We start from the raw sequence: 57671 nt of genomic DNA, 5'->3' as shown, positions 1-57671 counted from the left end.
ATTTAAGAATATGATTAGGAAAAAATATGCGAATCAAAAAGCTTAATAATTAGATATGCGCTAGGCGCAGCAGGGCACAGTGATTTGTTTTAAATGAGTTTATTAAAATATATGTCTTGTTCATCGCAATATACCCTTAAAAAAGGAGTGAGTGGAAAAGAATTAAGGCAAAAGTCTGATGATTCTAATTAAATTGATTGTACGTGACTAGAAAAGAAATTTATTCTCTTTTTTTTGCGCTTTTTGGAGGAATAGAGGGAAAAATTTTTATTAAATAGGCGTTGTGCCATAAATATTATTTTTTATTCAATAAAATACCCACTTCATAATTGATTTATCAAGTGGGTAGATATGTATCGCTTAATTAGAAGCGAGCATTTAGACTTAGCCAGAAGCTACGAGCTTTGTCTTTGTTATTGTAGTCGTCAGTAAAAGTTGCATCATAACCACCTGCATCATTTTGTGTAAAAATTGTTTGATAGGAGGTGAAATCTTCATCCAATAAATTATTGATACGACCTGTTACAGTAAATGTGTCGTTAATCTTGTAGTTTGCACCTAAGTTAAAGACTTCGTAATCTTTATAATATACATGCTGATTACCTACAACTCCACGGAAGCGTTTTGAGCGAGATTCAAAGGACAAGAAAGTATTCAGTTTGTCGCTGATTTCCCAATCTAATGTAGCATTGATCATATGTTTTGCAGATTGCGTTAAAGGTTGTCCATCGCTATCACCACCAGGCGTTCCTTTTTGTTCACTATCTGTATAGGTATAGTTTGCACGGAATCCTAAATTATCCAGAATTTGATAACGACCTGCGATTTCAACGCCTAAAATTTCAGCTTCACTTACATTTACTTTTTGTGCATATGTTGTATAGCCAAGATCACCATAGTTTCCGAGGTTCACGCATGGTCGAATTCCGCCAGTTTGTTCACATGTTTGTCTAACTTCATAGTTGACAATTTTATCTTTAAAATCATTTTTGAAAAGGGTAATGTTAAAACTATGACGATCAGGATGATTCCAATAGACTGCAATTTCACTATTTACGCTTTTTTCGGGTTTAAGGTCTGGATTCCCTGCCCATGGGCTTACACCTTGTCCCCCAAATCCAGTGATACCATCATATAAATCTGTGGTTTTAGGTGCCTTATATCCTGTGCTTACCCCACCTTTGACAGTCCATTGGTCATTTAATGTGTAGACACCATAAACACGAGGCGAAAAATTACCATCAAAAAGATCGTGCTTATCGTAACGAACACCTAAAGTTAGTGTAAATGGATCAATGATGTTCCAGCTATCCTCAACAAAGAAGGAATACATTTTTTGATCTTGTGTCTGATCTGGTTGATCTTCTTCCATGCCGAACACGCCGTCATTTAATTCACCATTAATGATTTGTGTTCCCACGACAAAGATATGATTTCCTAACAAGTTATTGATAGGAATATCTAATTTTGCATCTAAAGTATACTGGTTACTTTCCAGCGTGCGTTTTTTACGTGGTAAGAATTTTTGTTCGGCTTGTGCTTTACCTTCTGCTTCCGTTAATGTTCCTGCTTGGACAGCATCCCAGATTGTTTGTAATTCTTTTCGCTCTGCAACAGTAAAAGGTAGAGAGCGGCCATTATTTTCTGTGCTTACATAAGCTAGGGAAACAAAGCTTTTCCCAAAATTCCAATCGCCTTGATGAGTCAAGGCCCAGCTATCACGAGTAAATTCTTGTTCCTCAGTGTAACCTACTCTTGGCTGGACAATATTTCTTGATGCACGCCATACGGATTCAATATTATCTAAGGTTCCTAGAGGATAGCTAATACTACCTGTCTCAACATTATAAGTTGGCGTATTATCATAAGTTACTATAGATGTATCGTAATCAAACGTTATACTCTGATTATCTGTTGGTGTGAAAATTAGGCTAATACCAGCAGCTTTTGATGTGCTATCAACAGTTTTACCACCACCACCAAAACCTAAAGAACGTTCATGTGTTTCCCCATTTGGATCAACAATAGAATCATATTCTGGTGTTGATGCTAAACGTTCATAAATACTGCCACGTAAACTCACCCCTAATTTATTTGCAATAACAGGTCCACGCAAAGAGAAGTCATAAGTAATATCATCTCCAAAATCATCATTACTTTGGATACTGCGGCTTGTAGTTATTGAGCCTGTCCATGTGTCTGTAATTTTTTTAGTAATGATATTAATGACACCACCCAGAGCATCTGCACCATATAGTGTTGAAGCTGGACCACGGATCACTTCGATACGTTCAATTGCATCTAATGGAGGCACATGGGCAAACTGGTTGCCACCAAAGCTGTTTGGATAAATATCCCCATGGTTAGTTTGACGTTTACCATCAACTAAAACGAGTGTGTAATCAGACCCCATTCCTCTAAAGCTGATGGTAGATTGACCCGTTTTATCGCGAGTTTCACCAACATCAACACCTTCGAGATCACGGACAGCATCAATTAATGTTAAATAAGGTTTTTGTCGTAAATCTTCTTCTGTAACGACAGAAATACTTGCAGGGGCATCAGTAATTTTTTGCTCAAAACCAGATGCAGTCACCACGATAGTGTCAAGTTTATGTGGTTGAGTGGAGGTATTGTTGTTTTGTTCACTTTCTGCAAAAGTATTTGCTGATAGCAGGGTGAGTATCGCAATATTCAGAGAATGCAAGGTCAATTTTTTCATACAGATTCCCAAGCCAACTGGCCAGTTATTAAAAAAGATAAATAAAATAAAGAAGCAATAATAATGATAAACTTTTTCATTTGCAATAAAAACTCATCAAAAAATAGCTTTAAATTTACAAAAAGGTCTTGTAAGTAAAATTTTTTCAAGGAAATTTAAGCAAGTTTTGTATATCTTGCAATGTTGGCATATAATGTGGCACTTTTTTATTAATACTCACTTTTTGAACATATATAGAGGAAGCCATGCAAGTAACGACTGAAGCGGTTTCGGGCGTTGCCCGTCGTTTAAATGTGTCTGTACCGACGAGCCGTATTAATGAGCAATTTGAAGCTCGTTTAAAACGCACTGCCAAAACTGTAAAGATCAATGGCTTCCGTCCTGGTAAAGTACCATTGAACGTTGTGCGCCGTGAATATGGTGCAGGTATCTATCAGGAAGTGGTCAACGATATTATTCGTGATACAGTTTTTGAAGCCATTCAGCAAGAAAAGATCAATGCTGTTGGTATGCCAAATATTGAAAAAGTTGAAAATAAAGATGATGCTTTACAATATGAGGCAACTGTTGAGATCTATCCTGAAGTTGATGTAAAAGGCTTTGGCGATCTTGAAATTGAACGTCAAACGACAGCGATCACAGATGCTGATGTTGATGTCATGCTTGAAAACCTGCAAAAACAGCGTCAAACCTGGGTAGAAACCAAAGGCATGGCGAAAAAAGACATGCAAGTGACTTTCGATTTTGAAGGTTCAATTGACGGTGAACGTTTTGAAGGCGGTTCTGCGCAGGACTTTAGTCTTGTCTTAGGTTCTGGTCGTATGATTCCGGGCTTTGAAGACGGCATTATCGGCATGAAAAAAGGCGAAGAGAAAGTAATTGATGTGACTTTCCCAGAAGATTATCAAGCCGAGAATCTTGCAGGTAAACAAGCGCAATTTAAAATCACTGTTAAAAAAGTTGAAAAATCTCAATTGCCTGAAATTGATGCAGAATTCTTGCAAATCTTTGGTGTTTCAGAAGAAGATGGCGTAGAGAAATTAAAAGCTGACGTTCGCAAAAATATGGAACGTGAAGTGAAAAATGGTCTGCGCAATCAAGTGAAACAGGCTGCATTTGATGCACTTGTGGCTGCCAATGAGATTGAAGTGCCAAATACCATGGTTGCTCAGGAAATTGATCGTCAACGTCAACAAATGGTACAACAGTTCACACAACAGTTTGGTGCGCAAGGTGCAAAAGCATTTGATTCAAGCATATTACCGGATGAATTGTTCAAGGAAAAAGCTGAACAATCAGTGAAACTGGGTGTGCTGGTGTCTAAAGTATTGCAAGATGCGAAACTTGAAGCAGATCAAGAACGTGTAAAAGCGTATATTGAAGATATGGCCTCTTCTTATGAAGATCCGCAAGAAGTCATTGAATACTTCAGTAACGACAAGCAACAACGTGCGCAAATCGAAGCCGTTGTACTTGAAGACCAAGTCGTTGATCATATTCTTAATGCTGCAAAAGTGGTTGAGAAAGAAGTAACTTATCAAGATTTATTGAAAGAGCAGCAAGCACGTCAACAAGGTTAATTCTGCGTTGCAAAAAGGAGGTGCAGCAATTGCACCTTTTTTTTATTGTTGAGAAAATGCTACATATCATGTTTTTTCATCAATATTGTTGTTCTATGCTTGCTGATCAATCTATTCAAAGTTATATTGCAAGACTAATTAGCCGGATGTGGTTTGATTGACTCTTGCAGTCATCTGTTAAAAATTCTAAGGAAATAATACACGCATGTTTATTCCAGAAATTCAAAATGCTTTGGTCCCGGTCGTTGTTGAGCAATCTTCTCGTGGCGAGCGTTCATTCGATATCTTCTCTCGTTTATTGCGCGAGCGAGTCATTTTTCTCAGCGGTGAAGTTGAAGACAACATGGCAAATTTGATTGTTGCGCAAATGTTGTTTCTGGAAGCAGAAAATCCAGATAAAGATATTCACGTTTATATTAATTCACCGGGCGGTTCCGTGACGGCAGGTATGGCGATTTATGATACCATGCAATTTATCAAGCCGGATGTTGTCACTTATTGTATGGGACAAGCTGCGTCAATGGGTGCTTTTCTGTTAAATGCAGGTGCACCGGGCAAGCGTTACTGTCTGGAAAATGCCCGAGTAATGATTCATCAACCGTTGGGTGGATTCCGTGGACAGGCATCTGATATCGAAATTCATGCGCGTGAAATTTTGTTTATCAAAGAACGATTAAACCGATTAATGGCGCAACATAGTGGTCAGGATTATGAAACGGTGGCAAGAGACACCGATCGTGATAACTTCCTGACTGCACAAGCTGCCAAAGAATATGGTCTTGTGGATCACGTTTTATCAAAACGTCCATAAACCCAACAATTATCAAGATTTGGAGTATCTATGTCCGAACCAACCAAAGGACAGAAATGTTGTTCTTTTTGCGGAAAAACTCAATCTGAGGTCGGTAAGCTGATTGCTGGTGAAGATGCATATATCTGTAATGAATGTGTCGATGTCTGTTTAGACCTGGTACAAACCAGCCAACAAGTCGAATCCGGTGATTGGGCAGCACGTCCATTACCAAAGCCACATGAAATTCGTGAGGCACTGGATCAGTATGTGATTGGTCAAGACTGGGCTAAAAAAACCTTATCTGTCGCTGTATATAACCATTATAAGCGATTAAAACTTGCGCATGGCTCAAAATCCAAAGATGACATTGAATTGGCGAAAAGTAATATTCTGCTGATTGGACCAACAGGTTCTGGTAAGACCTTACTTGCACAAACACTGGCACGCTTGCTGGATGTCCCTTTTGCCATGGCGGATGCCACCACTTTAACCGAAGCAGGTTATGTGGGTGAGGATGTAGAAAATATTGTACAGAAGCTTTTACAAAAAGCCGATTACGATGTTGATAAGGCACAAAAAGGCATTATCTACATTGATGAAATTGATAAGATTACCCGAAAGTCAGAAAATCCATCCATTACCCGTGATGTGTCAGGTGAGGGCGTACAACAAGCATTGTTGAAAATGATTGAAGGTACCGTCGCATCGATTCCGCCACAAGGTGGTCGTAAACATCCGCAACAGGAATTTATTCAGGTCGATACGTCAAATATTTTGTTTATTTGTGGTGGTGCATTTTCCGGTCTGGAAAAAATTGTACAGCAACGCCATGAAAAAGGTGGAATCGGGTTTACTGCGGAAGTAAAAAATAAAGATGAAGCCAAGAAATTGGGTGAGTTATTCCGTGAAGTTGAACCGGGAGATTTGATTAAGTTTGGCTTGATTCCGGAGTTTATCGGTCGGTTACCTGTGATTGCCACATTGGAAGAGCTGGATGAAGAGGCATTGGTACAGATTTTAACTGAACCGAAAAATGCCTTGACTCGTCAGTATCAATATTTGTTTGAAATGGAAGATGTTGATCTGGTCTTTGAACCCGGAGCATTACGTGCAGTGGCAAAAAAAGCACTTGAACGTAAAACTGGCGCACGTGGTTTGCGTTCGATTCTGGAAAATATCTTGCTGGATACCATGTATGATTTACCAAGCAAAAAAGATATTGGTCAGGTCACCATTACCGAAAAGGTGATTACCGAACATGCTGCACCTTTGCTAGGTTCTGAGCGATTGCCACAAACGGATGCTCAACACGATGATAAACATGTAGATTTGAAAATTGTAAATAATCAACAATCCGCATAATATTGATTGAGTAAGAAAACGCATGATCCGTTCATGCGTTTTTTATTTGCAAATTATTAATGAAATGTTAATCTCTATACCAATCCACATTGATTGTGGGAATAAAAATACGCTAGAAAAATAGCAACGCTTTGAGGGATATCATGCGTTATTTAATGATTTTAATCTGCTGTACAGCATTTACTGGCTGTGCCACAACAGGTGATCAGCAAAAAAGTCTATGGGTGGGCTGGTTTAAAAATAAAGATACGGTCACAGAGAAAGTTGTCAATCATTCTACTTTGGCACCAGTTGATATGCGTAAGGAGCCCGGCTTGATGCAGCAATATCATGTCGGTAAATTTTCTGTCGGTGCCTGGGTAAACCAGACGCCCGGACAGCTTTTTCAGCCGATGAATATTCAGCATCCGCATTCGGCAGTGGTATATTTTTATCGGTTGAATAGTCGTTGGAATCAACAGGAAATCATTGCCCCCAATTTCTTTCTCAATGGCGAACGCATTCCCAGTTTATTGAATAATCATTATTACTGGATGGAGTTGCCGGCAGGAAGTTATCGGTTGACCTCCAGTCGACCATTAGGCGTCATACATTTTCAAAAACCTAAAGTTGCCGATTTTTCTGTAGAAGCAGGAAAGACCTATTATCTGAAATATGAAGAACAGGCCTTTAGAGGATCGCCTGATCCGGCACTCAACTTATTGCATGTCGGACCCTTTATGCAGATGCCGACCAAACAGGGTTTACAGGAAATACGCACCACACAACTGAAAACGCCCGGTCTAAGTTTTGTCAAATATGATGATGTGCAAAATACATACTTAACCGAAAGTATTCATGGCAGTACATTAAGATCGGTCAATAAAACGCAACTATCCGATAAAGCCCAACCGGTTTTGCAAAAGCCGTTTAAATTATGGAATCCGCTGACTTGGTAGGAAGGTTATCGTATTCAAGTCGCTATAAAAAGAAAAGCACAATCGAAATTGTGCTTTATCTTCCAGAAAACAGGCTTAAACCGAGGCTGCATCCACCACAGCAATTCTTGCGATTTTTTCTTGCCAGATTTTAGGTGCAATGGCGTGAATGGAAGTACCATTGACATCGACTGCAACAGAAACAGGCATATCTTCTACCACAAATTTATAGATGGCTTCCATACCAAGGTCGGCAAAAGCCACCACTTCAGCTTCACGTACTGCTTTAGAAACCAGATAAGCTGCACCACCGACGGCCATCAGATAAGTGGCTTTATTGTCCTTAATCGCTTCAACCGCAGTCGGACCGCGATCTGCCTTACCGATCATGCCAAATAAGCCCGTATGTTCTAAGACTTTACGGGTGAATTTATCCATACGTGTGGCGGTTGTTGGTCCGGCTGGGCCTACAACTTCATCACCGACCGGATCGACCGGACCGACGTAATAGATGAATTTACCTTTAAGATCAACGGGTAATTCTTCACCTTTATCAATCATATCGACCATACGTTTATGCGCTGCATCACGGCCGGTATACATGGTGCCGCTAAGCAATAAGGTATCGCCCGGTTGCCATGAGTTCATTTCTTCTTGGGTGATGCTGTCTAAATTCACACGTTTGGCGCTGGAAACATCCCAAGTCACGGATGGATAATCTTCAAGTTTTGGTGCCTGAATATGTGCAACACCTGAACCGTCTAACTGGAAGTGAGCATGGCGTGTTGCTGCACAGTTTGGAATCATACCGACAGGTTTACCGGCTGCATGACAAGGATAATCCTTGATTTTGATATCCAGTACTGTGGTCAAGCCACCAAGACCTTGTGCGCCAATACCCAGTGCATTCACTTTTTCAAAAATTTCGATACGCAGTTCTTCGATCTTGTTTTGTGGACCACGACGGAGTAATTCGTCCATGTCGAGTTCTTCCATTAATGCTTCTTTGGCAAGCATCATGGCTTTTTCTGCGGTACCGCCAATTCCGATACCCAGCATACCCGGTGGACACCAGCCAGCACCCATGGTTGGGACAGTTTTTAATACCCAGTCGACAATCGAATCTGATGGATTAAGCATGGCAAGTTTGGACTTGTTTTCTGAACCGCCACCTTTGGCTGCAACGGTAATATCGACTTTATTCCCCGGCACAAGTTTGTAATGAATGACCGCTGGGGTATTGTCTTTGGTGTTTTTACGGCCAAATGCAGGATCAGCAAGAACCGAAGCACGCAGAACATTGGAATTTTCCAGATAACCCTGACGTACACCTTCATTGACGGCATCGTCCAGACTCATGGTTAAATCGAATTTTACATCCAGTCCAACTTCGAGAAAAACATTGACAATACCTGTATCCTGACAGATTGGGCGGTGGCCCTCTGCACACATACGAGAGTTAATGAGGATTTGTGCAATGGCATCTTTTGCCGCCTGATTTTGCTCACGGTCATAAGCACGGCTCATCGCTTGAATAAAATCTTGCGGATGGTAATAGGAAATAAATTGCAGGGCATCTTTGATCGAAGTGATCAAATCATCTTGTTTGATAATCGTCGTCATATTAAAAAAATCTCTTGTGCGGGCAGATAGCTAGCAGTAGCGATTATACGAGAAATCGATGTAATTGTGGGGGATTTCGTCTATATTTAAGCGAAGGTCTAATCGTATCATCATGTGATCAACTGAATGGTTTCAGTATCAGCAAAGGATAAATAGCAATGTCAAAAGGTTTAGTCGATCAGGAACATTTAGCGAAAAATATCATCGAGATTTATCGTAAACATGGCCCTGCATGGACAGCATTGCGTGGCAAAGTTTTATATGAAAAAGATTGGTTAGATCAGTTCCTTGCTTTGTTGCCCGAACAGGCTAGCATTCTTGATTTGGGCTGTGGTGCTGCAACAACTCTTGGCGCGTATTTGATTGCTCAAGGACATCATCTTACCGGCATAGACAGTGCCGAATGTATGATTGAGATGGCACAGCAAAATTTTCCGCAGCATCTCTGGTTGCATCAGGATATGCGAAGCATCGAATTACATCAAACATTTGATGGCATACTGGCATGGGACAGTTTTTTTCATTTAACACCGGCTGATCAGGAAAAAATGTTTGATCGTTTTGCCAGACATGCCAAGGTAGGTACGGCATTGATGTTCACCAGTGGACCTTCGCATGGTGAAGCAATTGGAGATATGTTTGGCGACGCTTTATATCACGCCAGTCTGGCGCCGGACGAATATGAAGTACTACTTAATCGTTATGGGTTTGAAGTGATCAATAGGGTCGCAGAAGATGCACACTGTGCCGGACATACCATCTGGTTGGCACAACGATTTGAAATCAGGGGAGAACAAGAATGAGTACACAATATATCAATGTCATTCAGCATTTGGCATTTGAAGATTTAGGTAGTTTTGATCAGGTGTTTCAACAACAGGGATTTGAAATTCGTTATTTTCATTCCGGTGTGAATATTCCTACAGAGATTTATCTTGATCCGGCCATTCTGATTGTTTTAGGTGGTCCAATTGGTGTCTATGAAACAGATACCTATCCTTATCTTCAGGATGAAATTGGGGGTTTAAAGCAACGTATTGCCAAAGATCTTCCAACTTTGGGAATTTGTCTGGGCGCACAATTAATTGCTGCTGCATGTGGTGCAAAAGTTTTTGGTGGGCACTATAAGGAAATTGGCTTTAGTCGATTGAATTTAAGTGATGCAGGTTTTGCCAGTCCCTTAAAATATCTGGATGGGGTATATGTGCTGCATTGGCATGGTGATACCTTTGATTTACCTGATCAGGCACGACATCTCGCCAGTTCGATTTATTATAAACAGCAGGCTTTTGCGATTGGACGCAAAATACTGGCTTTACAATTTCATGTGGAATTGAATCCGGCACACTTTGAACAGTGGCTGATCGGGCATTGTGCTGAACTGCATCATGCCCAAATTGATGTTGTGGCATTACGTGAGGAGAATGTGCGTTATGGTAAAGACTTAGTTGTTGCGGCAGAGAAATTATTAAAGGACTGGTTGGCAAATGTGTAATGAATAGTAAAGGTATTTATCCATCATTACACAGATTTACGCTGATCTCTTATTTTTATCGGTATGGCGCTTGTATGGCATCATTTTTGTTGTAGAGCTGTCGCGGGAATAACCAATGAAACTGAAATCATTAGATTGAATGAAGTATGACGTGTATCATGCAAACAAATTTAATTGATATATTCTTCATAGGTTAAAACGCAATGAAACATTTTCGTTTTTCAATCATCTTTACCATCGTATGTCTGGGATTGTCGGCATATTGGGGCTATACCCACGGTTTAGATGCTGGTCTATCGACCATGTTCAAAGCACTGACCATTACAGCGATTCTGGCAGTGATGGAAGTATCATTATCGTTTGATAATGCAGTTGTGAATGCATCGGTGCTTAAAAACTGGGATCCATTCTGGAAAATGCTGTTCTTAACTGTCGGGATCCTTGTGGCAGTTTTTGGCATGCGTTTGATTTTCCCACTGTTAATTGTCGCTGTAACAGCAGATATGGGCATGATTGAAGTGGCCAAGCTGGCACTGAATGATCCTAAACAGTATTCCGAAAGATTAATGGCACATCATGCTGAAATTGCAGCATTTGGTGGTATGTTCCTGTTGTTGGTATTCTTGAACTTTATGTTTGATGATGAAAAAGATACCCACTGGTTTAAATGGCTGGAAAAAACTTCGGCACATTTTGGTAGTGTTCCTGCAATTTCTGTATTTATTGCCTTGATTGCTTTATTGGTGATGGCTGCAAATGTTGCCGAGACAGATCGTTTGGTGGTCACCATGGCTGGAATCTGGGGTATTGTGGTCTATGTTGGTGTGCAAGTACTTGGACATCTGCTGGAAGGCTCACAAAAGAATGCTGATGAAGACAGTGATGAACCGACCGCAGCACAGGGCAATGCCGAAGTTGCCAAAACTGTGATGAAAGGCGGGATTGGGGGTTTTATCTATCTGGAAGTTCTGGATGCCTCCTTTAGCTTTGATGGCGTGATTGGTGCTTTTGCGATTACCAATGATGTAGTGATCATCATGTTGGGTCTAGCAATTGGTGCAATGTTTGTGCGTTCCATGACCATTTATCTAGTGGATAAAGGCACTTTAGATGCCTATATTTATCTTGAGCACGGTGCACATTATGCAATTGGTGCATTGGCAATCATTATGCTGGGTAGTGGTACTGGTTTACATGTTCCGGAAGTGGTGACAGGCTTGATTGGTATCGTCTTTATCGTCTGGGCGGTCATTTCATCGATTGCATATCGCAAGCATCAACAACAATAAATATCGCATATTGTGTCAATAGAAGGAGAGGATAAAATTATATCCTCTCCTTTTTTTATCGGGATGATAATATTAAAATCGATAACCAAAATTCAGCCCATACCCCCAAGCGTAATTATTTTTAAAAATACCATCATAACGTTGTGTAGCAAAATCCGAAGCAGGTTGTGATTTGGCATCACCTAACCAGAAATATTTGATACCAAAACCGATAGAATATTTTGATGATGGATTAAATTTGCTTGCAAGCCCCAGACTCCAATAACCCTTGGTTGGGCCAAGTGTAGTAATCGGGTCACCTGCACCACTATCCCAGCCAAGTGTAATAGAACTAGACCATTGATCATTGATTTTTCTACCAACACCAAAATTTGCAGAAAATTGATCGTCTTTATAGGCAACTAGTGCAATACCTTTACCTAGTAATGCTTGTGTGCTTTGATATAGCTTAGGTGGAGAAACATCAAATTTAGACCAGTCCACCCAACGCAAATTAGCATAGGCAATGGTTTTGGGTAGAATCCCCGTTTGTAGCTCCAAATTGATGCTTTGTGGAGATCGTAAGATGATTTGTTGGGTGTCTATGCCAAAATCTATTACACCATTGATAGGATGTAGTGCACTTACCGATTCTGTTACGTCAGTTTTATGTCGAATCTCAGAACGATAGGTTAAAGAGGTCTTAATTGCCTTTTCCGGTATGGTATAAGCAAAACCTGCTAGCCAACCGGCTTCTACGGTATCGGAAATTTTCATGTCATAACGTAACCAGTTATAGCCTGCACCACGGGTTTTATTCTGTCCCTCAGCAAGCTGTAAAACTGGACCAGCATAAAAATTCCAGTGCATATCGGGTTGGTAGCCAAGGATGCTACTCAGACTTTGAATACTGACTTGAGTTGCGGTTCTTTCTTGATCTTGGGTATAAGCTGGATATTGTTTAATCGGATAACTGGCATCTGCACCAAATGGATGGTCATATAAAAGGCCTAATGACAAATGCTCATTGAGCTGGAATTTTAGGGTAGCAGAAGGTAAAAGTGTACCATGTGCAACATTACCTGTATCCATATTTGCTGCCTGAGTCAAACCACCTTTATTGAAATCTGATTTAAGCTGTCCAGAAACATGAGGGTTCACGATAGAAATGCCAATTTCAGCATAATTGCCGGCTTGTAAAAATGTGGCAATAGACTGTCCTGATCGGTCTAATGCGGCTGCATATGTATTTGAAATATTGATAAAAAGAACTGAGAAAAGTATGCATGATACGGTTTTCATATTGTTTTCCTTCCTGGAAAGTACATTACTTTATTGAAGTTTTATTCTTGGCTAAACATATAATTTTTTTTGGTTCGATCGTGCCAAAAGCATGTTTTACTGTGTCAAGTTTTTATTCAATACATAATTAACTTTGATATTTTTAATTTGTATATGATATTTATGGATGTCAATCTGCTGATTAAATTAAATATTCACCAGATTGATATTTAATATACCACTGTTTTGGTGTGATTCCATACCAACGTTTAAATGCTTTGGAGAAACTTGAAATATCGCTATACCCTAAATAGTCGGCAACTTTTTTTATTTCACCTTTTTCATTAATTAAATTTTTTATCGCCAATTCAGATTTTGTGCTTGCAATTAATTGTTCATAGCTTAAATTGTATTTTTCAAGTTTTCTAAAAAAAGTTCTACGAGATAAATTCAGAGAATTTGAAATTTTTTCTGCGGTCAAAGTGTTTTGTATATTTTTTAAAATAATGGATTTTAGTTTTAATAACCATGCATCATCATTTTTTAATTGCAAGTTATATTCATATTCACATGCGTCAATGGCTTTTAAGAAAGCAAGAGAGTTTGCACCAGGTAGCGGTTTATCTAAAATATGAACATTAAATACAATTTTACTTTGTGGGCATTCCCAGTAAATTGGAGAATTTAAAAATTTAAATTTATCTGCATAGAATGGTTTAGGTGTGTTCATGTAAATTTTAAGTTGAGGCAATTTATCTTCAATTACTAGCTCCAGTAACTTTATAATTGATAAACATAAAGCTTCATGTGAATAGGGGTGATTTTTAGTCGAAAAAAATTTTTCGCCAAAGAACAGATGTAGATTATTTTTAATAATTCGATTATCCAAAAATATTGCTGGATCAATTAAGCATGAATATTTTATGATAGTACTAATTATATGTTTCAGTGTTGGAGCATTTAAAATAGCAATACCTAATGAACCTAAATGTGATAATCGGATATATTGGCTGTAGGCAATTGATAAAGTCACATCATTAGAGATCATGAAAGCATTATTAATCATGATTTCTATTTGTTGTAAATTTAATTTATTTTGCAAATTAGAAAAATCCTGTAATTCTAGTCCAGTATTTTTTAATAAATGTTCAATTTGATAACCACGGGAAAGACACATATTTATAAAAACCGAAGGAAGATGAATCGGCATAATTGGGCGGGTCAAGATATGATTGTCAAAATTCATTTTATCACTTCCATATGTGCTTAATACATTTAAATCTGCTATTGTATAAATAACCAAAAAATATTTTATGGTTATTCTTTTTTAATAAGATATTTACCTGTGGAGCTATTGGTTAATATCTATCAAAATAAATTATTTATCCTTGTATTATTATTTTAAAATTAGGGTAATCGGCATTATTTATGACTTTTAACCTTGGCTTGAAGCAGTAAAAAATTGGTGCTGTAATCATCTTAACGCAATTTTTTCTAGCTTCCTAGTGATCGATTAAATCGGCGTAAGGTATGGTTCAAGTTTTAAAATATATGCTTAAGGAGAGAATACAACATGTTGTTTAAAAAAACAAAAATGCTTTTTTTGACGATAACTATCACTTTGACGCAGCTGATGCTGACTACCCATGTACATGCACAGGACGGTGCAGTTAATCAAAATAATGTGGTAGAGACACCAGATATCAAGGCTTTTCCAAATCCAGATGTGGTTTTTGAATATGATCGAACGGTGAATATGAGTGATGGTTTACCACTTCATATCAATATTTATCGACCCAAGGCACCGGGTAAATATCCAGTGATTATTACCCATGGTCTTTATGGCAAAGATGTGGCATGGCAGACGGCACAGCCTTATCTGGATGCATGGAAAAAAATGACGCAGAAAATACCAGATTTGTGTAAAGGTTCTACCTGTCAATTTATGCGCTGGGAAATGCCAGATCCTGAACGTTGGGTTCCTGAAGGTTATATTGTAATTCATGCCGATTCACGTGGTTCAGGCAAAACTTCCGGTTATCTTGATCCATTGGGCTCAAGAGAAACTCAGGACTACAAGGAATTGATTGAATGGGCTTCAACACAAAATTGGTCTAATGGTAAAGTTGGCTTGCTGGGAATCTCTTACTATGCCATTAATCAATGGCAGGTAGCTGCATTAAAACCTAAAGGTCTGGCAGCAATTATTCCATGGGAAGGTGCCGTTGATGCTTATCGTGACATTGCTTATCATGGCGGTATTCCTTCTACGCAATTTGTAAGTTTATGGTATAACAAACAAATTTTACCGAATCAGCATGGCAATGGGCAAAGCACATTTGTCGATGCAGTCGTTGGTGGTTCTGCGGTTGGTACAGCACAGCCGGAATCTTATCTGCTGAATAGTCGAACATCAATGCTGGAGGACATGTTGTCCAAACCATTTGATGGAAGTTTCTATGACCAGAAAACACCAGATTTATCCAGAATTGATATACCCGTTTTATCCGTTGGAAACTGGGCAGGTGCAGGGCTACATTTACGTGGAAATTTAGATGGATATTTAGGAGTAAGCTCCAAGCAGAAGTGGTTGAGAATGCATTCTAGTGACCATTTTTCACCATTTTATCAGGAGTTTAAAATCCAAAAAGACTTTTTTGATCGTTTCTTAAAGGATGATGTTCATGCATTTAATAACCAGCCGAATGTAACCATCACTGTTCGGGATCCTGTCAGGGGAAATAAAATACGAGCAGAAAAAAACTGGCCACTTGAAGGAACACAATTCCAGAAATATTACCTTAGCAGTGGTGATTTAAAATTAGAATCTAATACTTCTCATCGGCAGACTACGGTTTCATACGATGCCTTATCTAATGGTGTGACTTTTAAATTACCATCTAGCAAACAGTATCGAGAATTCACAGGACCATTAATGGCTAAGCTTTGGGTTAGTTCTTCCACCACAGATGCAGATTTGTTTTTAACAGTCAGATTACTGGATCCAACTGGTAAAGATATAACCTTTGAAGGCTCCAATGCACCAGCTATCCCTGTTACACATGGTTGGCTGCGTTTATCACATAGAGAACTTGATCGGGAAAAATCAACAACATATCAACCGATACATTTGCATACAGAGAAACTTGCAGTGCAGCCTAATGTGCCCTATCCAGCAGATATTGAAATTTGGCCGACTAGTATTGTTGTCCCACCAAATTATACGCTGGCATTGACTATTCAAGGACGGGACTTTAGTTTTCCAAGCCAGAGTGATGGTCCTTTTCAATCAACCACGCCATTTATGCATTTAGGGCGAGACGCAGCAGAATTTAAAGGAAAACAAACCATTTATACTGGTGGAAAGTTTGATAGTTATATCTTGCTTCCTTTTATTCCCAATAAAAGATAATGTCATTTGACAATCACTAAATTAAATACAGGCATACATATTCCTACAGAGTGTATGCCTGTAAAATAAAAAACATAATTTATTTATCCTGTAGGTCGAAGCGTATTTCCGAGGTTTTTTTCCTGTTATTAGATATAACTCTTTAACCAGTCAAAACTATCTTGAGAGTGTTGGCTGGGTTTGTATTCTGCTGCACAATATCCCAGATAGGTACTTTGCTGAATCCAGTCAAAAATTTTAGGATAATTGATTCTGCCAGTGGAGGGTTCGTGTCGGTTTGGATAATCTGCAAACTGAATATGGGCAATATGCTGGATATTTTCCTGTAAACCTTTCAGTACATTTTCTCCCATCATTGCCATATGATAACAATCGTATTGCAGCTTAAGCGCAGGATGATTGACCACTTCCAGCATTTCCTGACCTTGTGCAAGATTCTGAATCAAAAACCTTGGCATATCGATATCGTTGATCATTTCGATGGCTGGGGTGATGTTTTCATCTTGGAAGGCATCACAGGCGAATTTTAAATTTTCCGCCAGGGTTTGTAGACATGGCAGCAAATCTGCATCTAAGGGTTGTTTGCCTGCCAGAATATTGACCGTAGGTACTTTTAGGCTGGATGCATATTCCATGGCATGTTTAACCGCAAGCGCAAATTCAATTTCTTTACCGGGAATTCCCGCTAGACCGTTGCCGCCTTGCATCAAATCACCAGCCGGAACATTAATCAGGACCAGATCAAGATCATGCTGATCAAGTTGTTGCTGGATTTGCACAATGCTTAATTCATAAGGAAATTGAATTTCTACTGCATGAAAGCCTTGCTGTTTTGCCAGTGCAAAACGCTCAATCAGTGGAACTTCGGTAAAGATCATTGAAAGATTGACAGCGAGATTTAACATGAGATTTTCCCTAAGCATTTATGAATTATTTTATTGCAGCAATACAATATCATAAACACTAGATCGTACTTTTGATACTTAAGATTAACGTAGAAAGATCTTTTTCGGCAAATCCTTGTTGTTGGTGTTGTTGTAACTGGGTGAGGGCATGCGCTGCCATAGGCAGGTTTAAACCTACTTGATCTGCCAGATTAACCGCATTATTCAGATCTTTGCTGAGCGTTTGCACTTTCCATTGTACCGGTTCAAAATTTTGGCTGGCCATACGCGGTGACAAGATCTGGAAGGGCTTGGAGTCGGCAAAACCACCGGACAGTGCAGGTGCAAGTAGGTTGGCATCGACACCGGCGTTTTGTGCCAGTGCCACAGCTTCGGCAATGAGGGTGCTGCTGGCAGCAACAATTAACTGATTACAGATTTTGGTGGCTTGTCCCGTTCCGGTAGCGCCCATGCAGGTGACCCGCTGCGCAAGAGGCGCATAGACAGGATGCAATGCTTGAATAAGTTTGGCATCACCTCCGGCAAAGATCACCAGCGTGCCTTGTTCTGCACCTGCAACGCCACCGGAGACAGGAGAATCAATCCAGTTGACCTGTTTTTCTGATACTTTTTTTGCCAATTGTGTGGTTGCAGAAACTGATAAACTGGAAAAATCAATACAGATCTGATTTTCTTGCAGGTCGGGCAGAATGTGTTCCACCACGGTAGTGACCGCGGTATCATCAGCAAGACACAACATGACAATCGGATATTGTCCGATATTTTTTAGTTCCAGCGCTTCTGCCCCATAGGCAATGATCGGTTCGCAAGCACTGGCTGTACGATTCCACACCGCTACCTTAAAGCCAGCATCAATCAATCGCTTGCTCATGCGACTGCCCATCAGTCCCATACCCAAAAAAGCAATTGTTTTATCTGTATTCATTCGTGATTTCACTTTGATTTAATCACTTAATAATGCCATAAAAAACATCACTTAAAATGATTGAGCCAAGATCATGAGGTAAAAATTAGCCACGATATTGTCGAGCTAAAAAAGTGGTCTCTGGTTGTTTATCTTTTTTACGTGCCAGTTGACTGTTTTTACCCAGTAGCAGACGTAATTGCCAGATTTTTTCAAGACGCAGGGATTTTTGTGGTTGATGTTCCATGGCCTGTAACACTCGTTTTGCTGCAAGCAAGGCATCCGGTGAGCGTTGAAGTAACTCTTCTGCCAAAGTTTGTGCCTGTTGTAAGGGCTGTGGGTTGATATGGGTGACCAGCCCAATGTCTTTGGCATATTGCCCATCAAAAATTCGGGCAGTCATGGTCAATTCCTTGGCCAGATCCAGTGCAATCAAACCTTTTAATGAACGGCTAAGTCCCATATCCGGCACCAGTCCCCAACGGCTTTCCATGATGGACATTTTGGTATCGGGGTGACTAATGCGTATATCCGCTGCAAGTGCCAATTGCATGCCTGCACCAAAACAATAGCCTTCGATTGCAGCAATCACGGGTACAGGTAAATCCTGCCAGACCAAAAATGCCTTCTGAAATAGACTTTGTCCCGGTTTTACTAATTCCCAAACCGCATAGGCGCTATTCTTGGGATTGTTCAGGTCGCTTAAATCGATGCCTGAACTAAATATCTGATTGCTTCCAGTGAGAATGACACAACGTACGTTTCTATTTTTTTTCAGTTGTTGAGCAGTTTTGATCAGTTGTCGCAATAAGGCAAAGCTCATGGCATTGCGTTTATCCGGTCGATTTAATGATACTGTTGCAATTCCATTGTCTTGAATATCCAAGGTGACGAGTGACATCATGCCTCCATCAAATCATTATGATTTTTGAATGATGACTCAGCATAGCATGTCTGGATATCAAGCAAATCATGAAATCTGACGCATGGTTCATGGTCTGCTTTTATTGCTCAGGTCCTTTTGTTCCTTGATTTAGTCTTCGGAAAGATAAGGTTGTGCTGCCAGTTTAATTTGTTCCATGGCCTCCAGCAATAGGGCAAAGCGCTGCGCAACCTGTTCGATAAATATGTCATCAGCAACTTTTTTCTGTTTACGAAGTTGCGAAACAAATTGTTCAAATTCGCCCGAAATTTCCTGTAGTTTGGGCACACCAATATACCGACTTGCACCATACAGGCGATGTAGATTGTGTTCAAGTTGCGGGAAATCTTCATCGTCAATCAGTTGTTGCATTTCCTGTTGTTCTTTTTCAAAGCTTTTGATCAACATTTTTAACAGATCTTTTGCTAAATCTACTTTATTGGCCGAGAGCTCTATACTCTTATTCCAGTCTAAAATAATGTCGTGTTCACTCGCCTCTGTTGTAATGATGGGTGATGTGGGTTCCTGTTCGAGACGGTATTCTTTCTGATTAACATTGGTCCATGTGGTGAGGATCTGGATCAGTTGTTCAAGTTGGATTGGTTTTGTGACGTAGTCATTCATACCCGCTTTGATCAGTTTTTCTTTTTCCTCTGCCATGGCATGGGCGGTCAGGGCAATGATTGGCAAGGTTGTGTGCCGTTCAAGCGAGTATTCCAGTGCACGAATGGCCTGTGTGGTTTCTATACCGGACATCACCGGCATCTGGATATCCATAAAAATCAGATCATACATCGGTAAATTATGATCGACACATTCCTGAATACGATTTAATGCCATTTGTCCGCTAATTGCGGTGGTGACTTCGACATTAAGTTCATTCAGCAATGCTTCTAGTACAATCAAATTGGGTAAATGATCATCAACGGCAAGCACATGTAAACCGCGACCATCAAAGGGTTCGACATAGGTTTTATTCTGATCGGAATAGAAAATCTTTAACAGATTGCTACGGCTAATCGGTTGATTGAGTGCGATGGCATGATATTTCTGCAATAGGCTTGGATCCAGCAACATTTGATAACCATAAATTACCAGATTGCCGCCATAACGACTGCGTAATTCTTGCAATAATGCCTCGGTATCACCAGAGTGATCGACAAACACCCAGCCTTTTTCATCATATTGATTGAATTGTTTTAGGCGGCTGAACAAATCCAGAATAGAACCTGCTTCGCTATGTTGCGCACCATATCCTTCCAGATAATGTTTGAGAATATTAGCCGTGGCTGGATGTGAAATATAGCTCAGGATATGGAATTGCGAAAGGTCTTGCTGCTGCACAGGTTGTTCCTGTGGTAATTCCAACTGTGCCGTAAACCAGAATGTTGCGCCTTTTTCGGTTGGGTTGCGTTCCTGATTATCTTCAAAGCCAATCTGCCCATGCATTAAATGCACCAGTTGTTTGGAGATAGCAAGTCCCAGACCGGTACCCCCAAATTGACGTGTAACCGAGGTATCGCCTTGTGAAAATGAGGCAAATAATTTTTTACGATCGGTGCCACTTAAACCGATGCCACTGTCCTGAACACTACAGTGCAACGTGATTCGATTATATTGCTCCTGTTCCAGACGGGTACGGACAATAATATCGCCCTCAGGTGTAAACTTAATAGCGTTTGAAACCAGATTGGTCAGAATTTGTTTGAAACGCAATACATCACCATGTACCGCAATTGGCAAGGCTTCATCATAATAAATGGCCATGTTGATGTGTTTTTCACAGGCAAGTGGAGAAAGCATGTCCATCACATCAAAAATAGCTTCTTCCAGATGAAAAGGGGCAACTTCTAGTTCTAGTTTACCTGCATCAATTTTGGAGAAATCCAGTACGTCATTAATCAAGGCCAGAAGATGGGCTGAGGATTTGCGAATGGTTTGCACATACATCAGGTTTTCATCATTCAAATGACCACGGCGTAACATCAGATGAATAAAGCCATCAATACTATTCAGTGGTGTACGGAGTTCATGACTGATATTGGCTAGAAACACGGATTTGGCCTGATTGGAAGTGATTGCCTGATCGCGTGCTTGCTTATAGGTAATATTCTGTACTTCTAATGTATCCAGTGTCTTACGTAAATCATCTTCTGTTTGTTCGGTATGTTCTTTTAATTCCAGAAAACTAAAATGCAGACGTTTTAAGAGCTTGGCAATATCTTTTTGTAATAATCCCAATTCACCCGAGCTTTTGGCTTGGAAAGGTTTGCCCAGATTGTCCGCATTCATGCGTTGTAGTTGCAGACGGATTTCATACATCGGCGCAATCCAGCGACGGGAATAAAAATTAAGGCACAGTAATAGTAATAATAGGGTTAATAATCCGGTAATACTCAGTGCCAGCCACACCCGATACCGCGCAATGGTCAGTGACTGGTTGTTAAGTTCGATCAGTAGCCAGATCGGACCATCTTCACTATAGCCGACCCGCATCCCATAGATATTGCCGTCATTGATATGGATTGGACCAAAGACATTACTGGTAATTGGAAATTGGGGCCAAGGTAGTTTTTGTTTATAGCCCACATATAAACGTGCATTGCCGTGCATATCGACCAGCGCTGCCCGCATCAGGTCAGGTTCATTCAAAATATATTGCAAAATGGCTTGGGCTTGTGGGTATTGATTTGGATGATGCTGGATCAAATCCAGTAAGGTCGAAGAGGTCTTGTTGTAACGGGTTAAAATAGCAGACGCTGCCGAGACTTGCTGAGCCTGAATTGAGCGAGAGGTTTCTTTTAACACCAGAATCGCGCCAGTACATGCCAAAATCATAATCGGCACAAAAATAAGCGCAATCAATTGCCCATAAGCATTTGTTATTTTAAAGCGGTGCCAGAACGTTTCAGATTGTCGTTGCATGGTGCAATATCAACATCATAGAAGCAATAAATGTTAGAATACTAGCACGTATTTTAGCTGATCAAGCAAAATCTATTGTAGATGTGGTTATAAAAATCTAAGTGGATTGATGCAGTGGCGGACGTTTTTCTCTACAATAGACGAACTTTTCAGATCGGCAACACTTAAGAGCCAAAAATGAGTAATACACATCCTTTTCAAAACGAGCAATACACCCTTGATTACTACGTCGGTAAAACACCGTTGGTGCGATTACAGCGTTTAAATCAATGTTCGGCGACGGTATTGGCAAAGTTGGAAGGGAATAATCCGGCCGGTTCTGTCAAAGATCGTCCTGCCTATAATATGATTATACAGGCTGAACGTCGTGGTCAGATTAAACCGGGTGATACCTTGATTGAGGCCACCAGTGGTAATACCGGTATTGCTTTGGCAATGGTGGCAGCCATGCGTGGTTACCGCATGAAGTTGATCATGCCGGACAATATGAGTCAGGAGCGTAAAGATGCAATGCTGGCTTATGGTGCAGAGTTAATCGAAGTCACCAAGGAACAGGGTATGGAAGGTGCCCGTGATCTGGCTTTACAGATGCAGACTGACGGTCTTGGACTGGTTTTGAATCAGTTTGGCAATCAAGATAATTCGGAAGCACATTACCTCACCACAGGACCGGAAATCTGGGAACAAACAGAGGGAAAAATCACCCATTTTGTCAGTTCGATGGGAACCACAGGGACCATTATGGGTGTATCTAAATATCTAAAGGAAAAAAATCCAGATATTCAGATTATTGGTTTACAACCTTCCGAAGGTTCGAGTATTGCCGGGATTCGCCGCTGGCCCAAAGAATATCTTCCAACAATTTTTGATGCCTCCCGTGTCGATCAAGTGATCGATATTGATCAAAAAGATGCCGAAGTGACCATGCGACAACTCGCCCGTCATGAAGGCATTTGTGCCGGCACTTCCTCCGGTGGTGCAGTATGGGCAGCATTGCAAGTGGCAAAACACAATCCCGATGCAGTGATTGTCTGTATCATTTGTGATCGGGGAGATCGTTACCTTTCTACTGGCCTCTATTCTGTAAAAGATGAACTTTAAAGATGGTGTGTAAAAAACGGTCCGTAGAAACGTTCTGTAAAAACGAGAGATAATATGATGTTTGGCTACCCTATTTTAGTCTTTGATATCGAAACAGTGACGGATGTAAAAGCGGGTAGCCAACTCTATGGACTGGATTTACCGCTTGATGACGCCCAACAAGCCTTAAATAAACTGCGTCGGCAAGAAGCCGGTACAGAGTTTCCTCGCACGCCTTTGCATGAAATTGTCTGTATTTCCGGCCTATGGATTGATCAGGATAAATTTCAACTGTTTTCATGGAGCAGAGAAAATTTTTCCGAGATCGAGATCCTGCAAAAATTTGTTGGTATTTTTGAGAAAAAATCGCCGATTCTGGTGAGCTGGAATGGTGGTCAGTTTGATTTGCCGGTGATTATGTACCGCTGTTTATATCATGGGGTAACCGCGGCCAATTTATTTGAGCAGGGCGACTGGAATCCTCAGAAACGACATAATAATTACCAGAATCGATATCATGCCAGACACACCGATTTAATGGATGTACTGGCGAGTTTTAATATTCGTAATTTTCAGAAACTTGATGATGTGGCACAAATTCTGGGTTATCCCGGCAAACGTGGGTTATCAGGTTATCATGTGGCAGACTATGTAAAACAGCAGCAATGGCTGGATTTAAGTTGTTATTGTGAAGGTGATGTGCTGAATACTTGGTTGATTTATTTACGCTGGTTGCTGTTACGTGGATTTATCCAGCAGGCACAGCATCAGGACTGGATTCGTCATACGATTTTATATCTACAGCAACAACCGCAACATGCCGAATTTCTAGAAATTTGGCAAAAGACCTGTTTAAGCACGGTATTTACACAATCTGATTTTAACTGAATCTACGTTACGCTCTTCAATCATTTATTTGGAATATCGCTTTGAAAAAGCATTTGCGTTCACAGCCAGCTTTGCAGCCAGTGACGTTATCAATTGAAAATTTATCGCATGAAGGTCGTGGTATTGCCTTATATGGTGCCGAGCAGTCTGATCATAGCAAACAGGGTAAAAAAGTTTTTGTGCGCTTTGCCCTGCCGCAAGAAACTGTACTGGCCAAAATCACCAGACAGCATAAACGTTTTGAAGAAGCAGATGCAATTGAGATACTTAGTGATCCATCACCCGATCGTGTTCAGCCAATTTGTAAACATTTTGGTGTATGTGGTGGCTGTTCAATCCAGCATATTGCATTAGATAAACAAATCGCATTTAAGCAGGACGTCTTAAAGTCACATTTGCAGCATATCGCGGGCATTGCACCGCATCACTGGTTAGCACCGATTCGTTCCTTAACAACCGATTATCGTCGTCGTGCACGCTTAGGTGTTCGCTGGCGAGCAAAACAGCAACAGATGATTGTTGGTTTTCGTGAAAGTAAGTCTAATTATCTGGTGGCAATTGAACACTGTCCGATTCTGGATGAACGTGTATCTTCTCAACTTTTAGCCCTGACCGATTGCTTAAAACAGCTGGAAAATAAACAGGCAATTACCCATCTTGAATTTGCGCTTGGCGATCAGGACGTTGCCTTACTTATTCGGCATGTGAGTAAGCTGTCACAGCAAGACATTGAAAAATTGTTAGATTTTGTAAAAAAACGTGCTTGGCAGCTATATTTGTTGCCTGATCGATACCAAACGCTACAGCGTATTGATGCAGAAACTGCTATAATGCGTTTGCATTACCAATTGCCAGCATTCGATTTAAAACTGGCATTTTCACCTGTCGATTTTACACAGGTGAATGCAACTGTGAATCAACAAATGGTGCAGTTGGCATGTCAGTTGCTTGATTTGCAAAAAGGTGAAAGAGTTTTGGATTTGTTCTGTGGTCTGGGAAATTTCTCTTTTGCTTTGGCAAAATGCGTGGGAGAAATGGGGCAGGTCGTGGCGGTAGAAGGTGTCGAAGAAATGGTTTTACGTGGTGAGGAAAATGCCAGATTGAACCAGATCAGCAATGTCAAATTTTATCAGCAGGATCTAGCACAGGATTTCTCGGATCAGACATGGGCAACACAGGGATTTGATGCGCTACTCATTGATCCACCTCGCGCAGGTGCGGAACAAGTCATGCAATATGTGGTGAATTTTGCTGCAAAAAGAATAGTATATGTATCTTGTGATCCAGCAACATTGGCAAGAGATGCAGGTATTTTAACTCGGCAAGGCTATCGATTGGTTCAGGCCGGTGTGATGGATATGTTTACCCATACCGAGCACGTCGAATCGATTACTTTGTTCGAAAAAATTGTATCCAGTGGGTGCAATGAAGTTTAATTGAGCATAACGATAGGGAGGATGGTATGGTCACAGTGCGGGAAGAACTGCCAGGAAGACTAAATCAGCTTTCTGTAGTGACGACTGGGGAACATGCCGCCGAAACTCAGATAGATTTGGTGGCTTGGCTGGATCGTTTAAAACATAATAATGATTTTCAAGATCTGGATTTATTAGAACATGCATGTCATCTTGCTTTAGAACATGAAATCATTAGTACCATTAAACATCGTAGCAATACTTTTGCGATGGGAATTGGTATGGCTGATATTCTTGCGCATTTAAATGTCGATCAGGAAACACTGGTGGCAGCGGTATTGTATCGAAGTGTGCGGGAGGGGCTGACCACACTTGAAGAAGTCGAAAAAGATTTTGGTGATCAAGTGTTCCAACTGGTCAAGGGTACTTTGGCCATGGGGAAGCTGTCTGATCTGATTGAACAGAACAAGCATCTGGAAGATCATTTTAATAATAATCAACGTGAGCATCTGACCGGCATTTATAAAATGCTGATTGCCGTGACCGAAGATGTACGTGTGGTATTGATTAAACTTGCCGAACGTACCTATGTTCTAAGACAATTACATGATGCACCAAAAGATCGTCAGGAACGGGTGGCACGGGAAATTTTAACCATTTATGCACCATTGGCGCACCGTCTAGGTATTGCACAGCTGAAATGGGAACTGGAAGATCTCGCCTTTCGTTATCTTTCCCCAGATCGTTATAAAGAAATTGCCACTTTACTTAATGAGAAGCGTACCGAGCGTGAACATTATATTCAGACGGTGATTCAGGAAATTAAAACCGAACTGGAAAAAAATGATATTCATGCCGAGATTACGGGTCGAGTAAAACATATTTATTCGATTTATCGCAAAATGCGTAGCAAGAACCTGAGTTTTGATCAGCTCTATGATATTCGTGCGTTACGAATACTGGTGGACTCGGTGCCGGAGTGTTATCACTCGCTCGGTATCGTTCATCAATTATGGCATCATATTCCACATCAGTTTGATGACTACATTACCAATCCCAAAGCCAATGGTTACCGTTCCTTGCATACGGCAGTGATTGCTGAAAACAAATCGCTGGAAATTCAGATCCGTACCAAAGATATGCATCAGGAAGCCGAGCTTGGGGTATGTTCTCATTTTAATTATAAAGAAGGTGAAAAACGTACCGATCATTCCTTTAATCATCGCTTGCATTCCCTGCGTTCTGTACTTGAGTTATATCAGGAACGTAAAGATGCACAACCCATCAATACCTCGGATGAGGACGATCACGAAAACATTGAATCTTTACAAGATTTTGAAGAATTTGAAAAGATTTATGTGTTTAGCCGTGATGGCGATATAAAGGAATTGCCGCGGGGGTCTACCGCACTGGATTTTGCCTACCATGTGCACACCGAAGTGGGTAACCATTGCTATGCAGCACGGGTCAATCAACGCTATGTGCCCCTGACTTATGTGCTTAAAACCGGTGAGCAGGTTGAAATTTTAACCAAAAAGGATCGTGAGCCAAACCGTGACTGGCTGGTGCATTCATTAGGTTATATCAAAACCGCCAGAGCTAGAGATAAGCTCAGACACTGGTTTAGACAACAGGATCGTAGTAAAAATCTGGAAATCGGACGTGAAATTCTCAATAAGGAATTGACACGTTTGGCCATCCATCCCAAAAGTATTGATCTGAACGATTATTGCAATATCTTCAATGCCAAAACCGGAGAAGATATTTTAATTGGATTGGTAGCGGGTGATATTAGCCTGCATCAATTGATGAATCAGGTCAATCGTCAGATGCATATTGATGCAGATGAACCGGAACTGGTGCTTAAGCCGGCGTTAAATCCACGTGCCAGCCATACCTTATCTGCGCATGGCATTCTGATTGACGGACTGGATAATGTGGAATTGCATATCGCCAAATGCTGTCAGCCTGTACATGGCGAAGGCATCGGTGGCTATATTACTCTGAATCGTGGTGTCAGTATTCATAAAATTGCATGTCCAGATTATCTGCGCATGATCGAAAATGAGCCGGAACGTGGTGTGGAAGCCGATTGGGAAATGCAGCCAACCCGTGGTCAAAGTGTACAGATCGTGGTTGAAGCTTATGATCGTCGTGGTCTGCTAAAAGATTTGACTCAGGTGATTTTTGCCGATCATGTCAATATTCGTCAGGTCAATACCATTTCGGACAACGATGGCATTGCCAATATGAAACTGTTGATTGAAGTCAAGGGGTTGGCGCAGTTATCCCGTCTTTTGGCTAGACTGGAACAACAACCCGGTATTATCAGTGCAAGACGCTTGGTGCAAGGCAGTTAAAGTCTGATCATGTGTCATATTTTATTGATGATCACCCACTATACCAGTGGGTGATCTGGTTTTTATAGTTTACAGTTTTTTCTAATTGATCTATTTACGGCTTAAAAATGTATTTGCCCAGCGATTGACACATTGTGGGCTGAACTGACTTAAATGAAACATCAGTCGGGTCGAGAAACCGACTGGATGATGCGTTGCCAACAATGGCCATTGACTGGTTGCAGTTTGCCATACGGCTTGAGCCACATCATCTGCCTGTAGATGGACGCCCATATTTTTAATTGTTCCAGCATCCATATTGGTCACCATATCCGTATTGACAAATAATGGCATGACATCGAGCACCCGAATACCATACTTTGCCCATTCAATATCCAACCCTTCCGTAATCCCCCTGACAGCAAATTTACTACTGGAATATGACACCAGATCGGGTTGACCATAAATAGCAGAAGCGGAAGAAAGATTGATAATGCGTGCATGCGCTTGCTGTTTTAAATAGGGCAAGGCAGCGTGGCAACCATTGAGTACACCTTTCACATTGATATCAATGGTACGATGATGATGGTCAATGTCAGTTGCTTCAAAATCGCCCGAATATAAGATTCCAGCATTATTCACCAGAATGTCCAGACCACCTGCCCAATCTACAAAGTCCTGTAATGCAGTTTGCCATTGTTGATAATCGCTGACATCAAGATGACCTGCTTTGGCATTTTCGCCCAGTTCATTGGCAAGTGTATGCGCCTGTGTCTGATGAATGTCGTAAATGCCTACGCGATAACCTTTTTGATAAAATAAGCGGGCAATTGCGGCACCAATACCTTGTGCTGCACCTGATATAAAAATCCGTTTTGTCATGTGTGATCTCACTTGATCTTTTTATGTAAATCGACCTAGCATAACCCTATATCATGGTCAACGGTTGAATGTAAATGCAGCAGTTATTACAAATTATGCAAAAATTACGGGCTGAGTGTCCGTGGGATCGGGCACAAACCCCGCAAAGTTTGACCAGATATGCCATAGAAGAAGCCTATGAAGTCGAAGATGCAATCCGGGAGGGGGATGTGCAACATATCAAGGAAGAGTTGGGAGACCTATTATTACAAGTGGTTTTTCAATCGCAGATGTATGCCGAACAGGAAGCGTTTAATTTTCACGATGTGGTAGAAGTCTTAAAAGAAAAACTGATTCGTCGCCATCCGCATGTATTTGATGAAAACTTTTCAGCATTGACCGAACAGGAGGTCAATAGTATTTGGCAAAATATCAAACAACAAGAAAAAGCAGCCAAAGGTGAAAAATTTAACAGTAAACTGGATAAAATTAAGCTGGGGGCAAGTGTTACACAGGCACAAAAATTACAGGACTATGCAGCAAGCTTAAATTTTGACTGGGATCATGTCGATGGCGCCTGGCAGAAATTACAGGAAGAATTACAGGAATTGCAACTGGCGATTCAAAACAATGACCAAGAAAATATGCATGAGGAATTGGGTGACTGCCTATTTTCTTTAATTAATGTGGGACGTAAACTCAATCAGGATAGTGATTCGGCTTTATTGGCAACCATTTCTAAATTTAGAACACGCTTTGCCTATATTGAACAAAAATTGGCAGAACAGGGACTTACACCGGAACAATGTGAGCTGGTGCAATTAGATCGTTTATGGGATCAGGCTAAAAATGATGAAAAACACAGGCAGAATCTTTAACTATTTGCTTTGTATGTTGCTGGGTTTGGGATATGGCGCAAATGGTTTTGCAGATAATAATAGTCGCTCTAATGATTTCGAGGCATGGAAAGCCCGTCAGCAACAGCATGATGCGCGGCTAAAACAAGTGGGATCAGCTAGTATCTTGCAGCAAAGAGTGGTGCAGGTGCAACCAGTTCAGCCTTTACATGGCGATGAAAAGTTAAGGGTGCAGCAGTTGGGGACACAGCTAAAATTAAATATTAATACTGCCACAAGCGATGAAATCGTTGCCAAACTAGAAGGCATTGGACGTAAAAAAGCGCAGGCAATTATTGATTACCGCAATCAGCATGGCACATTTAAAAAAGTAGATGACGTCTTAAACGTAAAAGGCTTTGGCCCTAAAACACTGGATAAAAATCGTGACAGAATTCAATTAAGCGACTAGAGTGATGGGTCAAATTGCATAAACAAATTGCCCTTTAGCAAAGATAGAGCTATGATTAAGCCATTATTTCTTAGCTAAATTCCAACCTGGAGCCAGCTTCTTTGCAAACCTTGCGTGCCTCAAAATGTGGATTGTCCATATCTTTACTTCCACCTTCAATATTAGACATTCTCGATAGTCTGACCAAAGCAGGATACGATGCATATATCGTTGGCGGTGGTGTCCGTGATTTGATTTTAGGTGAAAATCCTAAAGATTTTGATGCAGTGACCAATGCAACACCTGCACAGATTAAACAGGTGTTTGGGCGACGTTGCCGTATTATCGGACGCCGTTTTGAACTGGCACATGTACATTCTGGCCGGGAAATGATTGAAGTTGCCACCTTTCGTGCGCCGCCGAAAAAAGCTGTCACCAGTGTTACAGGTATGGTGTTACGCGATAACAACTGGGGCACCATCGAACAGGATTTTGCCCGTCGCGATTTCAGTATCAACACATTATATTATCAGCCCCGCAAAGGTGTGGTGCTGGATTTTTGTGATGCTTATAAAGATATAAAAAGTAAAAAATTACGCTTACTCGGTGATGCCAAACAACGTTTTGATGAAGATCCGGTACGGATGCTGCGTACTTTGAGGTTTGCGGCAAAACTCAATTTTAATATTGATCAGGCGATTTTGGATATCTGGGATGTAGAGTGTGCAGCACAATTACGTGAAGTGTCGCCACACCGGCTCTATGATGAATCGCAAAAAATGTTTTCCATGGGTAAACTGGAAAAATTATTGCCGATGCTTATTCAGTTTAATATTTGGAAGCAGGTGCTTGCCGATGTCAAACCTGAAATTACCCCATTGATTCAACGTGCAGCGCAAAATACCGATCAACGTATTGTGCAGGGTAAAAGCATTAACTCGGCATTCTTTTATGCAGTGCTGTTATGGCAGCCCTATTTGGAGCGTATCGAATTTTATCGCAGTAAAGGTGTAATTGAAGCCGAAGCGCGGGCACAGGCAGGGATTGATGTATTAAAACGGCAGGCCACTTGTACCATTATTCCGCGTTTTGCCGAAACTTTTATCCGTGAAGTATGGGAAATGCAGATTCGCCTGATCTCACCAAAACCGCAACATATCGTGCAGCTTGCAAATCATGCCCGTTTTCGGGCAGGTTTCGACTTTTTGTTATTGCGTGAACAATCTGGTGATCAAACTACCCAAGGCATGGGACAATGGTGGGAAAATTTTCAGGAATTAAGTAACGACCAAAAAGAAAAAGCCATTGCTGATTATCGACGTCAACAACAAAAAAATCGTCGTAAAGTACCCGATGAGCAACATGAAGCATTTGTACCGCTGGTGCTGGAAACTCAGGTCAATACCCGTGCAGCACGACGGGCCAAACAGAAAAATGAAGCTCGAGCGCAAAAGTTAAATCCGCAAAAGACAGCATCTTCTTCAGCTGTTGAGCAGACTTCTGGCGTGACTTCGGGGCATCCGATTCTAAAGCGTCGTCGTGTACAACGTGACTTATCTCATGTGGTTTTTGGGCCGACACAATGACTGAGATGATGCATACCTGTTACATTGGTATGGGTAGTAATTTGGGCGATAGCCGGAAAATTCTAAAGCAAGCCATTCGGCAATTGCAAGAACTAGGGACAGTCAAGGTTTCACGCTTATATGCAAGTCCGCCCATGGGACCGCAGGACCAGCCCGATTATCTTAATGCTGTGGTTTGCTTACAGACTCAGCTAGAACCTCTGGCATTACTTGATGCATTGCAACACATTGAAAATAATTCTGGACGTGTGCGCTTGCGCCATTGGGGTGAACGTACGTTAGATCTTGATTTGCTACTTTATGATGCGCAGAATATCCAGCATCCACGCTTGACTGTACCTCATGCAGGATTGCTACAACGGGATTTTGTGATTTTACCTTTACTGGATCTGGTTGCAGATCTGCAAGTGAACGGTATTGCGTTAAAGCAACTGGATTGCGTCAAACATGCCAGCGCAAAAGCAATTGCAGCATTAGACTGGTATGCGCATATTTGAAAAACGGATTTAAAACGTATTATTAAAATCGCCATTTCTGGCATATTTTAGAGGAAGGCTGCATGATTAGTCTTACAGATTTAAGAAAATTTAAAAGCGAAGGACGTAAATTTTCTTGTCTGACTTGTTACGATGCAAGTTTTGCCAAAGCATTACAACAGGCTGAAATTGATACAATTCTGGTTGGCGATTCTTTAGGTATGACCATTCAGGGACATGATTCGACTTTGCCTGTCAGTGTTTCGGATATGGTTTACCATACCCGAGCTGTGGCGCGGAGTAATTCGCATGCCTTGATTATGACCGATTTACCTTTTATGAGTTATGCCACCTTGGACGATGCCTTGCAGCATTCCAGACAGGTGATGCAGGCCGGTGCGCATGTGGTAAAAATCGAAGGTGGTGCGTGGTTGGCAGATACCATACAAGCACTGACCCGTAACGGTGTCCCTGTGTGTGTACATTTGGGTCTGACACCACAATCAGTCCATGTGTTTGGTGGCTATAAGCTACAGGCCAGAACCCGTCATGCTGCCGATCAGTTACTGGCCGATTGTCAGGCTGTGGTTGAAGCGGGTGCAGCTTTGTTATTATTGGAATGTGTGCCTGCTGCGCTTGCCAAGGAAGTCACACAAAGATTTGGTGTGCCGGTGATTGGTATCGGGGCAGGCGTTGAGACCGACGGTCAAGTGCTTGTCATACAAGATATGTTAGGATTGACCTCGGGTAAAGTTGCACGTTTCGTACGTAATTTTATGCAGGAACAGTCAGGGGAACATGCGATTGTGGATGCCATCAAGGCATATCATACTGCGGTACTGGAGCAGACATTTCCTGCCCAGGAACATACATTTCAAGTTGAGCTATAACAATGAAGACTGAAACGACAATACAAGGTTTAAATGCTGCCTTGGCACCTGCACGTATAGCTCGTAAAACAATTGGTTTTGTGGCAACCATGGGGAATTTGCATCAGGGACATTTGAATCTGGTGCGGGAAGCCAAGAAACTATGCGATCTGGTGGTGGTGAGTATTTTTGTCAATCCAATCCAGTTTGGTCCAAACGAAGATTTTGATAATTATCCTCGCACACTGGAAGCAGACAGCCACTTACTGGCCGATGTTGGTTGTGATGTATTATTTGCGCCGACAGTACAGCAAATGTATGGTGATCAAGAGCGTAAAACCAAAGTCAGTGTACATGGCATTACCGAAATTCTTTGTGGTCAGTCCCGTCCCGGCCATTTTGATGGTGTTGCCACGGTTGTGACTAAACTCTTTAATATCGTGCAACCCAATATTGCTTTTTTTGGACAAAAAGACTGGCAGCAACTGGCCATTATCCGTGCTATGACCCGTGATTTGAACTTCTTCATCGATATTGTTGGTGTGCCGATTACCCGTGCAGAAGACGGTTTGGCCCTTAGTTCACGTAATGCATATTTGACAGCTGAACAGCGTCAGGTTGCACCTGTGATTTATCAGGCATTAACCACTGCACAACAGCAATTGCAGCAACATATAGATTTGCAACAGGTCTTGGCTCAGATTGATTTAACATTGGTCAATGCCGGTTTTGTGGTGGATTATGTTAAGGCATATACACCGGATTTATTGCCTGTGACACAGTTTGATCAGGATATTGTGTTATTTATTGCAGCAAAATTAGGTTCTACACGATTAATTGACAATTTGCTGGTAAAATTTTCTGATTAAGACATTATTATTCACCGGTTTGGTTGAAAAATGAAAAAGATTCTCGTTGTTGCAGGACGTTCTGGTTCGGGGAAAACCTCGGCTTTACAGGTGCTTGAGGATTTGGGTTTTTATATCATTGATAACCTGCCGCTGGTACTGGTGCCGGAAATTGTTGCGAAACTCAGCAATGATAATGCGATGGAGCTGCTGGCACTTGGTGTAGATATTCGAAGCCTGAATATTGATCAGGTTTCGATTGATGATGTGTTAAATGAACTTGAAGCACATGGTGCAGTTGAAGTGGTTTATCTCACTGCCCGTGAGGAAGTACTGGTTTCACGTTATGCGTCTTCTCGTCGTCCGCACCCGCTTGCCAATAAGTATGAATCTCTAACCGAATGTATCCGGGTTGAGGAGCAGCTACTTTACCCGGTCTATCGCCGTGCAACCTTGACTATCGATACCAGTAGCAAAACCGTACACGAGTTAAAACACACACTCTCGGTAAAATTGGGGCAGGGCGATAACCTTATCGTGATCTTACAGTCTTTTGGCTTTAAACATGGTATTCCGCTGGATGCCGATTATGTGTTTGACCTAAGACATTTGGTCAATCCGCACTGGATTAATGAATTACGTCGTTATACGGGTCTGGATCCGCAAATTAAGGAATTTTTGGCTGCCGATGCCATGGTGAATGATATGTACGCGGACATTTATCAATTTGTGGATAAATGGTTGCCGGTTTTTAGTCAAGGGCATCGTCATTTTGTAACAATTTCATTGGGTTGTACCGGTGGTCAGCATCGTTCGGTCTATTTTGTCGATAGACTTGCGGAAGACCTTAAGGCAAAATGGTCGGTACAAGTTTTACATCGGGAAATGAAACACTGGTCATGATTGACACTACTGTAGATGTTATTAATAAATTGGGTTTGCATGCGAGAGCTTCGGGAAAACTCATCGAAGTGACCAGTAGATACCGTTCCAATATTCAACTGGGTAAAGGTAAAGAATTGATTGATGCAAAAAATATTATGTCTTTACTCATGCTTGGTGCAGGGAAAGGTACAACCTTGCGATTAATTGTGGAAGGTCCGGATGAGCAAAAAGCTTGTGATGAAATTTTGGCATTATTTGCCGCACGTTTTTATGAGGCTGAATAAATAATGGCTCGTCGTCCCCGTCCCTATAGTGAAGAAGATTTTGCAGATGTACAAGATGGTCGTGCCAGTAAATCTGAACAAAAGCGTCATGTTCAGCGCATGGCTGCACTGGCTGAACAGCTTGCCGAGTTACCGAAAAAACAGATTCAGAAATTACCTGTTGATAAACGCTTGATTGATGCTTTTCTGGAATTGGAAAGTATTAGTTCTTTTGAAGCACGGCGGCGCCAGTTTCAGCGTATTGGCAAATTGCTGCGCACAGAAGATGAAACCATGTTGTTAAGTTTTTTGGTACCAAAACAGGGTGCCAAGAAACAGGCACAGTTGTTACGCTGGGTAGACCGTGTGATTGAACAGGGTGATATTGCCATTAACGAGTTCTGTAAGCTATATCAAGCCGCAGATCGGCATACGCTACGACAGCATGTATTACGTTATCAACGCGATGCACAAAAACAGATAGATGAACCAGATCTGGCAAAGTTACGGCAGAATATCATCAATTATGTGCAGCAAGTGGCGCTGATTTCGGAATAAGGTTGAAATTCTGATTAATTCAATACTTGGCTGAGATTTTAAAATCGCCTATTGTTGTACTGTTTGACAATTTGAATTGAGTTAAAGCGATGTATATCGGTCAATTGGCAGCACAGACAGGCGTAACACAAAAAGCCATTCGGCATTATGAGAAATTGGGCTTGCTGCCAATCCCTCAGCGTAAAGGCAACTATCGTATTTATGATCAAATGCATGTGCATTTGGTCAATATGATTCGTCGTGCGCAATCGGTTGGGTTTAGTCTGGCAGAGATTTCAGAATTAGCACAGATTAAAGCACAGCAAAAATGCTTTCCTTTGGCTTTCGCCCAACAGCTTTTTCAGGAAAAGCGCCAACAAATTCAGCAACAACAAGAAAAATTAGTAGCGATTGAAAAAAACTTAATAACCTTAGAACAGGAGCTGGTTTCGCTGTATCAAACTGACTAAAATATTTAATCTCTCCTAAAAAGTTTAAAAATCCATTTGACTCTTACCTTAGGGGCAGGGTTTATAGTCAATGTCTTATTTATTTCTAAGGCAAAAAAATGGATACATTGGCATCATTTAAAGGTTCAACTGCATTAATCACTGGCGCATCTTCTGGTATCGGAGCGGGCTTTGCCAGAGTGCTTGCTGCTTGCGGCATAGATTTAGTCATTACTGCCCGATCAGAACAATCTTTACAGGATTTGGCTGATGAGTTAAAAGCATTGTATGACATTGAAATTGATGTGGTCGTGCTGGATTTAGCCCAAACAGATGCACCGCAAAAGTTATTTGATCATCTTCAGCAACACAATAAGTCAATTGATATTCTGATCAACAATGCAGGATTTGGCAAATGGGCGAAGTTTCTGCATCAGCCATTGGATAGTTACCGCGATATGCTGAACTTAAATATTCAGGCCTTAGTGGATTTAACGTATTTATTTCTGCCTGCAATGCTAACGCAAAATAAAGGCATCGTGATTAATCTGGCATCTACCGCAGCCTTTCAGCCTTTACCCTATATTGCGGTATATGGCGCTTCCAAATCTTTTGTACTTAATTTTAGTGAGGCACTTGCAGGGGAATATGCAGGACAAGGCATCAAGTTTCTGGCTTTATGTCCTGGTAATACAGCGACAAATTTTGCCCAAACTGCCAATGCAGACACCACTGGTATGGCTGTTTCAACAGTAGAAGATGTTGTACGTGCAGCAATACGGGCACTCGATCAGAACAAATTATATTGTGTACCGGGAAAGAGTAATTATTTTACTGCGCAATTGTCACGGATTTTAACACGATCAGCCATGATTAAAATGGTATCTAATATGCTCAAAAAACGAGTAACAGCATAGTTTTACTGCAAGATCGCAGGCTTATTTTTTTAAGTATATAAGCCTGCGATCAATTTATGCTGAAGTATTTATCTTTGGCTGGACTACACGATGTTTAACTGGCTGCAATTGATTCCTGTTCGGCACGTTGCTTGGCCCAATCTCGCAAGATAAATTTTTGTAATTTCCCGGTCGACGTTTTGGGAATTTCGGTAATGATGACATCTTTAGGGACTTTAAAACGGGCAAGCTCCTGACGACAATGTTCAATAATTTCATCTGCTGCGGCATTCATCCCCTGTTTTAATTCAATAAAGGCGCAGGGTACTTCCTGCCAGCGTGGATCGGGTTTTGCGACCACAGCTGCCGTTAAAATTGCAGGATGGCGATACAACACTTCTTCTACTTCTAACGATGAGATATTTTCCCCGCCGGAAATAATCACATCTTTGGCACGGTCGGTAATTTTGGCATAGCCGTCAGGCTGGCAAACTGCCAGATCTCCGGTATGAAACCAGCCACCTTTAAAGGCTTCATCAGTTGCAGCTTTGTTTTTTAGATAACCTTTCATGACAATATTGCCCCGGAACATGATTTCCCCCATGGTCTCACCATCTTTGGGCACAGGTTGCATGGTCTCCGGATCCAGTACTTTCATGCCATCCTGTAGGGGATAGGGCACACCTTGACGTGAATGTAAATGGGCCTGCTCCTCAATGCTTAGATCACTCCAGCCAGCCTGCGAAGCACAAAGTGCAGAAGGACCATAGGTTTCGGTCAGACCATAGACATGGGTGACATTAATTCCGATTTTACGCATACCTTCAATAATTGCTGCCGGTGGTGCTGCACCTGCAACCATCACTTCGACCCGGTGATCAAATGCAATTTGTTGCTGTTTTGGCGTATTGATCAGCATCGACAGTACAATTGGTGCGCCGCAGAAGTAATCTACTTTATGTTGGGCAATCAGTTTGAAAATCAGTTCGGGATCGACTTTACGCAAGCAAATATTGGTTCCGCCATTGGCTGCCATGGTCCATGCAAAGCACCAGCCATTACAGTGAAAAAGTGGCAACGTCCATAAATAGGTTGCGCGTGGTGTCATACCACAGGCAATGATATTGCTGGCTGCATTAATATAGGCGCCACGATGATGATATACCACGCCTTTGGGATTGCCTGTGGTTCCCGAGGTATAGTTTAAGCTGATGGCGTCCCATTCATCCTGAGGTAAATGCCATTCAAAGTCTGGATCACCTTGTTTCAACCATGATTCATATTCATAATCGCCTATCGCAATTTGTTCACCATCAAATTCTTCATCAAAGACGTCAATCACGATGATGTCTTGCTGGGGAATCAGTTTTAGTGCCTCTAGCGCGACCTGACGAAATTCGGGATCAACCAATAGCACTTTAGATTCGGCATGTTCCAGCATAAATGCAATCGTTTTGGCATCCAGACGGGTATTTAAGGTATTGAGTACTGCACCCGCCATTGGCACGGCAAAATGTGCCTCAATCATCGCAGGAACATTGGCCAATAAAACCGAAACCGTATCGTTTTTGGCAATTCCAAGTTGCTGTAACTGATGGGCAAACTGGCGGCAACGCTGATATTTCTCCCGCCAGCTGATATGACGACTGCCATGGATAATCGCGTCCTGATTTGGATAAATATAAGCTGCCCGCTCTAAATAACGTAATGGCGATAATGCAACAAAATTTGCTGCTGTACGCGGTAATTCATCATAGGCACTGACCATGTGCAATACTCCCTGTATTGTAATTTGCGATAATGATAGATATCTTTTTAAGCATGGAATCTAGTTAAAGCTAGTCTAATTTTAAGCGAATTGCTTTAAGGCTTTAGTCGCAATTTTGTACAAAACAGTGCTTTTAAGCCATCTATTTTGTCTAAAATAATATCAGCATATGACGACTGTATTTTTAAAATTTTAACTTAAGTTAATGAATAATAATTAAATATTATTTGCAATAAAAAATTTGGTTACAACTGATAATTCGACAGACTACAATGTGCTGTGCGATATTTGGCACATCTTCTTTTTAGGGATAATAATTTATGGTATCGATTTTGTTTATTGGACTTGTTGTTACCATTCTCTTGACTCCGGGGCCAACCAATACATTATTGGCATCTTCGGGGATTCAAATTGGTGTCAAACGTTCATTAAAACTTATCCCAGCCGAAGTGCTAGGTTACCTTATTGCAATTACCACATGGGGATACTTGATTGAGTTAATCTCACATAGCTTGCCTTGGTTACCTTCTGTTTTAAAATTAATCAGTGCTGGCTATATTATTTTTCTTGCCATTAAACTCTGGAAAAAATCTCTGGAGCAGGGCAATCTGGATCAACCTACCATTACACCTAAAGCATTATTCTGTGCGACTTTGCTGAATCCAAAAGGATTGTTATTTGCATCTGCTATTTTTCCACCAGAGACATGGAATGCAATGCAACAATATTTGATGCACATGGGGACATTTTTAGCGTTAATTATTCCAATTGCTTTTTTATGGATTGCATTTGGTGCAGCACTCATTTCTAATCAGGTGAAATGGTTGAATCAGGCAAATCTACAACGTACAGCGTCGATTATTCTGGTTACTTTCTCTCTGCCTTTAAGCTATTCAGCTATTACATCCTTTTAATTTTTGATCCATTTATCCCTGCAATAGGGATAAAATCTTGGCATGCCCTGATTTGACTCATTTCCATTGCTTAAATTGTTGATTCAGGGCGCTAAAGGTTTTCTAATTGGCTAAAGGCGTGTAAAATAACCGCTCTAATTTTTATACACCTGACTGATATTTTCTTTTATATCAATCTCGCGGTGACATGCTCCTTGGTGTGGGGCATCACTCCTTAAGGATTACATTATGCCAATTATCACTTTGCCAAATGGCGATCAAAAACAATTCGACCATCCTGTATCGGTAATGGAGGTTGCACAAAGCATTGGACCGGGACTTGCCAAAAATACGGTGGCAGGACGAGTCAACAACAAACTTGTTGATGCCAGTGACTTGATTACCGATGATGCAACCCTACAAATTATCACTCCCAAGGATGAAGATGGTTTAGAAATTATTCGCCATTCCTGCGCACATCTGGTTGGACATGCTGTTAAGCAGTTGTTCCCTGAAGCAAAAATGGTCATTGGTCCGGTGATTGAAGAAGGGTTTTATTACGATATTTTTACGCCAAAACCTTTTACTTTAGAAGATATGGATGCGATCGAACAGCGTATGAAACAGCTGATCGATCAGGATTATGATGTCATTAAAAAAATGACACCGCGCGATGAAGTGATTAAAACCTTTACCGAACGTGGTGAAATTTATAAATTGCGTCTGATTGATGATATGCCTGACGAACAGCAAATGGGCTTATATTATCATCAGGAATATGTTGACATGTGTCGTGGTCCGCATGTTCCCAATACAAAATTCTTAAAATCATTTAAGCTGACTAAAATTTCCGGTGCCTACTGGCGTGGTGATGCCAAGAATGAGCAGTTACAACGGATTTATGGTACAGCTTGGGCGGATAAAAAACAGCTTGCTGCCTATGTGAAACGGATTGAAGAAGCAGAAAAACGTGATCACCGTAAAATAGGTAAAGCCTTAGATCTATTCCATATGCAGGAAGAAGCACCGGGTATGGTATTCTGGCATGCCAATGGCTGGACCATTTATCAAGTGCTTGAGCAGTACATGCGTAAAGTACAGCAAGATAATGGTTATGAAGAAGTGCGTACACCACAGATTGTTGATTTTACCTTGTGGGAAAAGTCTGGACATGCAGCAAACTACGCCGAGAATATGTTTACCACGCATTCCGAAAACCGCAACTATGCGGTAAAACCAATGAATTGTCCTTGTCACGTACAAATTTTTAATCAGGGTTTAAAATCCTATCGTGACTTGCCAATTCGTCTGGCTGAGTTTGGTTCCTGTCACCGTAATGAGCCATCAGGTTCCTTGCACGGGATTATGCGGGTACGTGGTTTTACTCAAGATGATGCGCATATCTTCTGTACCAAAGAGCAAATCGGACAGGAAGTTGCCGACTTTATTAAATTGACGCTGGATGTTTATAAAGATTTTGGCTTTGAAGATGTTCAGATGAAATTGTCTACCCGTCCGGAAAAACGTGTGGGTGATGATTTACTTTGGGATATGGCAGAAAAATCTCTGGCAGATGCACTTGATGCAGCGGGTCTGGAATGGGAGTTGCAACCGGGCGAAGGTGCTTTCTATGGTCCAAAAATCGAGTTCTCTTTAAAAGATTGCTTGGGTCGCGTCTGGCAATGCGGTACAATTCAGTGTGACTTTAATTTGCCTGCACGATTAGACGCTTCATTTGTGACAGAAGACAATGATCGTGACCAGCCCGTAATGCTGCATCGTGCAATTCTTGGTAGTTTTGAACGATTTATTGGTATACTTATTGAACATTATGCTGGTTTTATGCCACCATGGTTAACCCCTGTACAAGCATGTGTGATGAACATTACCGATGCACAAAGTGCTGCATGTGGGCAAGTTGTGACAAAACTCAAGGAAAATGGCCTGCGTGCGATTTCAGACTTGAGAAATGAAAAAATCGGCTTTAAGATTCGTGAACGTACATTAGAGCGTATTCCCTATCTACTGGTATTGGGCGATCGGGAAGTCGAAGAAGGTACAGTCAATGTTCGTACCCGTACAGGAAAAAATTTAGGTACTATGTCAATTGATGCTTTCATTGACCTAGTGAAATCTGCCGTCGCCGAACGTGGCCGGTATATAGTGGAGTAATAGCGATTAAACAGCCTGACCGTAACCAACAACAAGGTGCAAAAAGTAACCGTCCTGCCATCAATGACGAAATTCGAGCAAAAGAAGTTCGTCTTGTTGCCGCAGATGGTGAGCAACGAGGAATTGTTTCTTTAACTGAAGCATTAAAAGCTGCCGAAGATGCTGATCTTGATCTTGTTGAAATTGTGGCAAATGCTGAGCCACCTGTCTGTAAGATTATGGATTATAACAAGCACTTGTTTGATCTAAAACAAAAGCAGAAAGATGCCAAGAAAAAGCAGCATCAGGTGCAAGTGAAAGAGATTAAATTGCGTCCAGCAACAGATGTTGGTGATTACCAAGTGAAATTGCGTGCAATTTTAAAATTCCTTGAAGAAGGGAACAAAGTTAAAATTACTTTACGTTTCCGTGGTCGTGAAATGGCGCATCAGGATTTGGGTTTGGTGCAATTACAAAAAGTTGAGGTAGATGTTGCCGAATTTGGTGTAATTGAACAACAACCTAAAATGGAAGGTCGTCAAATGGGTATGTTGATTGGTCCGAAGAAAAGAAAATAATTCTTTGGATTAAGTAAAAGTAACGCTGTCTTTGGGCAGCGTTTTTTATGGAAAATTGATTGTTCGGGGTAGGATATGCATTAACGATTCTACTTATAAAATAGGGGAGATGGTCTGCATGCGTCCTGATTTGAATTTATTGTATGCGCTTGATGCTTTGCTCGAAGAAGGAAGTGTGGTGGGTGCCGCGCATCGGATGAATTTAAGTCCTTCCGCCATGAGTCGTATTTTGGCACGTATTCGTCAAACCACTAAAGATCCCATTCTGGTTCCTTCTGGTCGAGCAATGGTTGCAACGCCACGTGCTCTGGAGATTCATGCACAATTAAAGCAAGTCTTACATAGTTCCACTGATTTACTGTCTCCTGCTGTAGATGTGGATTTGAAACAACTCAGTATTCATTTTAAAATCAGGGCAAATGATGCTTTCACCAGCATGTATGCAGCACCTTTATTAAATTTGCTTGCTCAAGAAATGCCTCAGGCAAGCCTATGTTTTACACCCGAAGAAGATGATCTTGATGATGAAGCATTACGTAGCGGCCGTATTGATCTATTGATTAGTGCTTCAAGAATATTGGGACATGAAATGCGGGTACAAGCTTTATTTCAAACCAGGATGGTAGGGCTGGTATGTGCACAACATCCTATTTTGTCTGAAGAAATTACGCCACAAGCTTTAACTGAATGGGGCCATATCAATGTTTCAAGACGTGGTAAACTGCATGGCCCGGTAGATGAAGCATTAAAAAAATGGGCTTTAAATCGACAAATCAAGGCAGTATTTCCTACATTTAGTTCGGCACTGTTCACTTTACAACAATCTAATTTTATTTTAATTCTACCCAAAGAGATGGCAGATATTGCATTACAGATGGGAATGAATTTACAGTCTTTTCAATTACCATTTTCACTCAGTCCGATTTTAATGACGCAGTCATGGCATCCACGCCATCAAAATCATGTAGCACATTAATTATTAAGATGTAAAATTCGGGAATTAACAGAATTCCATGATATATCTCTATCTATTTAAGTGTATTTTTCCTGTATTGATGTTTGCACTGCACTATAGCCATGCAAAATAGTCACTTCTACGTGTTAAATATTTCCTTATACTTCTTCTAGTGATCACCAATTGATTGACGTTTCAATAGCTAAAGAGCGTGTAAGTGGTATGTATATATGGCTGGTTTTTCCATGATCAGTCTATATTCATGACCAATATTTCTATTTGACCCTTAGTGGAGAGAATTAATGGCTATTGATACAAATTTATTTAAAATTCATGATGTCAGTCGTTTTCCTTTATGCGTGTTCAGGGCGGATCAGGCCCAGTCGGGTTATGCCACGCAATGGGAACGAGAAATGGTACAGCTGTTACACAATGCACAACTGTTTACGATTGTTTATATCGAATTTAGTCAGAATGAAACGCATGAAGATCGTAAGCAGCGTGGTCTATGGCTTAAGCATCATAAAAATGACATGAATCAATATTGTAAGGCTTTGATTAGCGTGGAGCCTGATCAGGAAAAACGTATCCTGATTGAGCAACAGGCAGAAATTGCAGTTAAAGCATTTGGAACACCACATTATGCAGTAGGAAGTTTGGCCGAGGCGGAAAATTTGACACAACAGCTGACTTTGGAATGAGATTTCTCTTTATGTGTTGATTTCATCAATATTAATTATGGTGTAAGTGATCGAGCCAAATTTCTGTATAGATGACATATAATCTCTTTTATATAATCCATAGCAAAACAGCCAAGTATAAACTTAGCTGTTTTGCGCGTATCGATTGATATATCTTGTTAGGAAACGACTTTTGCTATTTTTTCCGCTTTATTCTCAATGACCTTTTGGCCAATTGGAATTTGGCGAGGCAATTTTTCCTCTGGAATGATCCGCTGTAAATCAATCATCAACAAACCATTTTGATAATCGGCGTGCTGTACTTCGATATGCTCATCCAGACGCAATGACAATTTAAATGCACGATGCGCAATACCTTTATGTAAATACTCTGCGGTTTCATCTTTATTTTCTTCAGGTTTACCTAAAATAGACAGCACCTGATTTTCCAGATTGATTGCCAGCTCTTCTTGTTTAAAGCCCGCGGTTGCGACAATAATACGGTAATCATTGTCACCATGTTTTTCAATATTATAGGGTGGGTAGTTTGGCGTATCGGCTTGCATGGCATAATCAAATAAATCGTTTAATCGATCAAAACCAATACTACGACGGAATAATGGACTTAAACTTATGCTACTCATTGATATAACCTCCTGATGTGTTCAGCAAAGTTTTATAAATAAGACTGTTACTGTTATGCCTAGTGCATCAACAGCAGTTGTCAGTCATATCACCACGTGAATACTGACAATAGATATATAAGTTCGGCCTAAAATTTTTCAAGTGAATATTTACCCAGAAAAAGATTAATTATTGTTCGTAGAATATGTTCTCTGCTTTTAATTAAAAAACATCCTATTGCAGATTACGCTGCTGTCTAAATTGGAAATTATGAATATTTGATTAAGTTATTATTTGTTTGCGGATAAAGGGTAAACAGACAAAATGTAGTGGCTGGATTGTCGAATAATATCTCGAATGGTCATGCTGAGTAAAATGATGTTCATATTCACATGAAATTGAGGGTTAACAGATTGATCACTTAAAATATAAGCAAGTTGCATGATGGGGTCAAGGCCGGAAGGTAGTGTTTTTCTCTGTAATGATAGTGACAGATAGTGCTGATAAGTCTGTTGTTTTAATTGAAAATTTTCAATGCTAAACACACCATATTTTTGCGCTATGCATTGTATAAATTGTAGGTGGAGGTGTTCAATATTGTGTCCATTTTCCTTGCTCAATGCAGTAATAAGACAAAAACAAAAATAATCCAGTTCTTCTGGGGGATTCAGTTTTAAACCAACACCTTCTAACTGCATTCTGGCTAATAAACTGATTTGCTTGAATATGTTCTCAAATTTTTTTGTCATTTCCAGAAGACCTGATCTATTCTATTTTAAATTTTACAGTATTACAAAACCTTAGTATTGCATAACAATACATTTTTAACAATTAAAACAGTATTGCAATATCTGATTGTGTCGATTTTTTATACCATCAGGACATGAATATAGGTCCTGCAGTACGCTATTTGAGAAAGAAAAAAGGTTGGACGCAGCAGCAACTAGCTGACTACTCAAACACGTCAAAAAGTAATATTTCCAATCTTGAAAATGGTAATCAAGGGTACAGTCCTGCAATACTTGAATATCTGGCACGTGCATTTCATTGTTCAGTGGCTCAACTATTTTTACTGGCTGAATATCTGGATGAAGAAGGGAGAATTACTAGGGACTGGCAGCACATGCCAATAGATACTTTATTTATGCAATTACCGAAAGATGTACAGGATAATTTACGTCACTTGATGCAAATCTTGCTTAAACCTGAACAATGATACATTTCTAGTTTGGTCAGAATTATTTTTTGGGGAATAGTTATTTTTCACCATTAATCATTATATGATATTTTTAATGCCATTTTAATGTGTACAACATAATGATTGATCTCTACTATTGGGGAACACCCAACGGACACAAAATCTCGATTGCCTTGGAAGAAATGCAACTGGATTACCAAATTTTTCCTATCAATATTTTAAAAAATGATCAGTTTCAACCTGAATTTTTAAAGATTTCTCCAAATAATAAAATTCCAGCCATTGTTGATCACGATACTTTTGATGGTCAGCCGATTGCAATATTTGAATCGGGTGCGATTTTGCAATATTTAGGACGTAAAACAGGATTGTTCTATCCAAGTGAAGAGCGTCAGCGTATTGAAGTTGAACAATGGTTAATGTGGCAAATGGGCGGCTTTGGTCCCATGTTGGGACAGAATCATCATTTTTCCCAGTTTGCGCCTGAACGATTGGAGTATCCGACTAGGCGCTATCAGGATGAAACCAAACGTTTATATGGTGTTTTGAACCATCGACTACAAGATCGCAATTTTGTTGCAGGTGAGTATTCCATTGCTGATATGGCAATTTTTCCTTGGATGTTAAGCTATGCATGGCAAGCGATAGACTTAAATGATTACCCAAATGCCAAATTATATTTTGAGCGAATGCAGCAGCGTGAAGCTGTTAAAAAGGCCTTGGCGATTCAGGTTTAAAAGCCTATATTGCTTAATCACAAAATAAAGTAAAATTTAAGGATAACAGAATTTTAAAAGTTGACTCTATGTAATTTATTGTTAAAATAAATGAGAATCCTTATATTTTATATTATGGTTAATTTATGGTTTTGCGTAAAAAAATACTGTTCACTATGTTGGTATCTGCAACTACGATGTTGAGTTCCCGATCATATGCAGATGAAATACAAGCAACAACAGAAAAAAAAGAAAGCAAGGAAAGCAACGGAGCAGTTGTATTGCCTACAATTATAATTGAAGCCATGGATGATGGTGATCCAATCAAAACTTATGTGGATTATAAACAGGCTAATGTCACTCGAAATGGGTTGGATAAAAAAGATATTCCACAAACTATAGATACTATAGATGTTGCAAAATATAAAATGTATGGTGCCAATGATCTAAGTGTTATGTTGCAAGGTACACCAGGAGTATCCACCAGTTATGATGCAGAAGGAGATGGTATTAGTATCCGGGGATTTAATGCAGATGCTGGCGATATTTATCGGGATGGTATTCGTGATAGTGGTAAAATTCGCCGTAGTACGGCCAATGTCGAACGTATTGAGATTTTAAAAGGACCAGCATCAGTGTTGTATGGGCGTAATGCTGGTGGTGGTGTGATTAATATGGTGAGTAAAGTTGCTAATTTTAACTCCAGAAGTTCGATTGGCACATATATAGGTTCTTATGATAATTATGGCGCTACGTTAGATATAAATCAGCTTTTGAATGATAATGTAGCTGTTCGCCTAACAGGTGAATATAACGATGCAGATAGTTTTAGACAAGGTATTGGTCAGGATCAAACCATGTTATCGCCTAGTATTGCTTTTCGTAATGATGATGAAACCTTGTTGTGGACAACACAATATACCTATGATTCATTAGATCGAGTGACTGATCGGGGACCATATTTTTATAATTTACCTGACGATGTTCCGACTGATCTAGGCTATGCACAAGCTGGTGATTATACTAAAGATGAGTTGCAACTGATTCGGAGTGACTTGAAATATCAATTCCTACCTAACTGGAACTTTCACTGGGCTTTGAATTACCGTCAGGCTGATCAGGATTATAATAATTTTTTTGGTGGTTCTTATTGTGAAACTGATAGTAGTAAACGAAATTGTAAGGCAGGTTATGTGCTGCAAAACTATAAATGGCAAGAAGCTTCTAACGAAACATTTACCAATACATTTGATGTTTCAGGGCAATTTGATACTGGTGTAATTGGTCATCAACTACTTATTGGCGTAGATGTTAACCATGAAATTCGTGATATTAAATTTGGTAGTTTCTCCGATACCAGTACTTCAGGGCCAAAAGGCTATGTCAATCCTTATGATTATTCGGATCGATTCATTGTTGGTTCGCGGATAGATACGGTTACCTCCCATAACTATCATGAAGGGGATGGCCTTGGTTTTTTTGTACAAGATTTATTGACATTAATACCGCAAGTTAAACTCATGTTGGGATTACGTTATGATACTTATGATTTTAAGTCCACAAATAAATTAACACAGTTTCAACTCAAAAGTAGTGACGAAAGCCTCAGTCCAAATGTAGGTATTGTTTGGCAACCAACAGAAGATCATAGTTTATACGCATCATATAATAAAAGTTTTGCACCTTATGGTGGTCGTGGTTATATGCAGGTGGTTTCGTCAGAAAGTACCGAACCGGAATATAATCAGCAGTATGAAATCGGTATAAAAAGTGATTGGTTTAATCAGCGACTAAGTACGCAATTTGCTTTATATCAGATTGAAAAAAATAATATTCGTTATCAACCAGACTCTACCAATCTGCCAGATGAATGGGCGATTGCAGGTGAGCATGAATCCAAAGGTGTCGAATTCAGTTTCATTGGTCAACTTCTGGATAATGTATTTATTCGGGGAGGCTATGGTTATACTGATGCCAAAGTAACCAAAGATGTTGAAACACCTGGGAATATAGGCAATCGTTTAGGACTAAACTCTAAAAATACCGGTAATCTGTTTATAAGATATTTACCAGCAGAGAATATTTATGGTGAGGCTGGCGTTACGTATGTTGGCTCTTTCTACAACAATGTACGCAATGAGCGTAAAGTCGATGGTTTTAGTCGTATTGATGCAGCCATTGGCTATAAAAATGATCAATGGGGAGCGACATTGGCTATTAATAATATAACTGATGAAAAATATTGGCGTTTTGCTTCCATGCCGGGTGCATCACGTAACTATCTCTTTCGGGTAAATTACTTTTTCTAAGTAATATGTGGATCTGTAAATCATTGTGTGTACTTGTTTTAAACAATGAAAGGTGATTGTTAGTGCAATCATCTAAGTTAATAATAAAGCATAGTTTTGCACTCAAGGATTAAAATTTTGTATTGATTATATTCGATTTTAATAATATCTCATTAGTTGGAGATGTTTTATATCTTTTACAAACTCTTTAAATGTTGTAATGGTTTCATGAGGTTATATCTAAGGTAAATGGATTCGGTTATACCTTTGCAAGATATGACTCGGATTATAATTAACGACATCGGTATATAAATTTAGTGAATTACACGATTCTATTTTGCAATTTCTAACGAAATATACTCTACCGTTAAAATATTAAATTATGGATATAATGTGTATTATTTATTGACAATATGTAAATAAATATTAAAATAAATGATAATCTTTATATTTTATATTATGGTTAACTAATGGTTTTGCGTAAAAAGTTACTTTTCTCAATGTTAGCGAGTGCGATGTTGAGTGCCCAGTCATATGCTGAAGAAGCACAAACAGCAGTAGAAGGGGAACATGTGAACAGGGCAGTTGTATTGCCAGCAATCGTAATTGAAGCCATGGATGACGGTGATCCGATCAAGACCTATGTCGACTATAAACAAGCAAATGTCACCCGAAATGGATTGGATAAAAAAGATATTCCTCAAACCATTGATACCATTGATGTATCTAAATATAAAATGTATGGTGCCAATGATTTAAGTATTATGTTGCAAGGTACACCTGGTGTAACAACGGCGTACGATATGCGTGGTGATGGTATTACTCTTCGAGGGTTTAGTGCAGATAATGGCGATATTTATCGTAATGGTGTACGTGAAAGTGGACAGTACCGACGTAGCACAGCCAATGTTGAACGCATCGAAATCTTAAAAGGGCCAGCATCAGTTCTATATGGACGAAGTCAGGGTGGTGGTGTAATCAATTTGGTTACAAAAACTGCCAATTTTGACTCTCGGAGTAATATTGGTGCGTATGTCGGTTCTTATGATAATGTGGGAGCGACGATTGATTTAAATAAAGTTGTTACAGATAATTGGGCTGTACGTTTGGTTGGCGAAAAATTTGATAGCAATAGTTTTCGTTCAGGAATAGGTACACAGCAAGATTCAATTTCACCAAGTGTAACTTATCGTAGTGATGATGAGACTTTAACGTGGACGGCTGAAGCAACTTACGACAAAATGGATCGTGTTCCAGATCGAGGGCCAAATTATTCTGTGTTATTGCAGACAGGTTATCCTGTTAATATTAAACAAGGGTATGCTCAGGAAGGTGATATTGTTACCGATGAAACTAAGTCAGCACGTATAGATCTTCGATATGATTTTTTACCAGATTGGACGTTTCATTGGGGTTTGAGTCATAGAAATTCTTTCCAAAACTTTGATCATTTCTATTTGGGTTCTTATTGTTCTGCAAGTAGTGCTGCGTGTGCTGGTCATATTGGGCAGATTTCTCAAGTTTATTATTGGCAAGAAACAGAAACATCAACATTGACAAATACATGGGATATTACCGGTGAGTTTAATACTGGCGCGATTAAGCATAATGTTATGATCGGAACAGATTGGATTAAGGAAGAACGTAATCCGAAACTTGCGAATCAATATATAGGAAGTGATGGTACTACACTCACATCAATCTATGGTTGGTATGATCCAGCAACTGGTAAACTCAGTAATACTCGTAATGGGGCTGCTTTATCTACTCGTAGTTATAGTGAAATTGAAGCAACCTCTTTAGGTGTCTTTATTCAGGATTTAATTAGCATTACTCCTGAATTTAAACTTATGTTGGGTGGTCGGTACGATACTTATGATATGAGTTCTCATCAGACCCGAAATAACAATCGGGATGTTGATGTACGGGGTTCATATGATGGAGAATCATTTAGTCCGAACGCAGGTATTGTTTGGCAGCCTGTAGAAAGTCAGTCACTCTATGCGTCTTATAGTAAAAGTTTTTCTCCATACGGAGGTCGAGGCTGGATTAGTGTAATTGATGAGACCGCCGAGGATTTAAAACCTGAAAATAACACTCAATATGAGATCGGTATAAAAAGTGATTGGTTTAACAATCGTTTAAATACACAGTTATCAGCATATCAAATCAAAAAAGATAATATGCGTGGTCGTGCTATTGAAGATGATAATAACTCACCAATTATCAATATTGGTGAAAGAGAATCAAAGGGTTTTGAATTTAGCTTTATTGGTAAGATACTGGATAATGTATTTATTCGTGGTGGCTATGGTTATACAGATACAGAAATCACAAAAAATATTCGTACACCAGCCAATGAAGGAAATCGATTCTCAAATTCTTCAAAAAACACTGGTAACTTATTTATCCGCTACTTACCAACCGACCGAATCTATGGCGAGATCGGTGCAACTTATGTCGGTTCTTTCTATACCTCAGATGCTAATACCACCAAGATAGATGGCTGGACACGTTTAGATGCTGCACTTGGTTATAAAGATGAAACTTGGGGCGCAACTTTTGCAGTGAATAATTTAACTGATAAAGAATACTGGCGTACATCATCAATGCCTGGGACACCACGTAATTATTTATTCCGGGTAAATTACTTTTTCTAAGCATTGCAAAAAGGCCTTGTGGTAAGTGTGATAAGGTCTTTTCATTTGTATAAGTTTTCTATAGAATATCGCATCCCTTACCTGCAAGTCGTGTTGCAATGGTGCAAACGTGCTGAACAGGTGCATAAAGAGGTTGTTATGGCAGTTAAATTAAAAACTCGCCGTGGTGCAGCTAAACGCTTTAAAGCGACTGCAAACGGTTTTAAACGTAAGCAAGCATTCAAACGCCACATTTTGACCAAAAAATCTGCGAAACGTATCCGTCAATTGCGCGGCTGTGTAATGGTTCACGTAAGTGATGTTGCTTCAGTTCGTCGTATGTGCCCATACATCTAAGGAGATTTTAAATGGCTCGTGTAAAACGTGGTGTAGTGGCTCATCGTCGTCACAAAAAAATTCTTGCTCGCGCAAAAGGTTATTATGGTGCTCGTTCACGTGTTTATCGTGTAGCGTTCCAGGCAGTAATCAAAGCTGGTCAATATGCTTACCGTGACCGTCGTCAGAAAAAACGTCAATTCCGCGCATTGTGGATTGCACGTATTAATGCTGGTGCACGTCAAAACGGTTTGTCTTATAGCCGTATGATTGATGGCCTGAAAAAAGCACAAGTGATTATTGACCGTCGTGTATTGGCTGATATCGCTTATCATGATGCGGTTGCATTTGCTGCTTTGGCTGAAAAAGCGAAATCTGCATTGGCTGCCTAAGTCATCAGGATATTAAAAAAACGCACTGAATTAAGTGCGTTTTTTTATTGCGATGACTGATTTAAATGAATTTTAACTATTATCTAAGTCAACTAATAATTTAGCAGGATAAACCTTATCCCATGTGGTTTTAAATTTTTTATGAACCTGACCAATATCAAAAGTGCTGGTTCTAGCAACTTTTTGTGCATGTGCAATATCATCTGCACGCATATAGGCGATCAGGTAATGTTCATTTTCAAGTTCAACATGAAACTATGATTCAATAAAAACATTTTCTGCTTTTAATGTGTCTATTGCTTCGGCTTTGCGCGTTTCCAGTTCATTTCGCCATGCGTCCAAATGTGGTAATGAATGCGTTTTTAGCCTTATTAATACCGCACCAATGTCCATAATATTTACTCAAAAGTGTTATATCGATATGATCGACGAAGATCAGATGATCATTTCATTTTTAAAAAATCCGCTTGTCATTCTGACGTTGAGGTAATTGATCGATACTGTGTTTCAGTTTTGTCGCAATTTCCATATAACTTTCATAGGCTGTATCTTGTGCGGCAACACTCGGCTTACCTTTGTCTGCATTTTCCCGAATGGAGGCATTGAGTGGTAAACGACCAAGCAAAGGAATATGATAGGCTTGCGCCAGTTTATCACCACCACCCACACCAAAAATCTGCTCTTCAAATCCGCAGTTCGAACAGATATGCGTCGACATGTTTTCTACCACGCCTAATATTTTAATATTCACCTTATTAAATAGCTCAATGCCTTTTTGTGCATCCAGCAAGGCAACATTTTGTGGGGTGGTGACAATCACTGCACCAGATACAGGAATGCGTTGCGCCAGTGTAAGCTGAATATCCCCTGTACCGGGCGGCATATCAATGAGTAACACATCAAGGGTTGGCCAGAGTGTCTGGTTAAACAGTTGCATTAACGCCCCGGTTGCTTTGGGGCCGCGCCATGCGACAGGTGTTCGACCATTTCCAGTCAAATGGCCTATGGATAAGACTGGCATACCATAAGCTTCGAGTGGGACAAACTGTTCGTTTTCAATTAACGGACTTTGTCCTTCATTGCCGAGCATGGTCGGAATGCTAGGGCCATAAATATCGGCATCAAGTACACCCACTTTTAACCCTAATTTTTGTAATGCCAATGCTAAATTGACAGTGGTGGTGGACTTACCGACACCGCCTTTACCAGAGGCAACCACAATCACATGCTGGATATGTGGATGCGGTTTAAGTTGTGCCTGCGTTGGTGCAGCTTTTTGAATTGGCGCTTCACTTTGTTGTGGCTGATAATTCGCTTGCGCTTGTGCCAAATGCGCCTGACTTGCAGATGCATCAACCACAGATGGAACAGGGCTTTTACTGGCTTCTTTCTTTTTTTGTATGACATGCAGATTTAGTGTATGGACGCCTGCCTGTGCAAGTTGAGCACTTAAATCATCATGAATTTTTTGTAAATGATCAACTTCATCTTCATAAACAAAGATGCTGAGTTGTAAGGTGTTTTGTTCAACATTCAGTTGGGTAATACGTTCTTGTAGTGTGGTATGGGTATTTGGAAAGGTAAATTGTTCCAGACAAGCCTGTATTTTGGTTTCATCAATCTCTTGATCAGGGCTAAATTTTGCTTTTAACGCAGAAAACCAAGACATCTTAAACTCCAAGCAAATTTTACATTATCATGATCAAGATAGTTTACCTGTAATATAGGATAAGGTTAAGTACAATTAAAAAAGCCGATTTAAATTTATAATGAAATTTAAATCGGCCTAAGTTTAAATATCGATATTCGATGGTTTAACTTTTAAATTTATTTTTTAATTCATCAAATTTTTCAGTGGCTTGTGTTTTTAAGTCACCAAATTTTTCAGTGGCTTGTGCTTTGAGATCCTCAAATTTATGGGTTGCTTCTTCTTTAAGTTCAGCAGCCTTTTGTTTGGCCTCTTCCAGTTTTTGGTTGGCTTCGGTTTTTAGATGCTCAAACTGATCTTTGGCTTTTGCTTTGCTATCATCAAGTTTGGCTTTCGCTTCGTCAACTTTTGCTTCTACTGCTGCTTTATCTTCAGCATGATGCTCCGCTGCATCTTTTTTGAGATCATCTAACTTTTTTTCACCTTCAAGTTTGGCTTCTTTGGCCGAATGCTTTAAATCATCTACAGTTTTTTCGGCTTGCAATTGTGCTTCTTTGGCTTTGTGTTTGATGTCATCACCAAGTTCACCAGCTTTTGCTTTAAGGTCATCTATTTTATTTTCAGTTGTCATCGGTTTTACCTCATTTTATCGTATCAAGACTGTGGATCATCTACTTTATGCTATGATACACATTAAGTTTATAACTATTTCTTATTTATACATCATTTCATTCAGATAAGCTGGTTTTGCAGCAATTTGATACAAAGTGAATACAGAATCAATCAGGTCGATTATGTATATGGTGCTTGCTTTGCATTCACTATGCTGTGAAATAAAATTTAAATCTTGTTATAAAAGATTTCAGCGAATCCATTATGCAACTGATGGCCAAGTCATGTAAAATCAAGGCCGTCAAATTTTTTAGTGAATGAGCGTTATGTCTGCACGTAAAATCCTGGTCACCAATGCTTTACCCTATGCCAATGGTCCTATTCATATGGGACATTTGCTTGGTTATATCCAGGCAGATATTTGGGTTCGGGCAATGCGTGCGATGGGACATGATGTAATTTACGTCTGTGCAGATGATGCGCATGGTACAGCGATCATGTTGCGTGCCGAAGCCAATGGCATTACAGCAGAACAGCAAATTGCCAATGTACAAAAAGAGCATGAACGTGATTTTGCCGGATTTGGTATTAGTTTTGATCATTATGATTCAACCCATAGCGAAACCAACAAATTGCGTTCCGAAGATATTTATATCAAGAACCGTGATGTCGGTAATATTGCTGTGCGTCCTGTGACACAGTTGTTCGATCCGGAAAAACAGATGTTTTTATCAGATCGTTTTATTAAAGGTACTTGCCCAAAATGTGATGCAGAAGATCAGTATGGTGATTCCTGTGAAGTTTGTGGAACCACGTATAATGCGACAGAACTTAAAAATCCACGTTCAACTTTAAGTGGCGCTACACCAATTGAAAAATCATCTGATCATTATTTCTTTAAATTGCCTAATTTTTCGCAGTATCTGCAACAATGGACACGAGATTCCGGTCGATTGCCGGTATCGATTGCCAATAAACTAGATGAATGGTTTGAAGCAGGATTAACCGATTGGGATATTTCTCGTGATGCGCCGTATTTTGGCTTTGAAATTCCAGATGCGCCGAATAAATATTTCTATGTCTGGGTAGATGCGCCAATTGGTTATATGTCTAGTTTTGAAAACTATATTAAGGCTCAACGTCCAGAATTAAGTTTTGATGAGTACTGGAATAAACACAGTAAACATGAGGTTTATCATTTTATTGGTAAAGATATCGTTTATTTCCATGCTTTATTCTGGCCAGCCATGTTGGATGGTGCTGGTTACCGCACCCCAACTGGTTTATTCGTCAATGGCTTTCTGACAGTCAACGGTCAGAAAATGTCAAAATCTCGTGGTACGTTTATCAAGGCAGAAACGTATCTTGAGCATTTAAATCCTGAGTATTTACGCTATTACTTTGCCTCTAAACTATCCGATAAAGTGGAGGACTCGGATTTAAATCTGGATGACTTTATCCAGAAAGTAAATTCTGATCTGGTGGGCAAAGTGGTGAATATTGCCAGTCGTTGTGCCAAATTTATTAATAAGGATTTTAATAATACTTTATCGGGAAATTGTGCAGAACCTGAATTGGTACAAAGCTTTATTGATGCAAGAGTTTCAATCAGTAAAGCCTATGAAGATCGCGAATTTAGTGCCGCAATCCGTGAAATCATGGCTTTGGCAGATCGTGCCAACCAGTATATTGATGAGAAAAAGCCGTGGGCATTGGCGAAAGTTGCTGGCAATGAGCAACAAGTTCATGACGTTTGTTCGGTTGGTATTAATTTGTTCCGTCAACTGGCGGTGTATTTGTCGCCAGTAATACCAAAATTGGCCAATGAAGTTCAGACTTTCCTGAAACTGGAACAGTTCGATTTTGCCTCTGCTCAAACCATTTTAGTTAATCATCAGATTGCACAATTCCAGCCATTAATGCAACGTGTTGACAAAAAAGCGGTCGATGCCATGGTGGATGCATCCAAAGATTCCTTGGCAGTAGAAGCACCGAAGGTTGAAAAGAAAAAGGCCAAAGCGGTTGAACAAAAGGTCGACTTAAAAGTAGGCGAGGCTGACACGATTGCGATTGATGATTTTGTGAAAATTGATTTGCGTGTGGCACAAGTATTACAGGCTGAAATTGTTGAAGGTTCAGATAAGTTATTACAACTGACTTTGGATGTCGGTGAAACCGAATCTCGCAATGTATTTAGTGGTGTTCGCAGCCAGTATGCACCAGAAGATTTGATGGGTAAATTGGTGGTGATGGTGGCCAACCTTGCCCCTCGCAAAATGCGTTTTGGGATTTCCAATGGCATGGTGTTATGTGCGGGGAATGATCAGGGCTTATATATTATCTCCCCTGAAAGTGGTGCCAAACCAGGTGATAAAGTGTCTTAAGCCTTAGAAATAAAATGTATAGCTGAAAGGAAGCTGGACAATGCGTTTAACTTCCTACAGCTTTAGATATTATTTTGTTGAGAGAATTAATTTAAGTCCTAGTATCCCTAAAATTCCACCTGCTAGGCGATCAAAGACTTTTTTACTGCGTAAATAAACTTGTCGTGGTTTTTGTGAAGATAAAATTACTGAAACAAAGGCGTACCAGCCCGCATCAATCATAAAACAGAGCGCTGGAATAGCAATATAGTAATAATCAGGAATATTTTTGGGTAAGAGTGCGGTAAAAATACCTGCCATCACAATCGCTGTTTTTGGATTACTCATTTGCGTTAACAATCCTGAGCGGTAAGTGGTCCAATAATGCGTCTGTACAGTATGTGTTTGCTCAACACTTAAGGGTGATTTTGCATGTTTTAAAATTTTATATGCAAGCCAAAGTAAGTATAAACCCCCCATAAATTTAAGCAGCATATAAGCAGATGGCACAGCCAATAAAAATGCCTGTAAACCCAATACCGCCAATAATCCTAAGATTGCAGCACCTGTACCAGTGCCTAATGCTGTCACCAGACCATGTTTCCGGGATTTCGCAATTGAATTTTGGGCGACACAAATAAAACTTGGACCGGGACTCATGGCACCAAGCATTAAAGCCATTGCGATTGACATGAGTGGAAATAAAAAATCCATGAAAACCTGATAGAAAAAATGAAAGTAAAAGTTTAACAGTTTTAGTAAAAATTTTCTTAAGACAAATCCATGTGCTTTATGGTGCAAATGGCGGTGCTTTTAATCGCATCAGAAAAATAATTTTTTAAAATTGTATAAAAACTAGGAATAAAAGGTAGGAAATTCGGAATAAAACGACATATTTGCCGAGAAATTGAACGGTTGATAGTGGAATTTGAAAAAAAGTAAAGAATGGGGTTGCGTTGGTATGTGAATGCTGTAGAATGCACATCCATCGGCGGTGATGCAGATTAAAACTTGTTGAAAAACAGGGTGTTAGTTGGGACTT

General features: G+C 40.2%; 50 protein-coding genes and 1 pseudogene. 35 read left to right on the top strand and 16 right to left on the bottom strand.

All coding sequences use genetic code 11. The features are described 5' to 3' along the window. Positions 1–364: 364 nt before the first annotated feature. Complete coding sequence (locus CRO21_RS15520) at positions 365–2722, bottom strand: TonB-dependent receptor domain-containing protein (RefSeq protein WP_097080224.1); 2358 nt, start codon at positions 2720–2722, stop codon at positions 365–367. A gap of 245 nt (positions 2723–2967) precedes the next feature. Between CRO21_RS15520 and tig the strand changes: the two genes are divergently transcribed. The 4 genes from tig to CRO21_RS15500 all read left to right on the top strand — a co-directional run bounded on the left by tig (position 2968) and on the right by CRO21_RS15500 (position 7395). Beyond that, positions 2968–4302 (top strand): trigger factor, encoded by a 1335-nt coding sequence (gene tig / locus CRO21_RS15515; protein ID WP_097080223.1) that lies wholly within the window; start codon positions 2968–2970, stop codon positions 4300–4302. 205 nt (positions 4303–4507) lie between these two features. Further along, entirely contained in the window at positions 4508–5113 is a 606-nt protein-coding gene (clpP, locus tag CRO21_RS15510; RefSeq protein ID WP_097080222.1) for an ATP-dependent Clp endopeptidase proteolytic subunit ClpP, read from the top strand. Between the two features lie 30 nt (positions 5114–5143). Beyond that, positions 5144–6457: an ATP-dependent protease ATP-binding subunit ClpX gene (gene clpX, locus CRO21_RS15505; RefSeq protein ID WP_097080221.1), complete on the top strand. Its 1314-nt coding sequence runs from the start codon at positions 5144–5146 to the stop codon at positions 6455–6457. Positions 6458–6600: 143 nt separating this feature from the next. Further along, positions 6601–7395, top strand: coding sequence for a DUF2846 domain-containing protein (locus CRO21_RS15500; protein ID WP_097080220.1), 795 nt, complete (start codon positions 6601–6603; stop codon positions 7393–7395). A 75-nt stretch (positions 7396–7470) separates the two neighbouring features. Here the strand turns inward: CRO21_RS15500 and CRO21_RS15495 are convergent, their stop codons facing one another. Continuing rightward, positions 7471–8997, bottom strand: a complete 1527-nt coding sequence (locus CRO21_RS15495; RefSeq protein WP_097080219.1) for a fumarate hydratase — start codon at positions 8995–8997, stop codon at positions 7471–7473. A gap of 158 nt (positions 8998–9155) precedes the next feature. On the opposite strand from CRO21_RS15495, the gene CRO21_RS15490 reads away from it, so the two are divergent. The 3 genes from CRO21_RS15490 (at position 9156) to CRO21_RS15480 (ending at position 11781) form a co-directional block, all read left to right on the top strand. Then, complete coding sequence (locus tag CRO21_RS15490) at positions 9156–9800, top strand: class I SAM-dependent DNA methyltransferase (RefSeq protein WP_097080218.1); 645 nt, start codon at positions 9156–9158, stop codon at positions 9798–9800. Further along, a complete protein-coding gene (locus CRO21_RS15485) occupies positions 9797–10492 on the top strand; it encodes a glutamine amidotransferase (protein WP_097080217.1) in 696 nt (231 codons plus the stop codon). The genes CRO21_RS15490 and CRO21_RS15485 overlap by 4 nt, the downstream gene beginning before the upstream one ends. Before the next feature lie 203 nt (positions 10493–10695). Beyond that, positions 10696–11781, top strand: coding sequence for a DUF475 domain-containing protein (locus tag CRO21_RS15480; protein ID WP_097080216.1), 1086 nt, complete (start codon positions 10696–10698; stop codon positions 11779–11781). A gap of 72 nt (positions 11782–11853) precedes the next feature. Here CRO21_RS15480 and CRO21_RS15475 read toward each other — a convergent pair whose 3' ends face one another. Together CRO21_RS15475 and CRO21_RS15470 are read right to left on the bottom strand one after the other, a co-directional pair. Next, positions 11854–13062, bottom strand: a complete 1209-nt coding sequence (locus CRO21_RS15475) for an outer membrane protein transport protein (RefSeq protein ID WP_097080215.1) — start codon at positions 13060–13062, stop codon at positions 11854–11856. A 181-nt stretch (positions 13063–13243) separates the two neighbouring features. Beyond that, positions 13244–14287, bottom strand: a complete 1044-nt coding sequence (locus CRO21_RS15470) for an AraC family transcriptional regulator (RefSeq protein ID WP_097080214.1) — start codon at positions 14285–14287, stop codon at positions 13244–13246. A gap of 387 nt (positions 14288–14674) precedes the next feature. Here CRO21_RS15470 and CRO21_RS15465 point away from each other — a divergent pair, with 387 nt between their 5' ends. Next, positions 14675–16453: a CocE/NonD family hydrolase gene (locus CRO21_RS15465; protein ID WP_171294071.1), complete on the top strand. Its 1779-nt coding sequence runs from the start codon at positions 14675–14677 to the stop codon at positions 16451–16453. 128 nt (positions 16454–16581) lie between these two features. Here CRO21_RS15465 and CRO21_RS15460 read toward each other — a convergent pair whose 3' ends face one another. The 4 genes from CRO21_RS15460 to CRO21_RS15445 form a co-directional block, all read right to left on the bottom strand. Beyond that, positions 16582–17358: a hydroxypyruvate isomerase family protein gene (locus CRO21_RS15460; RefSeq protein WP_097080212.1), complete on the bottom strand. Its 777-nt coding sequence runs from the start codon at positions 17356–17358 to the stop codon at positions 16582–16584. Between the two features lie 58 nt (positions 17359–17416). Next, positions 17417–18283 carry an NAD(P)-dependent oxidoreductase gene (locus CRO21_RS15455; RefSeq protein ID WP_097080211.1) on the bottom strand — a complete coding sequence of 289 codons (867 nt, stop codon included), beginning with the start codon at positions 18281–18283 and terminating at the stop codon, positions 17417–17419. Positions 18284–18368: 85 nt separating this feature from the next. Continuing rightward, entirely contained in the window at positions 18369–19163 is a 795-nt protein-coding gene (locus CRO21_RS15450) for a crotonase/enoyl-CoA hydratase family protein (protein WP_097080210.1), read from the bottom strand. Positions 19164–19295: 132 nt separating this feature from the next. Beyond that, positions 19296–22109: a response regulator gene (locus CRO21_RS15445; RefSeq protein WP_097080209.1), complete on the bottom strand. Its 2814-nt coding sequence runs from the start codon at positions 22107–22109 to the stop codon at positions 19296–19298. Between the two features lie 177 nt (positions 22110–22286). Here CRO21_RS15445 and cysM point away from each other — a divergent pair, with 177 nt between their 5' ends. The 4 genes from cysM to CRO21_RS15425 are packed head-to-tail and all read left to right on the top strand — an operon-like array spanning position 22287 to position 27852. Next, complete coding sequence (gene cysM, locus CRO21_RS15440) at positions 22287–23210, top strand: cysteine synthase CysM (RefSeq protein WP_097080208.1); 924 nt, start codon at positions 22287–22289, stop codon at positions 23208–23210. A gap of 57 nt (positions 23211–23267) precedes the next feature. Beyond that, positions 23268–24077, top strand: a complete 810-nt coding sequence (locus CRO21_RS15435) for a 3'-5' exonuclease (RefSeq protein ID WP_097080207.1) — start codon at positions 23268–23270, stop codon at positions 24075–24077. Positions 24078–24118: 41 nt separating this feature from the next. After that, positions 24119–25513, top strand: coding sequence for a 23S rRNA (uracil(1939)-C(5))-methyltransferase RlmD (rlmD, locus tag CRO21_RS15430; protein ID WP_097080206.1), 1395 nt, complete (start codon positions 24119–24121; stop codon positions 25511–25513). A gap of 26 nt (positions 25514–25539) precedes the next feature. After that, on the top strand, positions 25540–27852 hold the full coding sequence (locus tag CRO21_RS15425) for a RelA/SpoT family protein (RefSeq protein ID WP_097080205.1): 2313 nt from the start codon (positions 25540–25542) through the stop codon (positions 27850–27852). A 90-nt stretch (positions 27853–27942) separates the two neighbouring features. Here CRO21_RS15425 and CRO21_RS15420 read toward each other — a convergent pair whose 3' ends face one another. Further along, a complete protein-coding gene (locus tag CRO21_RS15420) occupies positions 27943–28713 on the bottom strand; it encodes an SDR family oxidoreductase (RefSeq protein WP_097080204.1) in 771 nt (256 codons plus the stop codon). 74 nt (positions 28714–28787) lie between these two features. Here CRO21_RS15420 and mazG point away from each other — a divergent pair, with 74 nt between their 5' ends. From mazG to CRO21_RS15365, 11 genes are all read left to right on the top strand, one after another. Further along, on the top strand, positions 28788–29570 hold the full coding sequence (mazG, locus tag CRO21_RS15415; protein ID WP_097080203.1) for a nucleoside triphosphate pyrophosphohydrolase: 783 nt from the start codon (positions 28788–28790) through the stop codon (positions 29568–29570). Next, on the top strand, positions 29542–30000 hold the full coding sequence (locus CRO21_RS15410; RefSeq protein ID WP_097080202.1) for a ComEA family DNA-binding protein: 459 nt from the start codon (positions 29542–29544) through the stop codon (positions 29998–30000). Before mazG ends, CRO21_RS15410 begins: the two co-directional genes overlap by 29 nt. A gap of 101 nt (positions 30001–30101) precedes the next feature. Further along, entirely contained in the window at positions 30102–31565 is a 1464-nt protein-coding gene (gene pcnB, locus CRO21_RS15405; RefSeq protein WP_097080201.1) for a polynucleotide adenylyltransferase PcnB, read from the top strand. Between the two features lie 5 nt (positions 31566–31570). Further along, the gene (gene folK, locus CRO21_RS15400; RefSeq protein WP_097080256.1) at positions 31571–32062 is read left to right on the top strand and encodes a 2-amino-4-hydroxy-6-hydroxymethyldihydropteridine diphosphokinase; all 492 of its coding nucleotides are present in this window, start codon (positions 31571–31573) and stop codon (positions 32060–32062) included. 62 nt (positions 32063–32124) lie between these two features. Continuing rightward, entirely contained in the window at positions 32125–32931 is an 807-nt protein-coding gene (gene panB / locus CRO21_RS15395) for a 3-methyl-2-oxobutanoate hydroxymethyltransferase (protein ID WP_097080200.1), read from the top strand. Positions 32932–32933: 2 nt separating this feature from the next. After that, positions 32934–33779 carry a pantoate--beta-alanine ligase gene (gene panC / locus CRO21_RS15390; RefSeq protein ID WP_097080199.1) on the top strand — a complete coding sequence of 282 codons (846 nt, stop codon included), beginning with the start codon at positions 32934–32936 and terminating at the stop codon, positions 33777–33779. A gap of 30 nt (positions 33780–33809) precedes the next feature. Further along, positions 33810–34661 (top strand): RNase adapter RapZ, encoded by an 852-nt coding sequence (gene rapZ / locus CRO21_RS15385; RefSeq protein WP_097080198.1) that lies wholly within the window; start codon positions 33810–33812, stop codon positions 34659–34661. Further along, the gene (locus CRO21_RS15380) at positions 34658–34927 is read left to right on the top strand and encodes an HPr family phosphocarrier protein (RefSeq protein WP_097080197.1); all 270 of its coding nucleotides are present in this window, start codon (positions 34658–34660) and stop codon (positions 34925–34927) included. Before rapZ ends, CRO21_RS15380 begins: the two co-directional genes overlap by 4 nt. A 3-nt stretch (positions 34928–34930) precedes the next feature. Further along, entirely contained in the window at positions 34931–35464 is a 534-nt protein-coding gene (gene yjgA / locus CRO21_RS15375; RefSeq protein WP_097080196.1) for a ribosome biogenesis factor YjgA, read from the top strand. An 89-nt stretch (positions 35465–35553) separates the two neighbouring features. Next, a complete protein-coding gene (locus tag CRO21_RS15370) occupies positions 35554–35913 on the top strand; it encodes a MerR family transcriptional regulator (protein ID WP_097080195.1) in 360 nt (119 codons plus the stop codon). A 98-nt stretch (positions 35914–36011) separates the two neighbouring features. Next, the gene (locus CRO21_RS15365) at positions 36012–36809 is read left to right on the top strand and encodes an SDR family NAD(P)-dependent oxidoreductase (protein WP_097080194.1); all 798 of its coding nucleotides are present in this window, start codon (positions 36012–36014) and stop codon (positions 36807–36809) included. Positions 36810–36903: 94 nt separating this feature from the next. Here CRO21_RS15365 and CRO21_RS15360 read toward each other — a convergent pair whose 3' ends face one another. Then, positions 36904–38556 (bottom strand): acyl-CoA synthetase, encoded by a 1653-nt coding sequence (locus CRO21_RS15360; RefSeq protein ID WP_097080193.1) that lies wholly within the window; start codon positions 38554–38556, stop codon positions 36904–36906. A 320-nt stretch (positions 38557–38876) separates the two neighbouring features. Between CRO21_RS15360 and CRO21_RS15355 the strand changes: the two genes are divergently transcribed. The 5 genes from CRO21_RS15355 (at position 38877) to CRO21_RS15335 (ending at position 43834) form a co-directional block, all read left to right on the top strand. Further along, a complete protein-coding gene (locus CRO21_RS15355) occupies positions 38877–39470 on the top strand; it encodes a LysE family translocator (RefSeq protein WP_097080192.1) in 594 nt (197 codons plus the stop codon). Between the two features lie 228 nt (positions 39471–39698). Next, a complete protein-coding gene (gene thrS / locus CRO21_RS15350; protein ID WP_097080191.1) occupies positions 39699–41621 on the top strand; it encodes a threonine--tRNA ligase in 1923 nt (640 codons plus the stop codon). A gap of 5 nt (positions 41622–41626) precedes the next feature. Then, positions 41627–42178, top strand: coding sequence for a translation initiation factor IF-3 (gene infC / locus CRO21_RS15345; RefSeq protein WP_097080190.1), 552 nt, complete (start codon positions 41627–41629; stop codon positions 42176–42178). Positions 42179–42296: 118 nt separating this feature from the next. Further along, on the top strand, positions 42297–43154 hold the full coding sequence (locus tag CRO21_RS15340; RefSeq protein ID WP_097080189.1) for a LysR substrate-binding domain-containing protein: 858 nt from the start codon (positions 42297–42299) through the stop codon (positions 43152–43154). Positions 43155–43435: 281 nt separating this feature from the next. Further along, positions 43436–43834, top strand: a complete 399-nt coding sequence (locus CRO21_RS15335) for a hypothetical protein (protein WP_097080188.1) — start codon at positions 43436–43438, stop codon at positions 43832–43834. 158 nt (positions 43835–43992) lie between these two features. On the opposite strand, the gene CRO21_RS15330 is transcribed toward CRO21_RS15335, so the two are convergent. Then, on the bottom strand, positions 43993–44457 hold the full coding sequence (locus tag CRO21_RS15330) for an Hsp20 family protein (RefSeq protein ID WP_097080187.1): 465 nt from the start codon (positions 44455–44457) through the stop codon (positions 43993–43995). A gap of 270 nt (positions 44458–44727) precedes the next feature. Continuing rightward, the gene (locus CRO21_RS15325; RefSeq protein ID WP_141398139.1) at positions 44728–45186 is read right to left on the bottom strand and encodes a hypothetical protein; all 459 of its coding nucleotides are present in this window, start codon (positions 45184–45186) and stop codon (positions 44728–44730) included. 134 nt (positions 45187–45320) lie between these two features. On the opposite strand from CRO21_RS15325, the gene CRO21_RS15320 reads away from it, so the two are divergent. The 6 genes from CRO21_RS15320 to rplT all read left to right on the top strand — a co-directional run bounded on the left by CRO21_RS15320 (position 45321) and on the right by rplT (position 52006). After that, the gene (locus CRO21_RS15320; protein ID WP_097080185.1) at positions 45321–45653 is read left to right on the top strand and encodes a helix-turn-helix domain-containing protein; all 333 of its coding nucleotides are present in this window, start codon (positions 45321–45323) and stop codon (positions 45651–45653) included. A gap of 101 nt (positions 45654–45754) precedes the next feature. Then, the gene (locus tag CRO21_RS15315; RefSeq protein ID WP_097080184.1) at positions 45755–46372 is read left to right on the top strand and encodes a glutathione S-transferase N-terminal domain-containing protein; all 618 of its coding nucleotides are present in this window, start codon (positions 45755–45757) and stop codon (positions 46370–46372) included. 176 nt (positions 46373–46548) lie between these two features. Further along, positions 46549–48660 carry a TonB-dependent receptor gene (locus CRO21_RS15310; RefSeq protein WP_378235033.1) on the top strand — a complete coding sequence of 704 codons (2112 nt, stop codon included), beginning with the start codon at positions 46549–46551 and terminating at the stop codon, positions 48658–48660. Between the two features lie 479 nt (positions 48661–49139). Further along, positions 49140–51299 (top strand): TonB-dependent receptor, encoded by a 2160-nt coding sequence (locus CRO21_RS15305; protein ID WP_097080183.1) that lies wholly within the window; start codon positions 49140–49142, stop codon positions 51297–51299. Positions 51300–51437: 138 nt separating this feature from the next. Beyond that, on the top strand, positions 51438–51635 hold the full coding sequence (gene rpmI / locus CRO21_RS15300) for a 50S ribosomal protein L35 (RefSeq protein WP_087621934.1): 198 nt from the start codon (positions 51438–51440) through the stop codon (positions 51633–51635). An 11-nt stretch (positions 51636–51646) separates the two neighbouring features. After that, entirely contained in the window at positions 51647–52006 is a 360-nt protein-coding gene (gene rplT / locus CRO21_RS15295; protein ID WP_087621870.1) for a 50S ribosomal protein L20, read from the top strand. Between the two features lie 72 nt (positions 52007–52078). On the opposite strand, the pseudogene CRO21_RS15290 reads toward rplT, so the two are convergent. The 3 genes and pseudogenes from CRO21_RS15290 to CRO21_RS15280 form a co-directional block, all read right to left on the bottom strand. Next, positions 52079–52399 (bottom strand): annotated as a pseudogene (locus tag CRO21_RS15290) (DUF6176 family protein). A 61-nt stretch (positions 52400–52460) separates the two neighbouring features. Continuing rightward, the gene (locus CRO21_RS15285) at positions 52461–53675 is read right to left on the bottom strand and encodes an Mrp/NBP35 family ATP-binding protein (RefSeq protein WP_097080182.1); all 1215 of its coding nucleotides are present in this window, start codon (positions 53673–53675) and stop codon (positions 52461–52463) included. Between the two features lie 145 nt (positions 53676–53820). Continuing rightward, a complete protein-coding gene (locus CRO21_RS15280; RefSeq protein ID WP_097080181.1) occupies positions 53821–54285 on the bottom strand; it encodes a hypothetical protein in 465 nt (154 codons plus the stop codon). A 307-nt stretch (positions 54286–54592) separates the two neighbouring features. Here CRO21_RS15280 and metG point away from each other — a divergent pair, with 307 nt between their 5' ends. After that, positions 54593–56650 (top strand): methionine--tRNA ligase, encoded by a 2058-nt coding sequence (gene metG / locus CRO21_RS15275; protein WP_097080180.1) that lies wholly within the window; start codon positions 54593–54595, stop codon positions 56648–56650. A gap of 69 nt (positions 56651–56719) precedes the next feature. Here metG and CRO21_RS15270 read toward each other — a convergent pair whose 3' ends face one another. Then, entirely contained in the window at positions 56720–57343 is a 624-nt protein-coding gene (locus CRO21_RS15270; protein WP_097080179.1) for a LysE family translocator, read from the bottom strand. Between the last annotated feature and the right edge of the window lie 328 nt (positions 57344–57671).

The sequence above is a fragment of the Acinetobacter puyangensis genome (assembly GCF_900096995.1).
GTDB classification, from domain to species: Bacteria; Pseudomonadota; Gammaproteobacteria; order Pseudomonadales; family Moraxellaceae; genus Acinetobacter; species Acinetobacter puyangensis.
The sequence above is the reverse complement of the archived record's forward strand: the minus strand, read 5'-3'. Positions and strand labels throughout refer to the sequence as shown.

Excerpts from the sequence above, each read along its gene's own strand:
- CRO21_RS15425 (WP_097080205.1), top strand. The coding sequence starts at position 25,540 with ATGGTCACAGTGCGGGAAGAACTGCCAGGAAGACTAAATCAGCTTTCT.
- CRO21_RS15460 (WP_097080212.1), bottom strand. The coding sequence starts at position 17,358 with ATGTTAAATCTCGCTGTCAATCTTTCAATGATCTTTACCGAAGTTCCA.
- CRO21_RS15370 (WP_097080195.1), top strand. The coding sequence starts at position 35,554 with ATGTATATCGGTCAATTGGCAGCACAGACAGGCGTAACACAAAAAGCC.
- cysM (WP_097080208.1), top strand. The coding sequence starts at position 22,287 with ATGAGTAATACACATCCTTTTCAAAACGAGCAATACACCCTTGATTAC.
- rapZ (WP_097080198.1), top strand. The coding sequence starts at position 33,810 with ATGAAAAAGATTCTCGTTGTTGCAGGACGTTCTGGTTCGGGGAAAACC.
- metG (WP_097080180.1), top strand. The coding sequence starts at position 54,593 with ATGTCTGCACGTAAAATCCTGGTCACCAATGCTTTACCCTATGCCAAT.
- rplT (WP_087621870.1), top strand. The coding sequence starts at position 51,647 with ATGGCTCGTGTAAAACGTGGTGTAGTGGCTCATCGTCGTCACAAAAAA.
- CRO21_RS15480 (WP_097080216.1), top strand. The coding sequence starts at position 10,696 with ATGAAACATTTTCGTTTTTCAATCATCTTTACCATCGTATGTCTGGGA.
- CRO21_RS15490 (WP_097080218.1), top strand. The coding sequence starts at position 9,156 with ATGTCAAAAGGTTTAGTCGATCAGGAACATTTAGCGAAAAATATCATC.
- yjgA (WP_097080196.1), top strand. The coding sequence starts at position 34,931 with ATGGCTCGTCGTCCCCGTCCCTATAGTGAAGAAGATTTTGCAGATGTA.
- CRO21_RS15330 (WP_097080187.1), bottom strand. The coding sequence starts at position 44,457 with ATGAGTAGCATAAGTTTAAGTCCATTATTCCGTCGTAGTATTGGTTTT.
- thrS (WP_097080191.1), top strand. The coding sequence starts at position 39,699 with ATGCCAATTATCACTTTGCCAAATGGCGATCAAAAACAATTCGACCAT.
- CRO21_RS15465 (WP_171294071.1), top strand. The coding sequence starts at position 14,675 with ATGCTGACTACCCATGTACATGCACAGGACGGTGCAGTTAATCAAAAT.
- CRO21_RS15280 (WP_097080181.1), bottom strand. The coding sequence starts at position 54,285 with ATGACAACTGAAAATAAAATAGATGACCTTAAAGCAAAAGCTGGTGAA.
- CRO21_RS15410 (WP_097080202.1), top strand. The coding sequence starts at position 29,542 with ATGATGAAAAACACAGGCAGAATCTTTAACTATTTGCTTTGTATGTTG.
- CRO21_RS15305 (WP_097080183.1), top strand. The coding sequence starts at position 49,140 with ATGTTAGCGAGTGCGATGTTGAGTGCCCAGTCATATGCTGAAGAAGCA.
- CRO21_RS15320 (WP_097080185.1), top strand. The coding sequence starts at position 45,321 with ATGAATATAGGTCCTGCAGTACGCTATTTGAGAAAGAAAAAAGGTTGG.
- CRO21_RS15475 (WP_097080215.1), bottom strand. The coding sequence starts at position 13,062 with ATGAAAACCGTATCATGCATACTTTTCTCAGTTCTTTTTATCAATATT.
- tig (WP_097080223.1), top strand. The coding sequence starts at position 2,968 with ATGCAAGTAACGACTGAAGCGGTTTCGGGCGTTGCCCGTCGTTTAAAT.
- clpX (WP_097080221.1), top strand. The coding sequence starts at position 5,144 with ATGTCCGAACCAACCAAAGGACAGAAATGTTGTTCTTTTTGCGGAAAA.
- CRO21_RS15500 (WP_097080220.1), top strand. The coding sequence starts at position 6,601 with ATGCGTTATTTAATGATTTTAATCTGCTGTACAGCATTTACTGGCTGT.
- CRO21_RS15325 (WP_141398139.1), bottom strand. The coding sequence starts at position 45,186 with ATGACAAAAAAATTTGAGAACATATTCAAGCAAATCAGTTTATTAGCC.
- CRO21_RS15380 (WP_097080197.1), top strand. The coding sequence starts at position 34,658 with ATGATTGACACTACTGTAGATGTTATTAATAAATTGGGTTTGCATGCG.
- clpP (WP_097080222.1), top strand. The coding sequence starts at position 4,508 with ATGTTTATTCCAGAAATTCAAAATGCTTTGGTCCCGGTCGTTGTTGAG.
- CRO21_RS15485 (WP_097080217.1), top strand. The coding sequence starts at position 9,797 with ATGAGTACACAATATATCAATGTCATTCAGCATTTGGCATTTGAAGAT.
- CRO21_RS15420 (WP_097080204.1), bottom strand. The coding sequence starts at position 28,713 with ATGACAAAACGGATTTTTATATCAGGTGCAGCACAAGGTATTGGTGCC.
- CRO21_RS15340 (WP_097080189.1), top strand. The coding sequence starts at position 42,297 with ATGCGTCCTGATTTGAATTTATTGTATGCGCTTGATGCTTTGCTCGAA.
- CRO21_RS15270 (WP_097080179.1), bottom strand. The coding sequence starts at position 57,343 with ATGGATTTTTTATTTCCACTCATGTCAATCGCAATGGCTTTAATGCTT.
- CRO21_RS15365 (WP_097080194.1), top strand. The coding sequence starts at position 36,012 with ATGGATACATTGGCATCATTTAAAGGTTCAACTGCATTAATCACTGGC.
- CRO21_RS15520 (WP_097080224.1), bottom strand. The coding sequence starts at position 2,722 with ATGAAAAAATTGACCTTGCATTCTCTGAATATTGCGATACTCACCCTG.
- CRO21_RS15450 (WP_097080210.1), bottom strand. The coding sequence starts at position 19,163 with ATGTCACTCGTCACCTTGGATATTCAAGACAATGGAATTGCAACAGTA.
- panB (WP_097080200.1), top strand. The coding sequence starts at position 32,125 with ATGATTAGTCTTACAGATTTAAGAAAATTTAAAAGCGAAGGACGTAAA.
- CRO21_RS15495 (WP_097080219.1), bottom strand. The coding sequence starts at position 8,997 with ATGACGACGATTATCAAACAAGATGATTTGATCACTTCGATCAAAGAT.
- mazG (WP_097080203.1), top strand. The coding sequence starts at position 28,788 with ATGCAGCAGTTATTACAAATTATGCAAAAATTACGGGCTGAGTGTCCG.
- CRO21_RS15285 (WP_097080182.1), bottom strand. The coding sequence starts at position 53,675 with ATGTCTTGGTTTTCTGCGTTAAAAGCAAAATTTAGCCCTGATCAAGAG.
- rpmI (WP_087621934.1), top strand. The coding sequence starts at position 51,438 with ATGGCAGTTAAATTAAAAACTCGCCGTGGTGCAGCTAAACGCTTTAAA.
- CRO21_RS15435 (WP_097080207.1), top strand. The coding sequence starts at position 23,268 with ATGTTTGGCTACCCTATTTTAGTCTTTGATATCGAAACAGTGACGGAT.
- folK (WP_097080256.1), top strand. The coding sequence starts at position 31,571 with ATGATGCATACCTGTTACATTGGTATGGGTAGTAATTTGGGCGATAGC.
- CRO21_RS15355 (WP_097080192.1), top strand. The coding sequence starts at position 38,877 with ATGGTATCGATTTTGTTTATTGGACTTGTTGTTACCATTCTCTTGACT.
- panC (WP_097080199.1), top strand. The coding sequence starts at position 32,934 with ATGAAGACTGAAACGACAATACAAGGTTTAAATGCTGCCTTGGCACCT.
- CRO21_RS15470 (WP_097080214.1), bottom strand. The coding sequence starts at position 14,287 with ATGAATTTTGACAATCATATCTTGACCCGCCCAATTATGCCGATTCAT.
- CRO21_RS15335 (WP_097080188.1), top strand. The coding sequence starts at position 43,436 with ATGGCTATTGATACAAATTTATTTAAAATTCATGATGTCAGTCGTTTT.
- CRO21_RS15310 (WP_378235033.1), top strand. The coding sequence starts at position 46,549 with ATGTTGAGTTCCCGATCATATGCAGATGAAATACAAGCAACAACAGAA.
- CRO21_RS15315 (WP_097080184.1), top strand. The coding sequence starts at position 45,755 with ATGATTGATCTCTACTATTGGGGAACACCCAACGGACACAAAATCTCG.
- CRO21_RS15360 (WP_097080193.1), bottom strand. The coding sequence starts at position 38,556 with ATGGTCAGTGCCTATGATGAATTACCGCGTACAGCAGCAAATTTTGTT.
- CRO21_RS15455 (WP_097080211.1), bottom strand. The coding sequence starts at position 18,283 with ATGAATACAGATAAAACAATTGCTTTTTTGGGTATGGGACTGATGGGC.
- CRO21_RS15445 (WP_097080209.1), bottom strand. The coding sequence starts at position 22,109 with ATGCAACGACAATCTGAAACGTTCTGGCACCGCTTTAAAATAACAAAT.